The organism is Candidatus Megaera polyxenophila, assembly GCF_029982035.1.
Taxonomy (GTDB): domain Bacteria; phylum Pseudomonadota; class Alphaproteobacteria; order Rickettsiales; family Rickettsiaceae; genus Megaera; species Megaera polyxenophila.
Genome location: NZ_CP104167.1, coordinates 113,734 through 169,539, shown reverse-complemented (window position 1 = coordinate 169,539; position 55,806 = coordinate 113,734). Strand labels below are relative to the sequence as shown.

Annotated in this window: 70 protein-coding genes and 7 pseudogenes (2 of these 77 cut by a window edge); 18 read left to right on the top strand and 59 right to left on the bottom strand. The window is 36.2% G+C overall.

Annotated features, from left to right (window positions below; all coding sequences use genetic code 11):
- The 5 genes and pseudogenes from N3Z16_RS10210 to mauJ form a co-directional block, all read left to right on the top strand.
- Positions 1-649: pseudogene (locus tag N3Z16_RS10210) on the top strand (IS91 family transposase) (it extends 481 nt beyond the left edge of the window).
- Between the two features lie 279 nt (positions 650-928).
- Complete coding sequence (locus tag N3Z16_RS10205; RefSeq protein ID WP_282487098.1) at positions 929-1,171, top strand: AbrB/MazE/SpoVT family DNA-binding domain-containing protein; 243 nt, start codon at positions 929-931, stop codon at positions 1,169-1,171.
- A complete protein-coding gene (locus N3Z16_RS10200) occupies positions 1,155-1,565 on the top strand; it encodes a type II toxin-antitoxin system VapC family toxin (protein WP_282487097.1) in 411 nt (136 codons plus the stop codon). The genes N3Z16_RS10205 and N3Z16_RS10200 overlap by 17 nt, the downstream gene beginning before the upstream one ends.
- Before the next feature lie 159 nt (positions 1,566-1,724).
- Complete coding sequence (locus tag N3Z16_RS10195) at positions 1,725-2,315, top strand: recombinase family protein (RefSeq protein ID WP_282487096.1); 591 nt, start codon at positions 1,725-1,727, stop codon at positions 2,313-2,315.
- A gap of 169 nt (positions 2,316-2,484) precedes the next feature.
- Positions 2,485-3,657: a methylamine utilization protein MauJ gene (mauJ, locus tag N3Z16_RS10190; protein ID WP_282487094.1), complete on the top strand. Its 1,173-nt coding sequence runs from the start codon at positions 2,485-2,487 to the stop codon at positions 3,655-3,657.
- Between the two features lie 166 nt (positions 3,658-3,823).
- On the opposite strand, the gene N3Z16_RS10185 is transcribed toward mauJ, so the two are convergent.
- Positions 3,824-4,213 (bottom strand): type II toxin-antitoxin system VapC family toxin, encoded by a 390-nt coding sequence (locus N3Z16_RS10185; protein WP_282487093.1) that lies wholly within the window; start codon positions 4,211-4,213, stop codon positions 3,824-3,826.
- On the bottom strand, positions 4,206-4,463 hold the full coding sequence (locus N3Z16_RS10180) for an AbrB/MazE/SpoVT family DNA-binding domain-containing protein (protein WP_282487092.1): 258 nt from the start codon (positions 4,461-4,463) through the stop codon (positions 4,206-4,208). The genes N3Z16_RS10185 and N3Z16_RS10180 overlap by 8 nt, the downstream gene beginning before the upstream one ends.
- Positions 4,464-4,738: 275 nt before the next feature.
- On the opposite strand from N3Z16_RS10180, the pseudogene N3Z16_RS10175 reads away from it, so the two are divergent.
- A pseudogene (locus tag N3Z16_RS10175) lies at positions 4,739-4,945 on the top strand (recombinase family protein); the annotation flags it as partial.
- A 26-nt stretch (positions 4,946-4,971) separates the two neighbouring features.
- On the opposite strand, the gene N3Z16_RS10170 reads toward N3Z16_RS10175, so the two are convergent.
- A complete protein-coding gene (locus tag N3Z16_RS10170) occupies positions 4,972-5,955 on the bottom strand; it encodes an IS630 family transposase (protein WP_282487210.1) in 984 nt (327 codons plus the stop codon).
- 118 nt (positions 5,956-6,073) lie between these two features.
- On the opposite strand from N3Z16_RS10170, the pseudogene N3Z16_RS10165 reads away from it, so the two are divergent.
- The 6 genes and pseudogenes from N3Z16_RS10165 to N3Z16_RS10140 all read left to right on the top strand — a co-directional run.
- A pseudogene (locus N3Z16_RS10165) lies at positions 6,074-6,459 on the top strand (recombinase family protein); the annotation flags it as partial.
- On the top strand, positions 6,459-7,895 hold the full coding sequence (locus N3Z16_RS10160; RefSeq protein ID WP_282487091.1) for a Mu transposase C-terminal domain-containing protein: 1,437 nt from the start codon (positions 6,459-6,461) through the stop codon (positions 7,893-7,895). The pseudogene N3Z16_RS10165 and the gene N3Z16_RS10160, both read left to right, overlap by 1 nt.
- A 38-nt stretch (positions 7,896-7,933) precedes the next feature.
- Positions 7,934-8,752, top strand: a complete 819-nt coding sequence (locus N3Z16_RS10155) for an AAA family ATPase (protein WP_341850353.1) — start codon at positions 7,934-7,936, stop codon at positions 8,750-8,752.
- Between the two features lie 98 nt (positions 8,753-8,850).
- Entirely contained in the window at positions 8,851-10,113 is a 1,263-nt protein-coding gene (locus tag N3Z16_RS10150) for an IS630 family transposase (RefSeq protein ID WP_282487090.1), read from the top strand.
- Between the two features lie 12 nt (positions 10,114-10,125).
- A complete protein-coding gene (locus tag N3Z16_RS10145; protein WP_341850352.1) occupies positions 10,126-10,557 on the top strand; it encodes a recombinase family protein in 432 nt (143 codons plus the stop codon).
- Between the two features lie 155 nt (positions 10,558-10,712).
- The gene (locus N3Z16_RS10140; protein ID WP_282487088.1) at positions 10,713-11,309 is read left to right on the top strand and encodes a recombinase family protein; all 597 of its coding nucleotides are present in this window, start codon (positions 10,713-10,715) and stop codon (positions 11,307-11,309) included.
- On the opposite strand, the gene N3Z16_RS10135 is transcribed toward N3Z16_RS10140, so the two are convergent.
- From N3Z16_RS10135 to N3Z16_RS10105, 7 genes are all read right to left on the bottom strand, one after another.
- Positions 11,302-11,505, bottom strand: a complete 204-nt coding sequence (locus N3Z16_RS10135) for a hypothetical protein (protein ID WP_282487087.1) — start codon at positions 11,503-11,505, stop codon at positions 11,302-11,304. The two genes, N3Z16_RS10140 and N3Z16_RS10135, sit on opposite strands and share 8 nt — an antisense overlap.
- Positions 11,505-11,693 (bottom strand): hypothetical protein, encoded by a 189-nt coding sequence (locus N3Z16_RS10130; protein WP_282487085.1) that lies wholly within the window; start codon positions 11,691-11,693, stop codon positions 11,505-11,507. Before N3Z16_RS10130 ends, N3Z16_RS10135 begins: the two co-directional genes overlap by 1 nt.
- Positions 11,694-11,714: 21 nt before the next feature.
- Positions 11,715-11,993 (bottom strand): HU family DNA-binding protein, encoded by a 279-nt coding sequence (locus tag N3Z16_RS10125; protein ID WP_282487004.1) that lies wholly within the window; start codon positions 11,991-11,993, stop codon positions 11,715-11,717.
- An 83-nt stretch (positions 11,994-12,076) separates the two neighbouring features.
- Positions 12,077-12,427, bottom strand: a complete 351-nt coding sequence (locus tag N3Z16_RS10120; protein WP_282487005.1) for a hypothetical protein — start codon at positions 12,425-12,427, stop codon at positions 12,077-12,079.
- A 5-nt stretch (positions 12,428-12,432) separates the two neighbouring features.
- Positions 12,433-12,570, bottom strand: a complete 138-nt coding sequence (locus N3Z16_RS10115) for a hypothetical protein (RefSeq protein WP_282487084.1) — start codon at positions 12,568-12,570, stop codon at positions 12,433-12,435.
- A gap of 2 nt (positions 12,571-12,572) precedes the next feature.
- Positions 12,573-13,508, bottom strand: coding sequence for an Rpn family recombination-promoting nuclease/putative transposase (locus N3Z16_RS10110; RefSeq protein WP_282487007.1), 936 nt, complete (start codon positions 13,506-13,508; stop codon positions 12,573-12,575).
- A 117-nt stretch (positions 13,509-13,625) separates the two neighbouring features.
- Positions 13,626-14,072 (bottom strand): nucleotidyltransferase family protein, encoded by a 447-nt coding sequence (locus N3Z16_RS10105; RefSeq protein WP_282487008.1) that lies wholly within the window; start codon positions 14,070-14,072, stop codon positions 13,626-13,628.
- A 149-nt stretch (positions 14,073-14,221) separates the two neighbouring features.
- Between N3Z16_RS10105 and N3Z16_RS10100 the strand changes: the two genes are divergently transcribed.
- From N3Z16_RS10100 to N3Z16_RS10090, 3 genes and pseudogenes are all read left to right on the top strand, one after another.
- On the top strand, positions 14,222-14,476 hold the full coding sequence (locus tag N3Z16_RS10100) for a hypothetical protein (RefSeq protein ID WP_282485543.1): 255 nt from the start codon (positions 14,222-14,224) through the stop codon (positions 14,474-14,476).
- 73 nt (positions 14,477-14,549) lie between these two features.
- A pseudogene (locus tag N3Z16_RS10095) lies at positions 14,550-15,679 on the top strand (IS91 family transposase).
- Between the two features lie 211 nt (positions 15,680-15,890).
- Entirely contained in the window at positions 15,891-16,187 is a 297-nt protein-coding gene (locus tag N3Z16_RS10090; protein WP_282487083.1) for a hypothetical protein, read from the top strand.
- Positions 16,188-16,481: 294 nt separating this feature from the next.
- Here N3Z16_RS10090 and N3Z16_RS10085 read toward each other — a convergent pair whose 3' ends face one another.
- The 10 genes and pseudogenes from N3Z16_RS10085 to relB all read right to left on the bottom strand — a co-directional run bounded on the left by N3Z16_RS10085 (position 16,482) and on the right by relB (position 23,424).
- Positions 16,482-16,607: a hypothetical protein gene (locus N3Z16_RS10085; protein ID WP_282487082.1), complete on the bottom strand. Its 126-nt coding sequence runs from the start codon at positions 16,605-16,607 to the stop codon at positions 16,482-16,484.
- A 37-nt stretch (positions 16,608-16,644) separates the two neighbouring features.
- A complete protein-coding gene (locus N3Z16_RS10080; protein WP_282487081.1) occupies positions 16,645-16,821 on the bottom strand; it encodes a helix-turn-helix transcriptional regulator in 177 nt (58 codons plus the stop codon).
- 15 nt (positions 16,822-16,836) lie between these two features.
- A pseudogene (locus tag N3Z16_RS11530) lies at positions 16,837-17,044 on the bottom strand (type II toxin-antitoxin system RelE/ParE family toxin).
- A gap of 937 nt (positions 17,045-17,981) precedes the next feature.
- Positions 17,982-18,423: pseudogene (gene tnpA, locus N3Z16_RS10070) on the bottom strand (IS200/IS605 family transposase).
- A 64-nt stretch (positions 18,424-18,487) separates the two neighbouring features.
- A complete protein-coding gene (locus N3Z16_RS10065; protein ID WP_282487080.1) occupies positions 18,488-19,585 on the bottom strand; it encodes a transposase in 1,098 nt (365 codons plus the stop codon).
- A gap of 28 nt (positions 19,586-19,613) precedes the next feature.
- Positions 19,614-21,329, bottom strand: a complete 1,716-nt coding sequence (locus N3Z16_RS10060; protein ID WP_282487079.1) for a DUF4158 domain-containing protein — start codon at positions 21,327-21,329, stop codon at positions 19,614-19,616.
- The gene (locus N3Z16_RS10055) at positions 21,322-22,221 is read right to left on the bottom strand and encodes a tyrosine-type recombinase/integrase (RefSeq protein WP_282486434.1); all 900 of its coding nucleotides are present in this window, start codon (positions 22,219-22,221) and stop codon (positions 21,322-21,324) included. The genes N3Z16_RS10060 and N3Z16_RS10055 overlap by 8 nt, the downstream gene beginning before the upstream one ends.
- A gap of 181 nt (positions 22,222-22,402) precedes the next feature.
- Positions 22,403-22,528 (bottom strand): hypothetical protein, encoded by a 126-nt coding sequence (locus N3Z16_RS10050; RefSeq protein ID WP_282487078.1) that lies wholly within the window; start codon positions 22,526-22,528, stop codon positions 22,403-22,405.
- Positions 22,529-22,913: 385 nt separating this feature from the next.
- A complete protein-coding gene (locus N3Z16_RS10045) occupies positions 22,914-23,162 on the bottom strand; it encodes a type II toxin-antitoxin system RelE family toxin (RefSeq protein WP_282487077.1) in 249 nt (82 codons plus the stop codon).
- The gene (gene relB / locus N3Z16_RS10040; protein WP_282487076.1) at positions 23,134-23,424 is read right to left on the bottom strand and encodes a type II toxin-antitoxin system RelB family antitoxin; all 291 of its coding nucleotides are present in this window, start codon (positions 23,422-23,424) and stop codon (positions 23,134-23,136) included. Before relB ends, N3Z16_RS10045 begins: the two co-directional genes overlap by 29 nt.
- A gap of 1,238 nt (positions 23,425-24,662) precedes the next feature.
- Here relB and N3Z16_RS10035 point away from each other — a divergent pair.
- Entirely contained in the window at positions 24,663-25,160 is a 498-nt protein-coding gene (locus N3Z16_RS10035; RefSeq protein WP_282487075.1) for a tetratricopeptide repeat protein, read from the top strand.
- 250 nt (positions 25,161-25,410) lie between these two features.
- Here N3Z16_RS10035 and N3Z16_RS10030 read toward each other — a convergent pair whose 3' ends face one another.
- From N3Z16_RS10030 to N3Z16_RS09945, 18 genes are all read right to left on the bottom strand, one after another.
- A complete protein-coding gene (locus tag N3Z16_RS10030; RefSeq protein ID WP_282487074.1) occupies positions 25,411-27,369 on the bottom strand; it encodes a type IV secretion system DNA-binding domain-containing protein in 1,959 nt (652 codons plus the stop codon).
- Positions 27,369-27,992 (bottom strand): phospholipase D family nuclease, encoded by a 624-nt coding sequence (locus N3Z16_RS10025; protein ID WP_282487072.1) that lies wholly within the window; start codon positions 27,990-27,992, stop codon positions 27,369-27,371. The genes N3Z16_RS10030 and N3Z16_RS10025 overlap by 1 nt, the downstream gene beginning before the upstream one ends.
- A 13-nt stretch (positions 27,993-28,005) precedes the next feature.
- Positions 28,006-28,587, bottom strand: a complete 582-nt coding sequence (locus N3Z16_RS10020) for a mobile mystery protein B (RefSeq protein WP_282487071.1) — start codon at positions 28,585-28,587, stop codon at positions 28,006-28,008.
- Positions 28,587-29,021, bottom strand: a complete 435-nt coding sequence (locus N3Z16_RS10015; protein ID WP_282487070.1) for a mobile mystery protein A — start codon at positions 29,019-29,021, stop codon at positions 28,587-28,589. The genes N3Z16_RS10020 and N3Z16_RS10015 overlap by 1 nt, the downstream gene beginning before the upstream one ends.
- Positions 29,022-29,144: 123 nt before the next feature.
- Positions 29,145-29,480, bottom strand: coding sequence for a type II toxin-antitoxin system PemK/MazF family toxin (locus N3Z16_RS10010; RefSeq protein ID WP_282487068.1), 336 nt, complete (start codon positions 29,478-29,480; stop codon positions 29,145-29,147).
- Positions 29,474-29,710, bottom strand: a complete 237-nt coding sequence (locus N3Z16_RS10005) for an AbrB/MazE/SpoVT family DNA-binding domain-containing protein (protein WP_282487066.1) — start codon at positions 29,708-29,710, stop codon at positions 29,474-29,476. Before N3Z16_RS10005 ends, N3Z16_RS10010 begins: the two co-directional genes overlap by 7 nt.
- Positions 29,711-29,783: 73 nt before the next feature.
- Positions 29,784-30,404 (bottom strand): transglycosylase SLT domain-containing protein, encoded by a 621-nt coding sequence (locus N3Z16_RS10000; protein ID WP_282487065.1) that lies wholly within the window; start codon positions 30,402-30,404, stop codon positions 29,784-29,786.
- Entirely contained in the window at positions 30,397-30,684 is a 288-nt protein-coding gene (locus tag N3Z16_RS09995) for a type II toxin-antitoxin system RelE/ParE family toxin (protein WP_282487064.1), read from the bottom strand. The genes N3Z16_RS10000 and N3Z16_RS09995 overlap by 8 nt, the downstream gene beginning before the upstream one ends.
- Entirely contained in the window at positions 30,681-30,959 is a 279-nt protein-coding gene (locus N3Z16_RS09990; protein ID WP_282487063.1) for a CopG family ribbon-helix-helix protein, read from the bottom strand. The genes N3Z16_RS09995 and N3Z16_RS09990 overlap by 4 nt, the downstream gene beginning before the upstream one ends.
- Positions 30,949-31,659 carry a hypothetical protein gene (locus tag N3Z16_RS09985; protein ID WP_282487062.1) on the bottom strand — a complete coding sequence of 237 codons (711 nt, stop codon included), beginning with the start codon at positions 31,657-31,659 and terminating at the stop codon, positions 30,949-30,951. The genes N3Z16_RS09990 and N3Z16_RS09985 overlap by 11 nt, the downstream gene beginning before the upstream one ends.
- A 162-nt stretch (positions 31,660-31,821) precedes the next feature.
- Positions 31,822-34,800 (bottom strand): conjugal transfer protein TraG N-terminal domain-containing protein, encoded by a 2,979-nt coding sequence (locus N3Z16_RS09980; protein ID WP_282487061.1) that lies wholly within the window; start codon positions 34,798-34,800, stop codon positions 31,822-31,824.
- 64 nt (positions 34,801-34,864) lie between these two features.
- Positions 34,865-35,461 carry a conjugal transfer protein TraH gene (locus tag N3Z16_RS09975; protein ID WP_282487060.1) on the bottom strand — a complete coding sequence of 199 codons (597 nt, stop codon included), beginning with the start codon at positions 35,459-35,461 and terminating at the stop codon, positions 34,865-34,867.
- Positions 35,462-35,472: 11 nt separating this feature from the next.
- Positions 35,473-36,318: a conjugal transfer protein TraH gene (locus N3Z16_RS09970; RefSeq protein WP_282487059.1), complete on the bottom strand. Its 846-nt coding sequence runs from the start codon at positions 36,316-36,318 to the stop codon at positions 35,473-35,475.
- On the bottom strand, positions 36,315-37,088 hold the full coding sequence (traF, locus tag N3Z16_RS09965) for a conjugal transfer protein TraF (protein WP_282487058.1): 774 nt from the start codon (positions 37,086-37,088) through the stop codon (positions 36,315-36,317). Before traF ends, N3Z16_RS09970 begins: the two co-directional genes overlap by 4 nt.
- Before the next feature lie 34 nt (positions 37,089-37,122).
- On the bottom strand, positions 37,123-38,244 hold the full coding sequence (gene traN, locus N3Z16_RS09960) for a conjugal transfer protein TraN (protein WP_282487057.1): 1,122 nt from the start codon (positions 38,242-38,244) through the stop codon (positions 37,123-37,125).
- Positions 38,205-39,281 carry a hypothetical protein gene (locus N3Z16_RS09955; RefSeq protein WP_282487056.1) on the bottom strand — a complete coding sequence of 359 codons (1,077 nt, stop codon included), beginning with the start codon at positions 39,279-39,281 and terminating at the stop codon, positions 38,205-38,207. Before N3Z16_RS09955 ends, traN begins: the two co-directional genes overlap by 40 nt.
- Positions 39,278-39,922, bottom strand: a complete 645-nt coding sequence (trbC, locus tag N3Z16_RS09950; RefSeq protein WP_282487054.1) for a type-F conjugative transfer system pilin assembly protein TrbC — start codon at positions 39,920-39,922, stop codon at positions 39,278-39,280. The genes N3Z16_RS09955 and trbC overlap by 4 nt, the downstream gene beginning before the upstream one ends.
- Positions 39,892-40,239 carry a TraU family protein gene (locus N3Z16_RS09945; RefSeq protein ID WP_282487053.1) on the bottom strand — a complete coding sequence of 116 codons (348 nt, stop codon included), beginning with the start codon at positions 40,237-40,239 and terminating at the stop codon, positions 39,892-39,894. Before N3Z16_RS09945 ends, trbC begins: the two co-directional genes overlap by 31 nt.
- A 177-nt stretch (positions 40,240-40,416) precedes the next feature.
- Here N3Z16_RS09945 and N3Z16_RS09940 point away from each other — a divergent pair, with 177 nt between their 5' ends.
- Complete coding sequence (locus N3Z16_RS09940; RefSeq protein ID WP_282485543.1) at positions 40,417-40,671, top strand: hypothetical protein; 255 nt, start codon at positions 40,417-40,419, stop codon at positions 40,669-40,671.
- Between the two features lie 73 nt (positions 40,672-40,744).
- Positions 40,745-41,874, top strand: a pseudogene (locus tag N3Z16_RS09935) (IS91 family transposase).
- Between the two features lie 200 nt (positions 41,875-42,074).
- On the opposite strand, the gene N3Z16_RS09930 reads toward N3Z16_RS09935, so the two are convergent.
- The 21 genes from N3Z16_RS09930 to N3Z16_RS09830 all read right to left on the bottom strand — a co-directional run.
- Entirely contained in the window at positions 42,075-42,812 is a 738-nt protein-coding gene (locus N3Z16_RS09930; RefSeq protein ID WP_282487052.1) for a TraU family protein, read from the bottom strand.
- A gap of 72 nt (positions 42,813-42,884) precedes the next feature.
- Positions 42,885-43,334, bottom strand: a complete 450-nt coding sequence (locus tag N3Z16_RS09925; RefSeq protein WP_282487051.1) for a hypothetical protein — start codon at positions 43,332-43,334, stop codon at positions 42,885-42,887.
- 159 nt (positions 43,335-43,493) lie between these two features.
- A complete protein-coding gene (locus N3Z16_RS09920) occupies positions 43,494-44,105 on the bottom strand; it encodes a conjugal transfer protein TraW (protein ID WP_282487049.1) in 612 nt (203 codons plus the stop codon).
- Positions 44,106-44,182: 77 nt separating this feature from the next.
- Positions 44,183-44,584, bottom strand: coding sequence for a hypothetical protein (locus N3Z16_RS09915; RefSeq protein ID WP_282487048.1), 402 nt, complete (start codon positions 44,582-44,584; stop codon positions 44,183-44,185).
- 11 nt (positions 44,585-44,595) lie between these two features.
- Positions 44,596-46,236 (bottom strand): TraG/VirB4 family ATPase, encoded by a 1,641-nt coding sequence (locus tag N3Z16_RS09910; protein ID WP_282487047.1) that lies wholly within the window; start codon positions 46,234-46,236, stop codon positions 44,596-44,598.
- A gap of 30 nt (positions 46,237-46,266) precedes the next feature.
- Positions 46,267-47,376, bottom strand: coding sequence for an IS630 family transposase (locus N3Z16_RS09905; RefSeq protein ID WP_282486892.1), 1,110 nt, complete (start codon positions 47,374-47,376; stop codon positions 46,267-46,269).
- Between the two features lie 38 nt (positions 47,377-47,414).
- The gene (locus N3Z16_RS09900; protein ID WP_282487046.1) at positions 47,415-48,404 is read right to left on the bottom strand and encodes a TraC family protein; all 990 of its coding nucleotides are present in this window, start codon (positions 48,402-48,404) and stop codon (positions 47,415-47,417) included.
- Between the two features lie 146 nt (positions 48,405-48,550).
- Entirely contained in the window at positions 48,551-49,369 is an 819-nt protein-coding gene (locus N3Z16_RS09895) for an IS3 family transposase (protein WP_282485683.1), read from the bottom strand.
- On the bottom strand, positions 49,366-49,677 hold the full coding sequence (locus N3Z16_RS09890) for a transposase (protein WP_282487045.1): 312 nt from the start codon (positions 49,675-49,677) through the stop codon (positions 49,366-49,368). Before N3Z16_RS09890 ends, N3Z16_RS09895 begins: the two co-directional genes overlap by 4 nt.
- 46 nt (positions 49,678-49,723) lie before the next feature.
- The gene (locus tag N3Z16_RS09885; protein ID WP_282487044.1) at positions 49,724-50,050 is read right to left on the bottom strand and encodes a hypothetical protein; all 327 of its coding nucleotides are present in this window, start codon (positions 50,048-50,050) and stop codon (positions 49,724-49,726) included.
- Positions 50,034-51,383, bottom strand: a complete 1,350-nt coding sequence (locus N3Z16_RS09880; protein ID WP_282487043.1) for a TraB/VirB10 family protein — start codon at positions 51,381-51,383, stop codon at positions 50,034-50,036. The genes N3Z16_RS09885 and N3Z16_RS09880 overlap by 17 nt, the downstream gene beginning before the upstream one ends.
- Positions 51,373-52,128, bottom strand: coding sequence for a hypothetical protein (locus N3Z16_RS09875; protein ID WP_282487041.1), 756 nt, complete (start codon positions 52,126-52,128; stop codon positions 51,373-51,375). The genes N3Z16_RS09880 and N3Z16_RS09875 overlap by 11 nt, the downstream gene beginning before the upstream one ends.
- A complete protein-coding gene (locus tag N3Z16_RS09870; RefSeq protein WP_282487039.1) occupies positions 52,115-52,426 on the bottom strand; it encodes a TraE/TraK family type IV conjugative transfer system protein in 312 nt (103 codons plus the stop codon). The genes N3Z16_RS09875 and N3Z16_RS09870 overlap by 14 nt, the downstream gene beginning before the upstream one ends.
- 35 nt (positions 52,427-52,461) lie before the next feature.
- Positions 52,462-52,704, bottom strand: coding sequence for a TraE/TraK family type IV conjugative transfer system protein (locus N3Z16_RS09865; RefSeq protein ID WP_282487038.1), 243 nt, complete (start codon positions 52,702-52,704; stop codon positions 52,462-52,464).
- A gap of 49 nt (positions 52,705-52,753) precedes the next feature.
- Entirely contained in the window at positions 52,754-53,038 is a 285-nt protein-coding gene (locus N3Z16_RS09860; protein WP_282487036.1) for a type IV conjugative transfer system protein TraL, read from the bottom strand.
- A gap of 6 nt (positions 53,039-53,044) precedes the next feature.
- Positions 53,045-53,500 (bottom strand): hypothetical protein, encoded by a 456-nt coding sequence (locus N3Z16_RS09855; RefSeq protein WP_282487034.1) that lies wholly within the window; start codon positions 53,498-53,500, stop codon positions 53,045-53,047.
- A gap of 29 nt (positions 53,501-53,529) precedes the next feature.
- Positions 53,530-53,742: a hypothetical protein gene (locus N3Z16_RS09850; protein WP_282487033.1), complete on the bottom strand. Its 213-nt coding sequence runs from the start codon at positions 53,740-53,742 to the stop codon at positions 53,530-53,532.
- A gap of 33 nt (positions 53,743-53,775) precedes the next feature.
- Positions 53,776-54,153: a helix-turn-helix domain-containing protein gene (locus N3Z16_RS09845; protein ID WP_282487032.1), complete on the bottom strand. Its 378-nt coding sequence runs from the start codon at positions 54,151-54,153 to the stop codon at positions 53,776-53,778.
- The gene (locus tag N3Z16_RS09840) at positions 54,153-54,572 is read right to left on the bottom strand and encodes a hypothetical protein (RefSeq protein WP_282487031.1); all 420 of its coding nucleotides are present in this window, start codon (positions 54,570-54,572) and stop codon (positions 54,153-54,155) included. The genes N3Z16_RS09845 and N3Z16_RS09840 overlap by 1 nt, the downstream gene beginning before the upstream one ends.
- Positions 54,573-54,596: 24 nt before the next feature.
- On the bottom strand, positions 54,597-54,839 hold the full coding sequence (locus N3Z16_RS09835; RefSeq protein ID WP_282487029.1) for a hypothetical protein: 243 nt from the start codon (positions 54,837-54,839) through the stop codon (positions 54,597-54,599).
- Positions 54,790-55,806, bottom strand: partial view of an autotransporter domain-containing protein gene (locus N3Z16_RS09830; protein ID WP_282487028.1) — the 3' portion only. The gene runs 696 nt beyond the window's last position; 1,017 of the gene's 1,713 nt are visible here — the last part of the coding sequence; its start codon lies beyond the right edge, outside the window — the gene reads right to left on this strand; it ends in the stop codon at positions 54,790-54,792. The genes N3Z16_RS09835 and N3Z16_RS09830 overlap by 50 nt, the downstream gene beginning before the upstream one ends.

Genomic DNA, 55,806 nt, shown 5'->3' with positions numbered 1-55,806 from the left:
AAAAATTATTTTTTCCTGCCGAACCTATTAAAAAAATGTGGAGACATAGAGTCCTTGAGTTATTTCGCTTTCAATATATCTCAAGTAATTTGAAGTTGCCGTCCGCATATCAAAATGCTGAGAATTTTAATAACTGGATGAGTAGTTTATACGAAATCAGTTGGTATGTTTATTTACAAAAACCATCGGATGATCATAAACGCAACATAGAATATTTAGGGCGGTATATAAAACGCCCCCTATTTCCGAGACAAGAATAGAAAATTACGACGGAAAGCAGGTAACGTTTAAATTTCTTGATCACTATAATAATACAATTGATCGCATAACTATGCCCGTGATGCAGTTCATAGCTAGTCTGATTATGCATATACCAGATCGTTATTTTCGAATGATTAGGTATTACGGTTTTTTATCTAATAGAACTAGGGGCGTACAATTACCTATCGTATATAAGGCAATTAATCAAATCGTTCATAAGAAAACTAAGCTCATTAGTTGGAGATTAATGATTTGGTTGAATTTTAAAATAGATCCTCTGTTTTGCTATAATTGCAATAAATGTATGAATCTGCGGCAAGTTTATTACGGTTTATCTCCGCCATTGTTATTAATAAGAACCAATGAATTATTATCAACGCCTAGATAACATCATTATGGCGAACACTTCTTTCACGTCTTGGCCACATAATTTGTAAAACTGAACCTATTTTTAGATAGATTCTGGCAGAGATTTTTGTAAAAGTGTTGATAATTTCTAATATTGTGGCTGGTAACTACATATTTATTAAACGAATTTTTAAAAAGCTGATTGATGATTTTTCTGGTTGCAAATTTTGAATTTCCTATACTATTAAATATTTTTTTCTTTATAAGAAATAATTTATATTGTATAAATTATATAGTGACACAAAAAAGGTAAAACCACATGAAAGCTTATAAAAGCTATATTGATAATAATGGAAAATTAGCAATTCCTAGCAAAATTAGAAAATACTTGCATCTTAAGGTTGGTGATGAAGTTACAATTAAATACTCAGAATCAGAATTAATTGTTTCTACCTTTCATTCTAACATAGAAAAAGCACGGAATATTTTAGAAAAATATGGAAACTTAGACCTCCAAAAAGAATTAAAATTGATGAGAAAAGAAAATGCAGATAAATTCTAAACTAAAAGGCAAAAAGTTTTTGCTAGACACATCAGCCCTTATAGCTTTGTTAAAAAAAGAATCTGGTTACGAAGTAATAGAAAATGTAATAGCTAGTAATGCTATCTCATCGGTTAATTTAAGTGAATTGGTTGCGGTTCTTACTAGAAGTGGCGTGTCAGAACAAGATATTGATGAAATCATTTCAGACTTAGTACCAGAAATTGTACCATTCTGCGAAGCTATAAGTATTAAAACTGGCAAGCTAGCTAAACTGACTCAAAACTACGGCTTATCTCTAGGAGATAGAGCGTGCATAGCCCTTGGTATCACTCTAGGGCTTCCTATCTATACGGCTGATAAAGTTTGTGCTGAGCTTAAACTGGAAAATACCGATATTAGGTTGATTAGATAAACTATTATATTACAAACTTTTATATAAAATGTTTATTTTAGGTACACCCAAAAAATACATTACTTAATAAACAAAATCATGCAAAATAATTGTTTATTTTAGGTCTGATTTTAGTTAATATACAAAAATCATTAATAGCATACCCAAAATAAACATTTTATGACTAAAATCGGTTACGCTCGCACATCAACAGTAGAACAAAATCTAGACTCACAAATTATCGCACTTAAAGCAGCAAATTGTGAAATTATTAGGACAGAACAAAAAAGCGGAAATAATCTAGCAGACCGGAAAGAACTAAATAATATTTTAGACTTTATTCACAAGAATGAGTATTTAGTAGTAACACGTATAGATCGTCTTGCACGCTCGTTAAAAGATTTGCAAATTATAGTAGATCGACTCAAAGCAAAAGGTGCTCATCTCTATGCCATAGAACAGCCGGTTGATACCTCAACTGCAACAGGTAAAGCATTCTTTGATATGCTCGGTGTCTTTGCTGAGTTTGAAACTAACTTGCGCCGCGAACGTCAGGCTGACGGCATTGCCGCCGCTAAGAACAAGGGTATTTACAAAGGTAGGCCTCCTTCTATTAACCAAGATAAGATTAAGCAACATTTACTAGAAGGTAAGCGCCCTACCCAAATTGCAAAAGAGCTGGAAATATCTAGAGGGACGATTTATAAGGTAAAACAGTTAATAGCTTTAGAACCTCCTATAACTCCCGCTAGTTTAGATTATTCAAAATGACTAAAATTGCGAATCCTCAAAATGATGTAGCTTTTTAGAAAATCTTCAGTGAAAATAAGATAAAATTATTCTGGATTCATATAGCTTTTTTGAGGATACCAGAAGCATATCCTTTTGAGACAAAAGGCAAAGATTGTTTATTATATAGTGGTAACAAATTAGTACTAAAATGGATACTAAATATTTACATGGTGAAGATACTCAAAGCAAAATCGCGAATCATAAGAATTGGTTAATATACCCGCTTTATCATTCTATTGCTTGGGTAAATACAGATACCTTAATAACGTATAATGGTAGAGAATATATATTAACTGGATTAGCTCAACCTATTACATCGATAAAAAAATGCATACTAGCAAGTAAAGCACCCAATCGCGGGGTAATCCCTCTAGACTCCTTAGTCTTGTATTTAGATAAAGAAGGTCATAATATATGTTGTTTTATTAATTATAAAGATCCTAATATAGTATGTATGCCACTAATTCGCCAACGTGCCGAAGATTACACTCTATATAAAAAGGTCAAATGCCTTTTAAAGGAAAACCCACATCAAGATCTTACAACAGAAGATCAAAGTAAGATTATAGACCTAGCACGACGATCAGGTCTTTTACTTGAAAAAAATCAATATCAGGCATCAATTGCAGTTCCACTGTTTAGCGAGGATATTGATAACAATGTTATCAAAGAAGAGGTTAAGAAAGGCGTATACAGATTTATATCCATACTGGGCTGGTATTTTGGTGGATATGTAGATGTAGACCAATCACAAGAGTTTAGTCAAAAATCACCAGTTTCTTTTATTCGAAATGCTAAGGTTGTTAAATACTCTATGACTTATTATAATCCCTCTAATTCAGATGATGTTGATTGTACCTCTCTTCCAATTATAAATGATGAAAAGGATAATATAGCTTTAGCTTTTTGGAGAGAGGGATTAAAATTGAAAGATATTCATGCAGGATTTGCTTTCTTAAGTTTTTATAAAGCAATAGAATCTCAATTTACCGAAAAGGACAATAAAGAGACAAATAAAGGCTGCAAAAAATGGATTACTGATAATTTAGGATTACTTCCTGATAACACGAGGGCTGGAGGGCGTATTAAGGATCTTTTAAGTCAGGGAGGATCTTTTAAAGATGTTAAAGAATATCTTTTTAAAAGTGTAAGATGCGCTGTAGTGCATGCCTCTGCAGAGAATAAAAAAATTATTAATCCAGATATTCCGTCAGATAGAGAGAAATTGGTATTAGACCTACCAATTATGGAGGCTCTAGCTGAACGATATATTAGAGTAGAAAGAAATATAAAATCGCGTTACATGCAACGATGTAATTAAACTGTCTATTATATATCCATTTACGATTTAGTATACAATATTTTTAGGTAATTTTTGGATATCTACAATATTATATGTAAGTTTTATAATTAAATGGCGTAAATTTTATATAAATAAATGGCACATAAGGATATTTGGATAATACTATTTTTATAAATATGAGAAGCTAACGAATCAATTTAATATTAGCATTATCTATTTGCAGTTCGCCCCATATTTTATCAGCAGTATAAATTGGAATCTGTAATTTCATCCCCAAAGCAATACAAGCACGATCAGCTAAAGAAAGACCTTGGGGTTGAACAAGAGGATGTAGCTTCGCTACTTGTTCAGCTTGTTCTAAGTCAAAAGGCACAATGGTTGTAACAATATCCGTAATTAGAGTAAGTCCTTCTTCTGGAGAAATATTGGTTCTCTGTAATACGCTTAGAGTTTCCGTGACATTTACAACTGACATAACAGAAAATTTTAACAATGGTTTTATGATTTCTGCACCGGTTTCTTCTTGAATAAGTGCTAATAAAGCAGAAGCATCCAGTATAACTCTTTTATTCATACTTAGCTTCATTTCTTCTCATAGTTATTAATTCATCAACAAGCGAAATATTTTGATCAGTGGTTTTTATATAATTCCTTACCTTCTTTTGTAATTTCTGTAAAGCTTGCTCTGCTGTAGTAAGGTATAATATATTATCTTCCATATGCAATATAATGTCATCTCCGGTTTCTAGGTGGAGATATTGACGAAAAGCTGTAGGAATTATTACCCTTCCACCTTTTCCTAATTTTGTCCTTATAGCTTTCATATGGCTTTATTCTTTATAATTTATATATAAAGAGTTTATATCATATTACTTAATATATGTCACTAACATAAATTAGTGCATAATAATTAATTATTGGCAAAAACTATAATCTTATTACCTCTTAAAAACCCTCGTTTTAAAGAGATACCTATTGTAAATAAAAAAATTGAAAAATTTTTGCTAAATTGCTCAATTTTCATCTTAAAACTATCTCTTGAAATAAAGTCTCTTAAAATGTATAGTAGCTAATGAGTTATAAGAAAAAAATAGAGAAAATGTTAATAGGATATGCCAGAGTTTCAACACAGGAACAAAACTTAGAATTACAAATAAATGCTCTACAAGCAGCAGGATGTAAAAAAATATTTACAGAAAAAGCTTCAGGGGCGCAACGTGATCGCCCTGAATTAAAAGCAGCATTAGAATATATGCGTGCTAATGAAGATGATACTTTAGTAGTATGGAAACTTGATAGGTTAGCTATTAACCCACCAATTAAATACCCGACTTAGGCGGCATATTTTACTTCTTTCGCCTGAAATAATCTTTTGATATGTTCTGGGTTATTTTGCAGAGTCCTTAGGTAAGATTTTAAATTCCCTTGGAGTTCAGATTTTGTAAGAGGTATATGTTTCCTATTTACATTTCTTTTTAAATCGTTGTTTAAATATTCATCCGGATTATGTTGCGGAGTATACGGAGGCAGAAAAAATAAAGAAATTTTCTTTTTATGTTTCCGAGTCCATATTTGTACTTTTTTGCTATGATGAACCTTGAGATTATCTAGGATTAAGAAGATTTTTTTCTTGGAGTATTTTACCAACCTCCGTAAAAATTCTATAAATACATTTGTTTTTAGTGTCTCTTCGTACAGCATAAACCTTAGCTTACCGTTATTTGTAACAGTGGATATCATGTTTATACTAAATCTCTTCGATTTATGAATCACAACAGGGGTTTTTCCTTTAGAATAGCTTTGTAATACCTGACACTCTTGTTTTATCCCTACTTCGTCGCACCAATGTATTTCTGCCTTTTCATATTCTGCTTGCTTGGCTATTGACGGATATTCTTCATCTAACCAAAATTGAACCCTTTTGGGTTGCTGCTCATATGCTAACTTCTTTGGCTTTTGTGCAGTATACCCCCATCTTCTTAAATATTCGCCTATTGTACTTAGGGGAAGAAAAAATCCACAATGTTTTTTGATGAGTGCATTAACTGATTTTCTTGACCATAATGCTGATTTGATATTGTGATCTTCTGGTCTAGAGATATTTACGTACCCTTGTATTATTTTACTTTGATCTTCGGTTATAAGCCTTTTCTCTCCTATCTTTCTACCTCTTAACTTCCCACTAATTGCGTACTTGTCGCCTCTCTTTTCCCTCCTTACCCATTCATTTACTGTCTGGCGACTCACTCCTATTAATTCACCTACCGACGATTGACTCTCTCCTCTTTTTACTAGTTTTAGAGCAATCTTTCTCATCGACGCTTGTGCGCTTATTGATAATTTCCTAAAATCTTCACTTTTTGACATTATTGCATTATACAAATTCCTTCCTTCTTGGCAATAGTTATGTCGGGTATTTAATTGGTGGGTTAATAGATCACTTAGGCAATTAATAGATACTATTGAGGAATTAGAAAAAAAAGGAATAGGCTTTAAATCACTTACTGAAAACATTGATACTACAACTTCAGGTGGAAGATTAGTTTTTCATATATTTGGAGCATTAGCTGAATTTGAACGTATTTTAATTAAAGAAAGAACCATGGCAGGACTAAAAGCAGCAAAAGCTATGGGAAAAAAGGAGGAAGACCGCAAGCTCTAGAAGCTGAAGATTTAAGAGATGCTAAAGCTTTACTCAGAAATAAGAAAATAACAGTTAAGGAAGTCGCTAAAAGATTAAAAGTTGATCCTTCTACTCTGTATCGATATTTACCGGGGGGGCGAAGCTCGGTACAGGAAGATTCTACAAGTATTGAATAATGTTCAAAGATAGTTATACTAGGTATAAAATTATCCAACCTTTTTTTGAAGATGGAGTATCCATTAGCAGTATATCATCTGCTCATAACATTCCACTACGCACACTACAAAGATGGTGTAAAAATTATAGGATCAAAGGGCTTGAAGGGCTCAAACAACAACAGCGTTCTGATAAAGGGAAATATCGTAATATACCTCAAGAGCTCTTACATTTTATAGAAGGACTTGCTTTAAAACAACCTAAATTATCAATTGCTACAATATGCGACAAAGCTAATGAAATCGCAAAAATATTAAATGAACAAAGTATAAAATATAATACAGTTCTCAAAATCATAAATAACCTACCAAAAAGCATGATAGTTTTAGCGCAAGAAGGCGATAGAATTTACGAAGAGACTTTTGATTTATTATATAGACGCGATGCAAACCATCCTAATGAAATTTGGCAAGCTGATCATACACTACTAGACATATATTTAATTGACAGTGACGGTAAGCCAGTAAGACCGTGGTTAACTATTATTATAGATGATTATAGCAGAGCAATAGCGGGTTATTATCTTTTTTTTGAAGCTCCTTCAGCATTACAAACAGCTCTTGCACTTAGACAGGCCATATGGAGTAAAAGTGAACTTGAATGGCAAATATGCGGTATTCCTGAGCAATTATATGTTGATCACGGGAGTGACTTTACGTCTAAACATATAGAAATGGTATGTGCAGATTTGAAAGTTCAACTTATTTTCTCAAATGTGGGAAAACCTAGAGGACGTGGCAAGATAGAACGGTTTTTTAATACAGTTAATCAAAAACTACTTTGCAGGTTACCTGGCTATATAACTAAAAATCATCTAATAGAAACTAAATCTTTATTAACGCTCACTCAATTTGAAATTCAACTGAAAAATTTTTTACTTAAATATTATCATAAGAAACCTCATAGTATAACCAAAGAATCACCTGTAGATCGATGGAGTCACAATGGTTTTTTACCACAACTTCCTGCATCTTTAGAGAAATTAGATTTATTGTTATTAACTGTAGCAAAACCTAGGAAAATTCACCAGGATGGCATTTATTTTCAAAGCTTACGTTATCTAGATCCAGTATTAGCAGCATATGTCGGAGAATCAATCGTGATTCGCTATGATCCAAGAGATGTAGCAGAGATTAGAGTTTTCTATCAAAATAAATTCCTTTGTCGTGCTATTTGCCAAGAACTTGCTGGAGAAGTTATTAGTTTAAAAGATATAATTCATGCACGCAACCAAAGAAAAAAAGAATTAAAAGAAGTTATTGCTAAGCGCAGATCATTAGTAGATCAGTTATTAGGCGTCCAACCTACTGCCTCTGGTGAATCAAGCCCCTCAAATATAGTAAAACAAGAGGCTCCTGTTAAGATTACAAAGTTAAAATTATATGAAAACGATTGATGATGACGGTGAAGACCAATTTTTAGTTACCAAAGAGTATAAACGTTTTAGAGAATTTTGAAGCTTGCATTCGTTATAAATATATTGGTTTATGTTATGGGCCGCCAGGTGTCGGTAAGACTTTATCAGCTAAATATTATAGTAGATGGGGTTTAATAGAAGAATATTCCAGATTGGATTATCAACGTAGTCAGCCAACTAAACCTGTACCTTATGAACTTAAAGAGCATGATACAATCTTTTATACTGCAGAAGTTGCAAATAGCCCTTCAAGGATTTTAAGTTCATTAAATGCCTGCGTAAATAAAGTGCAGCAAGTTAGATACGACGCTAAGTTTTGTCAATCAGTAAAAGAAAAAGAATATCAGGAAAGTGAATACAATCACAAGAGAATAGAAGACTATATTAACCATCTTTCCAACCCTTTTATCAAGCTATTAATTATTGATGAATCAGATAGGTTAAAATTGACTTCTTTAGAGCAAATCAGAGATTATTATGACCAGAAAGACTGCGGGTTAATCTTGATAGGAATGCCGGGTATGGAAAAGAAACTATCCAGATATGCCCAATTATACTCTAGAGTGGGCTTTGTACATGAATTTAAGCCGCTATCTAAAGACGAAATGTTATTTATTATGAGCAATTATCTTACGAAATTTGGTATTAATATTGACCCAAAAGATTTTACAGACCATGAGACTATAGCTGCTATTATGCAAGCTACAAGGCATAATTTCAGATTGCTCAATAGGTTGCTGAAACAAATTGAGCGTATAATGAAAGTTAACATGGTAAATACTATAACAAAGGAAATAGTACTTGCAGCAAGAGAATGCTTGGTTATTGGAATATAATGCCAGTCAAGTACTGCCTCCCGCTGATAAATTGAGTGTACAAGTGAACAGTTTATTTTGGTATTACTCGAATATTTGAACATTATAAAGCATTGAAAATGAGATTATTTGGTTACGCACGGGTATCATCTTCGCAGCAATCGCTGGAAACGCAAAAACAAGCTATAAAAACTAAGGGAGTTAGGGAGTCAAGGATATTTTTTGACAAAGCCACCGGCAGTAGTAGTGCCAATAAGGTTGGTATTAATTCATTATTATTAACCCACCAATTAAATACCCGACATAACTATTGCCAAGAAGGAAGGAATTTGTATAATGCAATAATGTCAAAAAGTGAAGATTTTAGGAAATTATCAATAAGCGCACAAGCGTCGATGAGAAAGATTGCTCTAAAACTAGTAAAAAGAGGAGAGAGTCAATCGTCGGTAGGTGAATTAATAGGAGTGAGTCGCCAGACAGTAAATGAATGGGTAAGGAGGGAAAAGAGAGGCGACAAGTACGCAATTAGTGGGAAGTTAAGAGGTAGAAAGATAGGAGAGAAAAGGCTTATAACCGAAGATCAAAGTAAAATAATACAAGGGTACGTAAATATCTCTAGACCAGAAGATCACAATATCAAATCAGCATTATGGTCAAGAAAATCAGTTAATGCACTCATCAAAAAACATTGTGGATTTTTTCTTCCCCTAAGTACAATAGGCGAATATTTAAGAAGATGGGGGTATACTGCACAAAAGCCAAAGAAGTTAGCATATGAGCAGCAACCCAAAAGGGTTCAATTTTGGTTAGATGAAGAATATCCGTCAATAGCCAAGCAAGCAGAATATGAAAAGGCAGAAATACATTGGTGCGACGAAGTAGGGATAAAACAAGAGTGTCAGGTATTACAAAGCTATTCTTTAAAAGGAAAAACCCCTGTTGTGATTCATAAATCGAAGAGATTTAGTATAAACATGATATCCACTGTTACAAATAACGGTAAGCTAAGGTTTATGCTGTACGAAGAGACACTAAAAACAAATGTATTTATAGAATTTTTACGGAGGTTGGTAAAATACTCCAAGAAAAAAATCTTCTTAATCCTAGATAATCTCAAGGTTCATCATAGCAAAAAAGTACAAATATGGACTCGGAAACATAAAAAGAAAATTTCTTTATTTTTTCTGCCTCCGTATACTCCGCAACATAATCCGGATGAATATTTAAACAACGATTTAAAAAGAAATGTAAATAGGAAACATATACCTCTTACAAAATCTGAACTCCAAGGGAATTTAAAATCTTACCTAAGGACTCTGCAAAATAACCCAGAACATATCAAAAGATTATTTCAGGCGAAAGAAGTAAAATATGCCGCCTAAGTCGGGTATTTAATTGGTGGGTTAATAGCTAGAGTAAAAGATGGGGACGTAATTCTGGTCACAAGATTAGATAGGTTGGGAAAGGACACTATAGATATGATAAACCTAATAAACAAATTTAACGCATTGAATGTAGGTATCCGTTTTCTTGAGAACAGCATAAGCACTGAAGGCGCTACAGGAAAAATGGTAATTACAATTCTTGCAGCTGTAGCAGAAGCAGAAAAAAGCAGGCTAGTTGAACGCACTAGTGAAGGTAGAGTAGAGGCAAGGTTCAAAGGCATTACATTTGGTCGTAAGCGCTTTATTAATAGGGATATATTGCTAGGCCTAAAGCTTTCTGGGCATGGAGCTACTACAATTGCTAGAGAAATGAATATTAGCCGTGCTGCTATATATAAAATATTAAAAGAAGAAAACGTTACACCTTTAAGAAAAGATTAAAACATCTAATTTTGGCAAAAAATCCGTCATTTATTTATATAAAATTTACGCCATTTAATTATAAAACTTACATACTATTAATATAAAGTATTAGACTTCTTTGTACTATCGTAGTACAATTAAATTTTTTAGACTAAATAGTACGGAAGTAACTTATGAAAATTGGATATGCAAGAGTCAGTAGTATAACTCAAGATATTGAACTGCAAAAAGACGTATTGGAAAAAGCAGGGTGTCAGAAAATATTTAGCGAATCAGTTAGCGGTAAAGATAATAATCGAACCCAGCTAAAAGCAATGATTGAATTGCTTAGAGAGGGTGATATCGTCGTCGTATATAAAATTGATAGAATCGCCAGATCATTAAAAGGCCTTATAGAAATTGTAGAATCACTTAACGAGAAAAAAGTACATCTTGTCTCTCTTGATTCAGGGGATAGAGTTAATACTACTTCTCCTATGGGTAGGGCATTCTTTCAGATAGCAGGTGTTTTTGCAGAACTAGAAAGAGGTATGATTGAATCAAGAACCAAAGCAGGAATAGAAAAAGCAAGGCTTGATGGAGTAAAGTTTGGTAGACCTGTTGGTAAAATAAATAAGAATAGTATATACAAAGCTGAGAGAATAAAGATCTTCTTAAAGGCGGGAAAAAGTTACGATTGGATTAGCAAAGAATTATCCGTAAGCAAAAAGACGATATCGGATATTAAAAAATCCTTATCGTCTTCCAGCTTATCAAATGAAGTTAGCTAAGAACTCCAGCTTTGGTCTCTCCTTTAGCTGTGGATGAAGAAAAATCTACTAATATACCATCTTTAAAAATTAGAACTAATTTTTTAGTGGTATCATCTGTACCTGCTGAAAACCAGTTTACAACAGGTACATAGTTTCTAGCCATTGCAGAACGTTTGATATGAGAGTATACCCATTTTACTTGGCCATCACTCATTAATCTGTATCGTTAGGCTCTCCAAATGCTTCTTTAACTTCCGCCTGCGTTGTTTTTCCTTTTACAAAAGCAGAATTGATTTGCTCATTATTAGTTTTAGCCAGTTTTGTATTACCTGAATCAGCTGCGCAGCCTGAGAGAAAAACACTTACACTTAAAATCATTAGTAAATTGAATTGCTTTAACATATTATTACTCCTTAAATATTATTATTTTTGATTTACTGCATCCTTTAGTTTCTGACCGACCTTAAACTTTGGTTGATTATAGGCGGCTATTTTTAGCTCCGCCCCAGTCCTTGGATTACGTCCGTTTCTTGCTGCAACTTTACTAACAGTAAAATTACCGAAGCCAAGAAGGGATATTTCCTTACCTTGTCCCATAGCATCAATTACCGATGAGGTAAACATGTCTATTACTTTCTCAGCTTCTACTTTTGTACATTGGTGTTGGTCTGCGATGTGGGTGATAAATTCTGATTTGTTCATGGTTTTAAGCCTTTAATTAGTTAATTGGTGATTATGTCTAGTATTAGACATAATTAGCTATTCTTTACAATATATTTCTGTGTTCAATAATAAGGATCTCTTAAATCCTGTAGTGTTCTTGCTTCCTTCTTTCTAGCCAGTATTTCTTGGAATCTCCCTACAGGGTCTTCAATTTCTCGAAAGATAGAATTGTCAACCGACACTTTCTTTGGTTTCTTGTTTCCTATATTGTTTTTATTTAATGGTCTTTGTCCATTTTTGTGTATATTAGAAAGCCTATAATGCTTTATGTAATTATTCAAAACATACTTGGATACCTTCAATTCCTGATACACTTCTCTTTTAATTTTACTGTTATTTAAAAGTTTTTGTATTTCGCTGGGTTCATAGTTTTTTTTAAGGTATTCAAAGTCACGGAGGGTCTTGCAGCTCATATTTTTTAAGCTTTACTTTTTAGCTTTGATATTTCTTCTAAACTAAGTCCTGTTACGGAAGAAATCAGTTTATCATCTAGCTTCTGGTTTATCATCATATTAATTGCTGTTTTAATCAAAATGGGATGTGCATCGTTACTCATGGTCATTTTAACTTTTCTATTTCTTCAACAGTTAAGCTGGTAAATTCTACTATTTCTTCCATAGGTTTATTTTTTATTAGCATAGCTTTGGCGATTTCTATAGCTTTTTTGGTTTCTCCTTTCTCAATACCTCTAGCTTCACCGATAGAGATGCCTTCCTGTTTACCGATGGAGATACCTTGAACAATTCCCTCTTCCTTAGCTTTCTCTGTAGCTTTTTTTAAAGTATTAGCCTCTATTCTTAGCCATTTAAGGTGATCTTCGTAAAGTTCCCTTTCCTCTTCGCTAAAGTTCAACACATCTAATACATGCAAAGCTTTCTTCAGTGTGTCGTTATCCAGTTCCTTCGGTAATCGATCTGCTGTTAGTAAATCGTGCCTAGTTAAAAAAGCAACCCATATATCAAGGGCATTCTTGGTTTTTGCAACTATATCCTGTAATTCCTCATTTGAATCGCTAGTAAATTTATTCAGCTCTATAGTATGTAATTCCAAATCCTTAAAATAGGCAAAACCGTTATCTTTTTCCGTAATATGGAAAACATTATGATAATTCTTTGCTTCGACTATTGAGGTGAAATTTAAAATATGAATGCCGATAGCTTTTGAAAGCTTGGAGTAATCTTCGGCTACTTTTAGCTGCTCCGTGTATAATTTTGCCCAGTAATACAAGGCTCGCTTATCATAGTCTGCCTCATCGCTGATCTGAATTTCAATGTTAAATCTTTTGCCGTCTATACCTTTTGCTTTAATATCGAGTATCGATAATTTGTCCTGTCTGAAGTTTTTAGGATTATAGGGATTCAGTAAAGTAATATCTTCTACCTGATCATCTTGACCAACGATAGAGTTTATAAGAGAAATAAGTAAATCCTTATTCTCTTCTACTCCGAAGATTTTCTTGAAGGCCAAGTCAACTCGAGGTGATATTTTTTCCATAATCACTATCATAAATACTTGTAAGTATTATATCACAAAACCTTTAGAAGTTCCATAGTTTTATTGGTGTTTAAGGGTTTTTATAACAATTATCGTTATTAGTTTTCTTTTGAAGTGCTACAAAGCTACATTCCAAATAATCTGTATCTTTTGTAAATAAGCAAATAAAGCAGATTCTGTTAAGTTACCTTGATCTAAAATTTCATAAGCTTTCGTTAAAAGGTTAAGTTCTCTAGGAGTAACAGTCTGTTGTTCTTGATTTTGTTTATATCTACTATGCGCAGCTTCACCATTTTCAGCTATATTGTGCATTTCCCTAGTGCGTATTTGTATTTCAACAGGTAATCCATATGAACCTAAAAGAATAACAGTATGCAGGGATCGATAACCATTAGTCTTTGGATTGTCAATATAATCTCTATACTTTTCTGGTATTACCTTGTAAATTTCCTGAATGAGTTTTAGTGTTGTATAGCATTCGTCTTCTTCCCTTACTATAATTCTAAAGCCAACAATGTCAGTTAGTTCTTCAATCTTAACTGATTTTCTAGTTAATTTTTGCAAGATAAGCCACCTATCGGTGGCAGCTTAAAAGAAGATACCCTTGACCGATAAATATTTATGGAGGATTATAATACTGGTATTTGATTTGTTTTAACTTGAGTTATAAAGACTGAATGTTAGACATACATAAGATAATATATAATTGAGTTATGAGTAACTTGCACTCTGAGCAGCATTTGGTCAATGAATTAGCGGTAAAAACTCTTAAGGCCATTTCTAAAGAGCAAGCAATTCCTTACAGCAGGATCAAAAAGATTTTTTCCGAAGGAGATAAGGAAATAGCCAAGGCTTTCTGGATAATGTTGCGAAAAATATCTCCCAATCATAAGTATAATTCTGTTTACTATTGCCCTGATTGTAAAGAATTTGATTTAGAACGCAAAGGAAGAAAGATTCCTTGGTAAGAAAACATTAACTATAAGTAATTTATGGAAATAGTCGGTAAAGGAATATCTATAAAACATATTTTTCTAGACCGTGGTAATTGGTCTCGATTTCGCTAAAAAATACGGCAAGCTAAGATACGGCATTATTTTCAACGTCACTAAAGTTATATCGTGTGGAACGAAATATTTAGGATTTAAACGTTATAGCTGCCGTGATTGTAACCGCAATAAATCGGTAGCATTCAGCTGTAAAGGTAGGTTTTGTTCTCGTTGTGGTAAGAAACAAACGGATCAATGGGTGAGTAAGGCTAGCAATGTTCTACCAAAAACACGATGGCAGCACATTACATTTACAATGCCGGACTCTTTATGGCCGATATTTTGGCTCAATCGTGATCTGTTTGGATTGATTTCCGGTATTGCAGCAGGAATTATTAAGGAGATAGCTACAAAGAAAAATCTTGTGGTTGGTATATTTACTGCCTTACACACTTTCGGTAGAGATTTAAAACGCAATGTTCATATCCATTTATCGGTTACTTGCGGCGGTATAAATAGCAAAGGCAAGTGGCAAAAATTATTTTTTCCTGCCGAACCTATTAAAAAAATGTGGAGACATAGAGTCCTTGAGTTATTTCGCTTTCAATATATCTCAAGTAATTTGAAGTTGCCGTCCGCATATCAAAATGCTGAGAATTTTAATAACTGGATGAGTAGTTTATACGAAATCAGTTGGTATGTTTATTTACAAAAACCATCGGATGATCATAAACGCAACATAGAATATTTAGGGCGGTATATAAAACGCCCCCTATTTCCGAGACAAGAATAGAAAATTACGACGGAAAGCAGGTAACGTTTAAATTTCTTGATCACTATAATAATACAATTGATCGCATAACTATGCCCGTGATGCAGTTCATAGCTAGTCTGATTATGCATATACCAGATCGTTATTTTCGAATGATTAGGTATTACGGTTTTTTATCTAATAGAACTAGGGGCGTACAATTACCTATCGTATATAAGGCAATTAATCAAATCGTTCATAAGAAAACTAAGCTCATTAGTTGGAGATTAATGATTTGGTTGAATTTTAAAATAGATCCTCTGTTTTGCTATAATTGCAATAAATGTATGAATCTGCGGCAAGTTTATTACGGTTTATCTCCGCCATTGTTATTAATAAGAACCAATGAATTATTATCAACGCCTAGATAACATCATTATGGCGAACACTTCTTTCACGTCTTGGCCACATAATTTGTAAAACTGAACCTATTTTTAGATAGATTCTGGCAGAGATTTTTGTAAAAGTGTTGATAATTTCTAATATTGTGGCTGGTAACTACATATTTATTAAACGAATTTTTAAAAAGCTGATTGATGATTTTTCTGGTTGCAAATTTTGAATTTCCTATACTATTAAATATTGAAAGAATATAATTTGAGCAGTAAGGGATATATTGTAAAAGCTGAAGGAGTAGGATTTAAATGCAAACAAGACGTTGCCACAATACATTCAGAATTTGGAGCATTAATAGCTGAAAAATGGAAAAATGCGGTTGAATCCCAAAAAGAATTAGGCATATTGCCAAAGCGGGCTATTGAAAGTTTACAATTCCAAACTCGTGATAATTCCGGGCCTCTAGTCCCTGAACCTGATGTTTCTGATGTAGATCTATCAGGTAATTTTTTTCAAGGACTCTTTGATCAATATCTACCATAAATTTAAATATTATGTTTTTTCAGGTCAAATCTGACAAAGAATCTAATGACATTACTGACAAATTGTGCAAAGCAATTGAATGGCTTACTCATAAAACTGAAGTACATTGTAAAATTAAGCTTTATAGAGCCAGGAAGGAATGATCAAGACAATATTAGATACGATTCTTATAAAAGTTTTATGAAAATTATAAGTTATCCTATGAGCAGTCTTAATGCTTAAAAAATATAACTTAATAGATAAAAACCCATAAAATAATATTTTTAAGTACAGAATGCAGGCCGCCTTACTTGACTAACAAATGGCGTACTTTGGAAAAACGGGAATTGATAAAATAGGATAACCGCAATTAATGATTTCCGGCAGCATTTTTTGAGCATCTTCAGCAGCACGAAGCTCATAAGATACCTGCAAGTTCATCCAGAACTTAGGATAGTACAAAAAAAACAAGACTTAGCTAGCCAAAAGCTGTATCTGCTGTTATTCCTCTGCGCTCTAATACGATATCGTTAATTCTAGGTGCTGGTATTTGGAAAGGACCAAGCTCTTGTGCAAAACTTCCTATACAGCTTAAACCATGTGGTTTGATAAACTCTTCTCTTAATATTTCACCAATGTGTATATTCCATACCATTACCGCCTCCTTTATTTAATGATAATCAACTATTTCTACTTTTTGACTTGTCTGTTTTCCCATATAAAACAGATTCGCCACTGATTATTGATTCTTATGCTATGTTGCCCCAATCTATCGTTTTTTTAAGGGTTCAAAGCCGGTTATTTGGTGAAGCCTGCAAATCTTTTAACAGTTCAGCATTATCAAGCTGCCATAACTTACGTAGTGCTGTTTTCTGTATTTCCGGCGGAAACTTTTTGCTTTACCATTTAACATAACCATAATTCTTTGGTATGCTTACATTTAAAGCTAACTATCATGATTATTCTTTTTAACTTTTCCTGATGAATTGTAATTATTGTAACATATATCGTTACTAGTTACAATAATTTGATTATCTATTTTTGATTTTAGTTTAACATTATCTTCATTATCACTCAGGTAAACAACACGCACACCCAAAGGACAATTTTTATTTAAGATATGGATTTTATTCTTCCTATTCCCAAACCCTATCCCAGATATTTGTTAATGCCATTGCACCTTTTTCAGTGGTATCAATCTCCTCAAGGACAACTAACTCAATGGTGGTGTTATGGCTTCAAGATTTTTGCCAATGCTATCGCTCCGACATCACCTATTTTACTATCAGGAAACGAACATGCTTCTGATATCAATCATCTGTAACTATTTCCGTTAAATGTTGTATCAACAATTCAATTTGATACTTTGTGTTGGCCTTATCGGTAGTAGCGATGCTGGTTTGATTGATATGGTTCATCATTTCTTGTTGTGTTTTTGTGTTCATTTTTTTGTCTCCAGGTGGATTCAAGATTGAAGTGCAACACCTAATAACTAACTAATTCTATGTTAACAAAATATTAACCACATTTTTATTCTAATTTACTCAAACCACAATCCATCATCTTTTTGATCATTACACTGACCTAAAGATTCCAGGCTGCTTTACACTCAATTGGGTTTGGTAATAAATCTAAAGCAGATATAGGGCTATCGGCAACATAGCTGCTAAAAAGACCTATAGCGTATTATACGAACAATAGCCCATTAATATTATCTTGACAGTTACTTTTTTCTAAAGTAACCTGCAAAGCAGGTTATCTGTTGGAGTTCAATAAAAGAAATCCCCGCCGCAAGCAGCGGGGTATTTTAGAATTTTAGAAAAAAGCTAACTGATGGTCGTCATGCAGTTTCTTATATTCCTTGCCTTGATTTTTTACGTATTTTCCTATCATATTCTCATTTCCATGCTTACCTACCGTACTTGAAATATCCATCAGTCCAAAATTCTCCGCCCCATAATTGTTTCTTAACCTGTGGACATAATCTGAATATTTGACGAGCCGTAACACTTTTAATTATCGTTACTATTTTTGTTACGCTATAAGTCGGTACAGATTGTACTAAAAAATGTACATGGTCTTCATCAGTTCCTATTTCTAAAAATTTTATTTGATATCTCTTTTCTATCCCTAAACATACTTCCCTTAGCACTTGATCAACCGATACATCAAACACCGCTCGGCGATATTTTGCTGGAAATACCAGGTGATACAGTAAAACAGTAACATTGTGACTCTTGTGTATATATTTGCTCATCCCCACATCTTACGCCGCAAGCGGCGGGGAATATACCCAAAAGAGATTAAAAACTTCTACTTTCCTAAAAAGAATATTGGCCATGCACCAATGTATTTTTTGTTGATAGGGGTAAAACCCTTGCCATATCTTCTTCATCTACTTTAAAACCTTTCTGATTTAACATTTCATATACCTTTTGCATTTGCTCCGTATTCCATAGTACCATTGCATTTGACACAAAACTAAGACAACTGGCTTTGTTCATCATTTCTTCGTAATCATTTGTCTTAAATGATCCCTGATCCGCAAAAAATACATACCTTGCGAGTGCATGCCTGGATTCCCCACGATTTAATTGTTGTCTTACCGCATAGCGTAATTTTTCATCATGCAGGTACCTGAGTATGTATGTACTTTTAACTATTCTGCCTAGATGTACCAATGCTTTTGCCAGTTTTGTAAAGGTTTCCTGTGCATGCAATTTTTTTACAATTATATGAGGTTTAACTAATCCCATTTTCAGCGAACATACCAATCTGATTATGTCATCCCATTGTTCACATATCAAAGCTTCATCTATTTTTTCTTTACTAAATAATTCAGGATAGCTTGTAGCCTTTCTATCAAAACAATATAACTGCTGATCTTTTAGATCCTTAAAATGGGGTTGAAAAGATATACCTAATAAATAGCATAACGCGAATAATACCTCCGTAAAACCGGCTGTATCCGTAGAATGTTCAAATGGCCGAGATATATTCTGGTTATCCAGTAATCCGTCTAATACATAAACCGCTTCCCTAACCGCGCATGATAAAATTTCTGTATTAAAAACACTGCATTGGTCAGACATATGAGTGTATATCGTTATGCCCCTATCAAGAGCACCAAAATATCTTGGATGCATGGAGGAGTATAAGCCCTTATGACTTGTGCGGAATCTCATTCCGTCTGATGAACTACGCTCTCCTAGCCCAATTATTTTAGTTAACCAGTAATTTTGTTGTGCTGCGATCAGAATATCACTGGCATTTTTAAGATTGGCCGAGTTAATATAGTAGTTGGAGACATAACTCAGCTTATCACCGCTAATACCCCTGCAGTTCCTGCTAATTCCATATAACCCCAAATTTGTCGCGTGACCCGTTATTGCTGCGTTTAAAATATTCGGTAGTATCACATCTCTGGTTTTGTTCCCCTCTATTGGTTTAAGCTCTACCGTAGCCCGTCTGTTTTTGAACGTGGAAGAGTAAATCTTCTATTCTGATTGGTTCGATATAAGAATCCAATATGCCTTTGAGCTCCTTAACCTTAGCAGATTCCGGCAATGGATCATCTCTATGTATCACCAATCTATTGGTTCTTATCTCAGCAAAATTGCCATGACCAAATGATTTGGTAGCCATGTAAAGCTGTTCCGAAAACTCTTGTTTTAGTCTCGCTATGATATCGCTTCCCCGCTGGGGTACATTCATTTCCTTGTAATGGATCGCTTTTTCCTGTTTCCATTGCCGTGTACTATAAAGAGGATCCCAAAAATCCCTGTAATATTTGCTCTGTGGTAAATATAAATTCCCTGTTCTTAATCCCTTTTTTACCGCGAAGCATAACCCTATCTCCCATGCTTTTCTGTTCAGTTCGCCTGATTTTTTATATAGTCCTTTCTTCCACGGGTTTTCTATAAAGCCTGTAGGCATTTCTTTTGTAAATTTTTGTTCCTTGTGATAATGCCTATAGGCATTTAAGCCTGTCATCAGATCTTCACTTCCTGTAGCTGATTTAAATTTTAAATCAAAGAACCTTTGTAAAAACTTGGTTAAATAGCCATATCTTCTTTGGGCTAACTCTGATTTCCCATAAACCTCAAAGTCCTCTACCTTTTCACAGTCACTAATAATATCATCGAGGTTATTATTCGTATCTGTAAGTTCCTCACAAAACTGTTCTAAGGTTACAATCGAGCGGTTCTTGTGATCTCTTAACAGTTTCAGGGTTGATATTGCCCTCTGACTACTATCTCTGGCCCTGTTTCTAAGTTGTTTGAGCTCAATTTCGTAATCTCGGTTGACTCTTCTTTCTATTTCTCCTATCAGTTTGTCATAGCTACCTACCATAGCATCTATAATGGATTTGGTACTTTCATGTAAATAGCAAACCATCATAACATCCCGTTTTGTACTTGGCTTAATCCTTCTTATCGCCGCGATATCATATTTGTGAATTATTTGAGCCAGCTTCTCTGAATAGCTTGGATGGATTAATTTCCAGGGCAAAGATTCCAAATTCAATTTTAGCAATTCTTCTATTACCTCAATTTTCAGAGTAATGTTTTTAATATTTACCTCACCAATAGGCTTCTTTATCCCAGGCAAAAGAATATTGCGCTCGTATATTCTCTTTAAGTACAGGTGCTGTACTGCATTAATGCTTGTCGCGAAAGTTTCTAAAATATTTACCTGAGTCTTGTCGTATTTACTATATACATGCCTCATTAACTGGTTTTTGCACGGTAAATGTATTTTTGCTTTGATAAGAGAATTCTCAACTTCTTTAGCTATTTCATTCTTGTTACTAATTAGCAAAGGGTTCTGTTCTAAAAAATTGAGTATCAGGGTATCATTCTTAAAATCAAACTCTTTAAAACCCAAATACTGTTTTACTTCGCCTCTGATTCTAACCTCAATACTTTTATGATTGAATGCCAGTTGATTATGCACCAGCTCCAATTCAAGTTGTTTGGACAGGTGGTTTAAAACTATGATTGATATTTCCGACCAATCTTCAACGAAACGACCATTATTCCTTAAATGACAAATTTGTACCGCATATTTAAGCCTATTTGTGGTGCCTCTTGATTTTTCAATAACAAATCCTGTATCTTCTCCGGATAAAAGCCATTCTAGCAATAATCTTTCTTCATTCATTGATATATTGTCCCGCGTTTTCTACCGTATTGGCTAATCTTTCTTTTGAAGCCGCTGTATAAATAGAAGTAGTATCAAGCGACTCATGTCCAAGCAGAGCGCTCAACTCTACTAAACACTCTGGGTTTGACCTTAAGTAATTAATGGCAAAAGTATGTCTTAAAGTGTGTGGGCTCATATTTTCTATGCCCGCTTTGCCTGCTAAGCTATTAATTACCTTTTGCACAGCTCTGACAGTCATTTTTTTATTTTGTTTGCTTAAAAATACTACCTTTCTTTCCTCTAATTTTTTCCCTTCAAAATAATTCCGCAAAGCTTTTCTCGCTGAACTATTTAAAGGTATTGTTCTTTCTTTACCTCCCTTGGCGTTAACAATCCTTATTTCTCCTGATCTATCGTATAGTGTTAGGTCTCTCATTTCCAGGTTAACTATCTCGCCGACTCTAATCCCTGTCTGTAGCAAAAGTTGTGTAAGAGCATAATTGCGCTGTTTTGTCCCATGCGACGAATGGGAAGTTACCGATAACAGTTTGTGAATCTCATGCTTGGTTAATGCTTTAGGTTGCGTTCTTTTAATCTGCCTCAGGAATTTTATTTTTTCGGACGGATTCTTCTTGATGCGTTTCTGACCGGTCATGAATTGAAAGAAATTTCTTAAACTCTGAATATTTCTATTAATTGAGGAGGCTTTCTTTCGTTGATTATGAATTAAATAATCTTTGTAGGCATTTAAGTGGTAATGGGTTACTTTTTCGATATTTTCTGAAAAATCTATTTCTCGGTACCACTTGTAAAAATTTTTTATATCCGAAAGGTAATTTTTTATGGTGTTATCGCTAATATCTTCAGCAATCATCTTATCTTTAAAATTATTTAATAATTTATCTAACATGGTTAGTTTATATTATACGAATAATAGGGTATAGCCTTAGCGTATATGTTTGATTCGTATAATACAAATAGTTTCTTTATTAAGGTACGTATAAAATGCATTATACGCACTAATTATACGAATAATAAAGCGATTCCCGCCACTTTTCGGCGGCAAATTATCATTAAATGTTGTTAATATATTAAAAAATGGGAATCACAAAAGCCTGAACCCCAGATAAATCAACCACTACAAAATATTGTTCGCATAATTTCTTATAGGCCTTTTTAGCAGCTATGTTGCCGATAGGCCAATACAAGTTATACAAAATATGCAAACTTATGGTTATAATACTACAAAAATGTCTCAAATATTATTTGCCTTACAAGATAATCCTGTCCCTAAATTACAACTAAAAAATCTTCAAACTGATTTTTTAAACCATATTTTAATATACCGTTTGATTTACATGCTGAGATTTGGCCAATAGATAAAAATAGTTTGGAGCTTATTGTATCTTATAAGAAAATTATCCCTGAAGAGTTGATAAACAAAATTGTAAAAAAATTTATAGGATACTTAAATTCTCTTAAAGTTGAATAAAGAAACCACTGAAAATTATTCTGAGGCTAATAGATTATTTTCCATAAGATAAATTATGTATATAAAATCATTCACTTGTTTCCCATTATCTTAACCAGTCAATACCTAAATTAATCTTCATAAATAACATCACGTTTGGCTATCTTAACTATTAAAATTATAAGCTTATCTTCCTCTATTTTGCAAATTATCCTGAATTTATCTACTCGGTAACGCCAATATCCTTTTTTATTAGCACTTAACGCTTTACCAGTAAGTTTAGGATACTCTAAACTTACTATTCTAATATATAAGTACTTCCTTATTAAAGATTGCTGCTGATGACTTAATTTACTTAATGCTTTCTTTGCAATTGTCAAATTTAATTTGCCACTTAGTCATTTTTTCTTTCCATTCTTCAAACCCTAGCTCTTTCATAACTTCTTCTAAAGAATAAGTAGGATTATTTTGTGCTAATATTCTTTCAGCATCATTATAATCTTCTATATCTTCTTGTAGTTCAAGGACATAGTTTTGAATTGCTTTAAGGATGATATGACTTTTAGACCTCTCAGTTTGTTTAGCAACTTGTGTTAGTGCTGCATTTAAGTCATCAGGTATTCTAGCTGTAATTGTACTCATAATTAACTTCTTTACTTATGTATTTATATCTAATACATTGTATTATACTTGTTAAACTATGTCAAAGCATTTTACATAGTTTATTAAAGTAAAAACTCGAATAAAGACTTTTCTAATCCATTAACATGTTCGTCCATAAAACATTACCTGTTTTAGCATCTATAATCCCAATAACAATAACGATCACTGAATTATGGGTATTATGACAAGTAGAGGCCAAATCCGACATTAGGGTGATTATTTGGGTGGTTTTTAGGGATTTAAGCAGGAGTTTATCTTGTGACTTAGTAAGCGCATAATTAGTATTATACGATATATTAGTGAGGAACTCATCGCATAAAGGATACTTTTATGCTAAATTATCTCTAGAAAAACTAATCGTATAATAAGTTATGGCTAGAATTTAAGAAATTGCTTGGAACTTATGATTTTAGAAATTTAGTAGCAAATGAATTCATAAATGTTGAATAATTATTAAGTTTTAGGCTGGCCTCTTGAACGTTAAGTATTATGCGATGGGTTTTTTAGATTTTAATACCAATATAATATAACAAAAGCCTAGAGATTCAAGCAAAAGTATAGCGTATAATAGTACTTATGCGTATAGAAAACCTTGAAATAATTTTGGGGATTAACAGGCAAAAACTCAAGAAAAATGCTGATGCATGTCGGATTTGGCCTCTACTTGTCATAATACCCTATTATTAAGTAATTCAATTTTTTAATATGTTTGTTAGAAATTTAAAGCCAATTTTTGCGGTTCTACTTTTAGTAGGGGGGTAGTAATTATTTTTCTTCATACCAAAACTGTATGCAACAATGAATATAGTGAGAATGCTAAGAGAAATAAAGAAATAGAAAACTTAGAAGTTTGTGTTAAAGAAAATAATGTTGAAGCTGCCATCTTATTATCTAAACTGTATGCAGAAGGTGATAATGTACAAAAAGATTATCAAAAAGCTTCGACATAATAAAAAACTTTGCTGATTCTGGTAATGGGCTTGCCATGATTGAGCTAGCTCATTTATATTCATCTTACGAAAAAAATATATAGATTTTGAAGAAGCAGAAAAGTGGTATAAAAAAGCTATTAATAATCAGGATAGTTATTCAGAAAATGCAAAATTAGGTTTAGCTTACTTTTATTCTTGGAAATACATGAGTACTAAAAACATCCAAGACCTTAATTTATATATTGATTGGCTTAATAAACTATCTGATGAAGGAAATACAAAGCGATGCTTTTATTAGCGGAAGAATATAAAGAAGGGTATAAATTACCAAAAAATTATAATGAATCGTTAAAATGGGTAAAAAAGGCCGCCGATAAAAACGATATAAAAGCATATAGAACTATTGGTAATTATTATATAAATGGTTTTTTAGGAGAACCTGATTATCAAGAAGCAAACTATTGGTTTCAGAAAGCCGCTGACAATGGAGATGATATTTCTCAACAATTTCTTGAAGAGAATCCAAAACCACTTGGTCTTGAAATCACTAAGGCAACAATTTCAGATTTTAAACAAAAATTTACCCGTTACAAAAAAAGTAATCTCCCAAATTATTTTAACGGTGGCTATACTTATTTCGTAAATCCAGAGGATATTCCTTATAAGGGCGTTGCGGATGATGTAGTGTTTGTATTTAGCAAAAACAATATATTAGAAGCAGTATTAATTGTTTTTAATAAAAATCAGTGTATTGAAGTACAGCAACATATCAAAAGCAAGTAACTCCTTTGATTGAAGGCTCTAATATGTTTAAACAAGCCCTAACTACAATTAAATTAATAGGTCGATATCAGTTTTTTTCTTTATCAAATACCACCCGTTACAATTCAGAAGTTTGTACACTTACATATCAAAGCAGAGCCTTTGAATACCTAATATATCAAAAGCAGCAACTTTTACGGCAAAAAGCAGAGGAAGAAACTAAACAAAAAAATAATCTGCTTTAAACAATACATTAATTCTGTATCTAGATTTATTCAAAACCTATATCAATATCTTTTATATGCTCTTTGTTTTTATTCGATTCCGGTTTTGAAAGATTATTCTTGGGTTCTACCTGATCCTTAGGTAACCTTTTTTGTTTACTTGTTGATTTTGTTTCTCCTGCCAGAGGTAAATCATCTGATCCCGGTTTTTTATCTATTGATTTTTCTTCGCAAGCAGTTTCCATAAACCAGACATTTTTATTAGGAACTTCTGCTTTCGGGGTTTGGATTTTCGCTACCCGTACAGATTTTTCAGGTAGGATTACGTAGCACTCACCGACCCCGAGTTTTCCGAATTCTTCATAAGATACAAGAGGTAATTTGTCCTGTTTTTCATTATAACTAATGCCATCTCTGAATTCGTTAGCACCAAAACTGGTATTTTTCTGTTGGCTAATAGTAATTTTAGTTCCACAAAGTTTGCTATATAGCTCTCCCATCCTTGGGTCATCGCTGCTAAAAGCGAACTTGGTTTTAAATAAACCAATGAGACTGGAAGCATCGGCGTCGCCGTAATGATGATATAACTGACTGGTGGACTGGATACCGGCAAGTACGCAACTACCGTATTTTCTTCCTTCCTGCATAAGCTCTGATAAACCCGGTAGTTTACCAAGGCTTGGTAACTCATCTATTACAATCCATATTCTTTTTTCAGGTGATGTCCTTGTTCTTTTCATTCTTGAGATCAGAATTTCAAGCAATGCAGCATTTAGAGGTAGTGTAAGTTCTCTTGCTGATGGATCGGTAGAAAGAAATAGCCAGTTTTTACCGCCTTTATTGATACTATTAAGGTAATGCTCAACTGCAAATGAATTACTTTTATTGCCATCCGCTAGGAACTTTAAAGACTTAATATTAGCCATTAAAACCGATACTATGGAAGCGGCTGTTTTTGCATTATCTTTAGTAAAGTATTTTGCCGCATCTGTTCCCTGTAACAGATAATACATTTCTTTAGCATCGCTTTTTGTTAGGGTCGCATATAAGTCCTTAACTGAAAAACGTTTTTGTTTCTGCAAGGTCTCGGTTACTGCCACAAAAATACTCTGCGCACTCTGTTCCCAGAAATCACTAGCTGCTCTACTATTTTTCCTACTATTGAAACCAATTAAAACCTCAGCAAATTTTTCAAGGTCTTTCGATTTATGTAAATCATACCAGAAATCCCAATTTTTGCTTCGCCCGTCAAAAGGATTAAAGATAATGTCTCCACGATCCGGATCATAGTATTTTGCAATCATCTCTCCGGTATTGTCAATTATTACTGCCGCCTCTGTCCTTAAGTTCACCTGTGGGAGAAGATTGTGCATTAAATTGGTTTTGCCTGACCCTATTGAACCTGAAACCAAGAAATTCATTGTTTCCATATCCTTGACTAATGGCATATCACCGATTTTAAGATCGCTTGCGATCTTATCCTTACGGAGGATTTTTGCAACTTCCTTGGCAGTAAGTACTTTATTAGCTCCTTCTTTTGTTTTCTCAGCTTTTAAATCCTTACCGAATTTACTCCACAGGAAGAAAATCAGAGTAAAAACAAGTTTTGTAATTACAACTCCCCAGATAAGTACTTTAAATATTAAACTCATACCTTTGCTATTAGCGGTTCTGAAAATCGTCGATTTTATGATTTTTCTAGGGTCTGCGTTTGTAGCTAGAATCCCTGATCCAGTTTTAGCATCAACCAGAGTAATATGGTTCGGTGTATTACCGATACCTGCACGTACTCCATTGATTATTCCGTCAAAACTATCAGCAAGCACAGCTTTACGATAAGAGAAAAAACCTTGCCAGTCTAATTCCATAAGCTCCCTCTTATTTATATAGGATGCAAGCAGTACTCCGAGTAAAAAAGCAATATGTATGGTTCTAGTAAATACTTGCCAGAACATCCTGACTTTATGTAGAAATACTTGCCCGCCGCCAATGAAATTATTAAACATTAGCTTGCTCTTTTTAATCTGCTTATTTCAGAGTGTTCCTTTCTTGCAAACCAGTTCTGTATATACTTCTTGGCTAATTCGCTATTATTTACAATAATAACGTTTTCGGTATTTCTGATATCTGCAGAGGTAGTAAAGTTAAAACTACCGGTAATGACTTTTTGCTTATCAATAATGATTATTTTGTTATGAGCAATACCTGAAACATTGTCTATATCTACCTCAATACCAGCCTCCCTTAAATTCCTCATCTTTGAATGTTTTGCGCCGATATTGCTTTTATCGAGTAATACTCTAACTTTTACTCCTCGATTATGAGCTTTAATAAGTGCTTTTACTATTTCTCCCGAAGTAAAACCGTAAGCCTGAACGTATATCGAATCCTGTGCCTTGGATATCTGGGTAGCTATAACTGTGCGACATCCCGCAGGAGGAGTAAAACATGTACTCACTTCGTCTGCACCTATTAATATAGGGTCTAATTCTCTTTTAACCGGAAGTGTGCCCTTGTTATCAAAAAACTTCATTATATCTTCGTTGTTGCCGGTATATCCTACGACAACACCAAATAAAAATGATACTGCTACGATTCTAAATAAATTACGATATTTTCTTTTTGACATAATCCTATCCTTATTAACTGTCAGCAAAAATTATTAGCTTGGTATAATCACCCATATCCGCACTACGCAGGGCTTTTAAATATTGATCTCTAAAAGCTGAATCTTTAACTAGGTTATTCTTTCCCCAACTAAACCTTGGTTCATCTTTATTTATTAGATAAAGATCGGCAAACAACCTTGAAAACCTACCGTTACCGTTTGGGAAAGGATGAATAAAAACTAGTCTATGATGCAGGCGCACTGCTATTTCTCTTACTGGGAAAGTAGAGTTATCTTGCCAAAAAATTACGTCATCCATCAATATCTTAAGTTCTTGCATGATATAAACACTACTTACACCGATATTGGTTTGTTTTTGTCTAAATTTCCCGGCCCAAGTCCATGTATCGCAGAACATTCTATTATGAAGCTTTTTGACGTATTCAATAGAAAGCAGGTTTTTTATTTTTCGGTTTTTAGTCCATATTTCGGCTCTGGCAATATTATATTGCTCCCATTCGTCAAGTTGATGCTGTCTTGTCAGATGTTTGGGAATTAAATTGTGAACCTCATCAGGTGAAAGAGGAGTAGCACCTTTTGTATAAGTAAACTGCATTATTTGTCCCAGATATGTTTTATATTGTTTTTTAGCAATTCCTCTCTTAAAAAGTGGATCTGTTCTTTCATCGATTCTATCGATATTTTTTGATCTTCTAACGCCATATGGTGCGAAGTTTGCTGAAGCTGGGTTTTAGCTTTCTCTGCTGCAGTTTTTTCAATAAACTCTATCATTCCGTCATTTGGCACGATTGCATAAACTAGTCTGCAATTCATTGCCTGCGCAACTTTTTCTAAAGTAGCAAGAGTAGTTCTACCTTCAATTTCATCAGATTCTATCCTGATAATTCTTTCGCTGCTTACATTACAGCGTTTTCCAACTTGTCTGGTGTTCATACCTAAAGTTTCCCTTATGGTTTTAACCCAGCCAATCTCAGGACGGCTTAACTTTGAAAGCCCTTTTAACTGGTTTTCTATCTGTTTAGCCCGCATCTTCCTTAATGACCAATCCATGATATTTAACTTATTATTTGTTACTAATATATATGTTAGTATAACATAATTTATTTATAATGTATATATTAGTATTATTAAACAACAAATCTTATTTTTACCTTAACATCCTATAAGCAAATATAATTTGCTTAATATCTGTTCTATACTTTTTTCATCCAGCTTATCTATTTTACGTGCATTTCTAGCTTCCCAATCTAAAGAACGAACTTGATCGCATAAAACAGCACCTTGGATTGACTTTAGATTTATTTTGAATTCAAAAGGATAACCTTTTACTTTACTGGTGATAGGAAGAAAAATAGCCAGATTAGTTTTAGCGTTATAGTTTTTTGGTGAAATAACAAGAGCAGGTCGAGTTTTACATATTTCATTACCTTGGTTAGGGTTAAAGTTTAACCAGACAATATCGCCTCTACTCGGGATATACTTTACCATGCTTCATTACCTTGTTTATCTTCTTCTATAAATTGTTCTTTATGAATATTTGCTTGATTAATGTTTTGTACTAGCCTATCTAGTTCCGAGTAATTATTTTTGATTACAATAGCATTCTCGTTGACTGTAACCTCAACTTCTGTACCGGATACTAGATGTAACGAGTTTGCAATTTTTCTAGGAATTCTTACTCCTAGGCTATTACCCCATTTTTGTACTTTTATTGTCATAAAAACCTCTTATATATTTGTTTATACAAGTATATACTATATATCATACATTTTCTACTTTAAAATAAAGGATTTATTTAATTAATTGGCTATTTCCTAGCCATGCTATAACTACCTTTCGTGAATACCGCCTGTGATTATCGGGATTTGCAGAATGATAATGTCTAATGGCTTTATGCCAAGTCTTGTGCTGTTTAAATAATGATGTCAGCAATTTAGCTGCGTATTCAATGTTAGTAGCAGGATTAATCATTTCATCGATATTCTTGAAATTATCCTTGTGCCAGCGGTAATTAATTTGTGCAATTCCTACGTCAATATTGGTAATCCCAGAATTTATGGCATGCCTAATTGTTTTTGCGGCTTCCTCTTGGTTACTAGCTATTACTGTTTTACCTGCAATATTGACTGCATATGGGTTAAAATCTGATTCAACACCCGCAATCGCACTAAGTAAGCCTTTAGGTATCCGATTCTTTTGCTCTACTGCACCGATATATTTTTTAAGCCAATAACCTTTAGAAGGCGGAGTGTTAGAAGAAGTTGTATCTGTTGCGTATGCGCCTGTATTGCTTAAAATAAATATGGATAGGAATAGGATAGTTCCTGTTATTATTTTCTTTATATCCAGCACTTTTTTAATCAGTTTGTGGGCTTTTTTTATTGTTCTAGACAATATCTTGGTTTTAGTCATTTAATTCCTTTGAATGCTTGATGAAAATTACGTATACTGCCTGCTTGTATACTCTGTACCTTAAGCTATATCCAGCAGCAAATGGTATGAACAAATCATAGTAACCTTCCAACATCTCTACTGGTTTCCCTGCTAAAGGAAACATTGCTAGTTTTTGGGTATACTGATTTATCTGCGTTGCGGCATTATTAGCTGCATTAGGGCTAATATTTTTTAGAAAATCACGCACCCGTTGTAAGTCTCTTACGGCAGACTTTGACCAGAATATGGTATATTTCATATTTTAATATCTTCTTCGTTGTCAGTTCCCCAACTATCAAGCCATTTAGAGACTTTTTCATGATCTACAACTTCCCCTTGTTCAACTTCTTTCCATCTTTTTAAGGTCTCTTGGCGTAACTGCTCGTTTCTATCTTCCTGTTCAACGTAAGCAGTAATAGCTCTATTCATTATCCAATGAGGTGATCTGTCCTTAATTTTGCTTAAGTGCATCAGTTTTTCCTTTATTTCAGGTTTTAGCTTTACACTAAGAGTTTTTTGATTATCAGCTTTCATAATAATTCCCTGATGTTGTTAAAAAGTTACATATAGTAACACTATATAACACTAAAGATAAAAAGCAAGAATTTACCGCTGTTATTTCTTTGGACAAAAGTCTGATTCCTGATACAATAATAACTGATATATTAAACTCGTAGTTGGAGATAACAGACATGCAGGATTTTACCAAACCTTTTAGCATAGATACGAAACCTAAACAGGTGAAAGCTGAAGCTATCGAGCCTAAGGTAGATATGGCAGCTCCTAATTTAACTAAACAGCCCCAAAAAACCTTTTGGGACTCACGCATGAATAAGTCTAATTTCTGGAATCTCATGTTTGGTATTGGAATGGTTCTAGGAGGGTTTATAACTCTCAAATTTGGAAAAGCATATCCTACTCTCGGCTTCATTTGTGCTTGGACAACCCTAATTGGAGTACCCCTAGCAGTAAGGTACTTTTCCAAGGTAACCTTTACTGACGGGAAGTTCCTGACCATAGAAGGAAGGGAACTTGATATTCCAAAACAGCTACCTAATGGTTTTTTGCTTATAGTCACTACAATCGGCACTGTTATTCTAATTGGAGCAATATCTGATAAGTTCCCTAAACCGCATCTTCCAGTTGTGAACTTTATTTTTTTATCAATATTTCTAATATCATTATTTTTCATTCCTGTTTTATTTTTTATATTAAAAAACTGTCCTATTTCCATATTGTTTAACTATCAGTTCCTTAAACAACAAAATGCACGGGCCTCTAATTCTTCCTGCTATTCGGGATCTGAGTATAAGAGCTCTTTTACTGATGATGATTACCGTAGAAGTAGTCCTACCCAGTCTTATAGACCGGGTAATATCTACCATAGCAGCAGATACTAATCAACTTTCTGGCCTTCATTTCTTTTTAGTTTTCGTTCCTCATCCATTTTAACGAGCTTCTGATGTTGCTCGCTCGTCTTAAGTCTAGTAATCTTTAAACGTGGATCAAATGATTGTACACGACCGCTACCCTTATCTATATCATGTGGTGCTGGCTCTTCGCCCGTATACTGTTTGTACCTTGGTAGAATATCATCAAGGTCATTCGAAGCTGTGGACTCGCTTTTGCCGGAATTAGCTAAAGGGATCATTTCCTCTCTGTGGCGTCCAACGCCGTGTACATTACCCCATAAAGTTCCTATATCTCCCCTTCCCATCCTATCCTTTTCATTTTGCTCAATGACTTGCTGCATCTGGTCATAGCGCATTTGAGTAGCATCTCTGGTACTGTCGTACTTGTTATTAACCTTGTTATTCAAGTGATCAAAGCGGTTCTTGTTAATCTCACCCGTTGCCTCAACATCCTTTTTGATATAATCGGCATTAAAGCCTTTTGCTGCAGCTTCCTGTTCTACCGCTGCGCCGACATTACTATCAACATTACCTTTATATTGCTTATGCTTATCATCCAGTTTTTGGTGGACATTATCTGGACTTAAGGCACGCTTACCGGCTTCAACTTCAGCAAGTAGTTGATTTACACCCGGCTCGGATAATTCCCTGAATATTTTTCTAACTTCCGGTGTCATATTCTCTACGTCTTTTCTTGCATCCATTACCGATTTACCGGATTTCTTCGCATGAGCTTCCGTAACGTCCTGGTACAGCTCCTTGTTAATTACCCCGCCTCTGCTTCTATTAAGCTCAATTGCCCGCTGATAAGTATCGATCTTGTCATACCTGTCCGCAAGCTGCTTCTCGGCTCTCTGCGTTTCCTCGTATGATTCATGCAACCCTTTGCTCTGATCCTGACTTACACCGTGTTCCTTTGTCCATGAATCATTGTTCAACGCTCTAGTGATATTATTGTAAGTTTGATCCGTGCTCTTTTCTTTACTAACCCCTGAAGTATTGTTATTAATTTGCTCACTAGCATTGCTAGCACTGACATTACCGTCTACCGATACGCTACCGCCTATTATACCCGCATCAAACCCGGCTTTAGCATGAGTACCGAGTACCATTTCTGCTTTCTGATGCCATGTGTTATTACCGCTTTGTTCATATCTACCTATTTCATTTAATACTTCTTTAATTGCCTTACCCTCTTCGGTAGAAGTATCAATATTATACCCTGAGGTTGAGCCGGTCTTCTTGGCAATACTCTCAAGCATGCTAGCCTGATGACTGATAGTTTTTGCCTGAGATTCCGTAAACATTACTTGCTCGCTGCTAGCTAATGATTTTTGCTTGTTCACACCTTCATTCAGCATCACATGGTTTGATTCTTCGCTCCTCATGCTTACATCACCGCCTGAGGAAGTAAGGCCGTGCCCGCCGGTAATTATCTGTTTTCCTCCGGCAGTTCGTTTAAAATGTGAACCGTCGGCTAAATTCCACCCGTTCTCACCGCTAACATATTCAAGGTTATGATTAGTCTTAAACCCGTTGCTATTATGACGACTGACATTGTCGATATTATCGTTGTCCCAGTTTCTCATACCGCTTGATCTCTCACCGGCAATTGCGCTCGTAGCAGCATTGCTGCTAGCCATGATAGTACCTGCAAGCTGGGTAAGTCCTCCTTCGCCCAGCCTTGTCATGTAATAGGCTAAAAACGGAATCGATATACTAAGACCGGCAGCAAGACCGGCTATAGAGTCAAACTTCTTTACCTCAGTTGACCAGCTACTATAACTAACTACCTTAGCCGGTTCATAGGCAAAATCTATTACCATATTCAGAATCGAATACAAAGGTGGCCAGAGTGACAGAGAAAACGCCATCGTAATCCAGCTTTTATATCTAGTAAAACCGCCTGTTAGAATCAACATAGGCAGTAGGAAAATAAAAGAGCCGTAAACTATGACTTTCATCACTGCTAAACTGCCCGTTAAGGTTTTCTCAGCCAAATCTCCGGAAAGCAGACCGCCTGCTTCCTGATGCATCTGCGCTCTTGCCGTTGCATACTTGCCGGAGCGATAACTGTTAATCGCATTGATCATCATGTTATTCTTCAGGATCGAATCAACCTTATGGCCTCCATCATAAAGAGCACCAATTGCCGTACTTATATTTTTATTTAATTGCCGAAGCCCTGAGTTATATTCAACTCCTTTTCCTGCTCCTCTGAATTTCTGACTTAAGGTAGTAATTATTCCGCCTTCAAGACTTGCAAACTTTGTTTCAAAATATCCTACCGCTTCCTTGCAGGTAGGACTTGGATGTACCCGTACACCGTCAACAGTCATGTCGGTTCTAGTCAGTGTTCCGGCATTTTTACTTACCAGCCCCCAGATGTCATTGGTGGCAAATAGCTCCTCCTTGGTAAATTTGTGGCCGATCATTGCAGGTAGTATAACGCAACGTGGGATGAAGTTACGCATATTACCGACTACCTCGGGATCACGGATTTTCGCCTCTAATACTTCTTTAGCAAGACGAGCACCGAAAACAGTCCCGTAATGATAATAAAGTAGGCTACTTCTACTACCGACCAGAGAAAAGGTTTGCTCGAATCCCATGGTAATAATATGACCAAAACTCTCAATTGCTCCAATAGGTAGCGCAAAAGCTACAGGAATGTTATCTACCTTCCAGTAACTTTTCTCCACATGATCACGAATGAACATTGATGTTTTCGGTAGTAACAGACTATTTACAAAAACTATCATCCCAAGACATTTTAGTAGATATTGCCTCCACTGCCCTTCCGCTTTTGAAGCTGCCATCTGCATCGCTAAGTACGTTCCAACGAGTAATACCATGGTGTTAATTACCGTAGGATAGAAATTTGATTCCCTAAACATTGCAATCCCCTGCAACGTATGAAAAATCAGCTCTGAGTAGCCGTACATATGTATTGTTAAATCCATTTTTCTCTATCTGTATTTACTGGTTATTTTGTTATTTGTTCTCTGACCGGCTTTCAGCGTATTCCTAACTCTCATTCTGACCGCTGCAATATTCCTCAAATTTAAATTCGAAATGCTTAATTTCCGCTCGAAGCCGTGCTTTAGTCTGGGCAATCAAGTCATATCGCTTAAACGCTTCATTCTTGGCTCGTGATAATGCACGCAGAGTTTCTCTACACTCTTGATCAAATTTGTTAAATGCTCCACTATCGGCTATTTGCGTATATTGAAGTTCGGAAACTGCCTGCTGCACTTCCTGCAGTAATTTAGCAAGATAAGTTGTTACTACGTCAAAACAGAGTGCTTCGACAAATTCGCTTTGCGCCGCAACTGCCTCGTCACTACCGGAGTAGTTGCTAAGATCAAGTTCAATCTTGGTAACTAGAGAAAGACTGGACATTGCTATTAAAGTACTTTCTTCATCCGTAAACGCTTCCTTATCATTTCTGATTTTCTGAGTAATTGAGATCAGCAAATCTTCTACCCTACCCATTAAACTGTCTTTCGGCTTAATTACCGAAGATTTAATTGTCGGAGCAAGACACGCAGTTGCCTCATCACAGAGGTATAAATTAACCTCTTTACTCGGAGTAGATTTAGCACCGATGAATTCCTCTATCATTTCCTTATTGATCAGAGAGATTCTATGACTGACGGATCTGCGCCCCCTGAGTCTTTTCGACCGATAACCGTCCCTGAAATACTCATTAACACTTCTTTTAAGGAATTATTTGAACTACTAGCCGGTGCTTTCTTATCAAGTGCTTTCCACACTAGATTGTAATTATCTCCAAGCATGCTTTCAAGTTCAGGATTACCTCCGGTTGGATCTTCAGTTTCTTTTTTTGAACCTTCTGAGAAAGATGCCAGATCTTTCTTGTCTCCGTTTAAAAAAGAAGCCGATTGACGGGTAGCACGTGACCCGGCAGTTATTTTACCGAGCATTCCGTCAGCGTGTTTGGCCATATCTTCACAATCCGTTTTAGCCATACTATTAAGCCAATCAGCTTTATTATCCAGCCACGTCATCAAATCCTCACAATGTGAGCACATGGTTTTGACCAACATCATTGCCCCATAAGTACCGGCATTTTGGGCAAGCCCCTTTAAATGACGCATAAGTTCAGCCGAATTAACAATACTGACTGCACCACCCAAAAACTCAAACTGCGCACCGCAAGGCAGGCCGCCCATTTTACAGGAAGGGGCTTTAGCCTGAATCAATTGCAAACCGGGTTCTGCCGGAGTTTTGATTATTACCGATCCGCCCATTAAATGCCCTGCTTCCTGTTCTCTGACAACACCGCCTACAGTTACGTTACTCATCGTACCCCGAGGCATAACGTTCTTGATTAACTTATTCAAATCAGCATAGGCAGTATTAAACACCATTTCTGATACCAGAATTGCTACAAGACCAATAGTAATTGTCTTTTTTAACCGGATTATTTTGCCGATATTAATTATTCCCCGAATCATTCTTTTCCTTTTATTCCGTTGCCTTGTCCTACCACTGTTTCTAAGTATTTCGCCATAAGCAGGCTATTATCCTCAAGGTCTGCAACTGATACCGCTCCTCTTGCAAGTTCGAACCTTAAACTACTATCATTGGTTACCGCAATTACCGTCGGCATTTCCTTAAGCTGCAGTTGCTCTATTAACTCAGTGTTGGTATGAGTTTTAAAATACCTGCTTTTAGTACCGTCGATACTGACTGCTTCAACCTTAAAACCATAGATATCTGCAAACCTCGCTAAATGTTTTTCAAGTACCTCGCAATGATTACAGTCACTTTTAAAAAACAGAAATAACTCGACCTTTTTAGCAATGACTTTAAGGGTTGCCGAATTCTGCTTTTCTTCTTGCTCTTTCAAAGCTTTTCGTCCATAAATATTTTGTGGGGCTTCCAGATGATTGGCGATATTCGGATTCAGGAAATTTGCCATTAAAAAACTATGTCCAAGTACTTGAGCATTATCGAGCATGATTTTTTCTTTCTCCTTATACTTACGTACATATTCAAGATTATCCGGGTAACGGATCATTACGTGCCTTAGAAGTTCAAGCTCATGGGCAAATTTTTCATTTTCAGTTTTTATTGCCTCCATTTCTTCTTTTGTAAATTCACTCCTTTTCTTATTTTCCGGTTCTTCTAACTGTTTTTCCTTTTCTTCAAACCATAACCACCCACGATAAAAGGAATCAGGTTCAAAAAAACTGTTTACAGCCAAGGAAGCTGTAGGATTCAAGATTACCAAAAGCAACAGCAAAACTGCATATTGCCTATTCGAATACCGCTTTCTCATTTACGCCGCTCCTGTTATTATCCTGATTATCCGGATTCATATCGCCTGTGCGGATACCGGATACCCCCTGCTTTACCGTTTTACCTAAAGCCGCAGAACTTGGGGCTTTATAGCTCCCAAAAAATTTAAACTTAAAATCTTCGATAAACTCTGTAAAATCCACCTGTTCCCAGTCTATTCTATGTATCTCTTCAAGCGTAAGCCCCCGGCAATTCGGTGAGCCTCCGCTACCAAAATTTATACCTAGTTGCTTTCTGCCCTGTACCTGTACTACTTTATCGAGCATATTGCCCCAGCAGCAGAAATGGTGTTTTACAACAGTAGTTACTCCTACTGTCTTTACCTTTTCTTTCCCGACATAAACGCATAGATTTTTTGCTCTCCGCTCTGCAAGCAGGTTTTCGTCCTTACTGCACTTTGCACCAAGCTCTTTACCCCAGCCTTTAGGGTTCTGACTGCAGCAATTCGTATAACTGGTTGCTTTCTTTGAACAATGCTGACCGCTTCCTTGGAAAAGGCTAAAATTACCACCCTTGTCAGGTTTCATTTTGCTAATAGCGTAAAGTCTTGATATCGAATCCATCATCTCGCCGTTGGTGGTATAGCTCTTATCAACGCAATTGCCGTCAATACATGGAATATCGGTACAAACCAGCTGATCCGGCCCTGCTTTTTCCTTTAACCCTGTTCTAACCTCTGGACCGGTTATAGTTATTTGCTCTTTGCGTTTACATGAGAACTCTCTTTGCTGATTAACACACGATCCTTGGCTATCGGTAAGAAGGCAACTCCCATTTGTTACAAAATAGCAATGGCTATAAACCCGGCAGTTATTCTTACTTGGATAATCGCAGGTTTTGGTATAAGACCATTGCCAGCAATCCCTATATACGTCAAAGCCGTCTATATTGCGTGTCCCGCCGCCGCTTACGCAAACCTTAGCGGTATCACTACAAGGATGACTTGAGATGAATCTTTTGCCTGCTACTGCTACCTCGAAGCCGGAAAGCATTAAGATTATCCAACATGTAAAAATTATTAGAAAGGAGCTTATCTTTTTCATTGGAGTATACATGTCTCGCTCCAATCTTCTGACCACTGCTCACATACAGGATAACCGTCCCTATATTGGTAATTTACCGTATAACTTCTCCATCCATAATCTTTATGACCGAGCCTCCTACCACCGTAATACCAACCGTCTACCGAAAACAGACCGCCACTCCACCATGAACTCATCTCGGTGCTGATATTATCAAGAGTGCTCCCGGGGTGTTTAGTAACTAGAAACTCTCTCATCAGTGCAACATGATAGGAATTAGGCGGGATATTACGAGGAGCGCTGAAGAAACCACCAATGGTTCGTGGGCCTACTGAGAGTTTGTATTCAAAACAGCTTCTTCCAGTATGATCTACCCAGAATACGGTTTTTCCTGAGCGAAATAACTCGCTACCTGAGATAACTATCTGACGGCTTTGCCACGGCCTAAACCGTATACCCCTCTGAGCACAGCGAAGAGTCAGAGCATCATGGCAGTTATATTTGTTTCGTGGCTCTTCACACATTGTTTGGTCATAAATAGTTTCCTTGATTTGTTCTTCCTTAAGCGCAATATGATGCTCCGGCTCTATTTCCTTATTTCCTTTTACGGTATAGCAGTCCACTCCAAGACGCTCCTTTAAGGAAAGAAGTAGGGACTCCAGCAAATCCTTACTACCTTCCGCTATCTTTTCGGCATCCTTGCGGTGAGCTACCATAAGGGGGTTGCTTTCATCAACGTAAATCTCTTCAAGCAGATTTTCCTTTAATAATTTTGTTCTCCCTCTATCATTTAGCTCATCGGCTCTTATGGTGCTAAGCTCTGCTGTATTTTCATCAATTTCTTTTCTACTGCTACCTGCAATGAATTCTACGCCATGATCCCCGCCTGATCTTAACTTCTCTATTGCCTCCCTTTCCTCTTCCTGTACCTGACTCTTAAATGCTTCAACATCTCCTACGGATTTCCTGAACAGATCGGTCTGGATGTTTACATTGGTCTTGCTAGTTGGGTCTTTATAGCTACTTGCTATTACCTTGCTGCTTGCAGAAAAACAAAAGATACAAAAAAATGTTAGCCTCAGAATTCCAATCATTGCGCTCCCTCCAGAATTTCTCTTGCTATCTCCGCTAGATCCCCTTTTTCCGCCATTAGTTTTAATGCCCCGCTAATTCCGATATTGCCAACCACCCGATCAAAAACTTCCTCTACCCCTTCCTGCCAGAATTGCCTGTCTGCTTTACTTAATACAAAAGTCGGAACGCTTTTAACGGAAAAGCGATTAAACGCTTCATCATCAAGCTGAATCTGTATTTCATCGTTGTTATCATTCATTAGTGCTACAATTCTGCTTAACTCCTGCCATGACCCTTTAGGTAGGCCTTTAAAAACCAGTATGGCGTTATATCTTCCCGCTGCCTTTACATAAGACTTGAGTAGTTCTTCGCTCATACTGGAACTTACAAACACTCTTAAAGTTGCTTTTTCATCAGGCAACTTATACACCTCCGTCTCATCCTGCTTGCGAGCAGTATCAATACTCCGCCGGTACTCAAGGTATTTCTCCTTTATCCCTTCCATCACCGAATTAAGTGATTTCGTAGCCAGATTCATAACCCATTCCCGGTCTTGGTTACTAATTTCCGTATAACGGCTCGCAAAAACAGGTTTTGCCGTAAAAAATATCAGCGCCAAAATTATCGCCTTTAAAGTAAACAGCAGTTCGTTTTTCGCCATAATAGATACCCCCAATCTTGTCCGTCATACGGATATTCCTTGCCCGCTTGATAAAGCATGTCAGATAGCCCAAGAGGCCAACAACCTATACCCTCAGATGTGGTTTTTGGATGAACCATCTGCAGCTTGTATTGGCTTTTCTTCAGCTTTAAAATTCTTGGTTTTCGACATAATGGGCCGTTAATCTTCCCATTAGAAGTCGACGTCTCACGAGCAAGACCAATCCTATGTAACTTGTTTAGAATCCGCATTGTAAGCAAACTACTGTTTCCTACCCCGCCAATATGGTCGGCATTTGCTCCGCTTAAAGGATACATATTGCCCCAGCAACCGGCACACCACAAAGATAAGCCACCTATCGGTGGCAGCTTAAAAGAAGATACTCTTGACCGATAAATATTTATGGAGGATTATAATACTGGTATTTGATTTGTTTTAACTTGAGTTATAAAGACTGAATGTTAGACATACATAAGATAATATATAATTGAGTTATGAGTAACTTGCACTCTGAGCAGCATTTGGTCAATGAATTAGCGGTAAAAACTCTTAAGGCCATTTCTAAAGAGCAAGCAATTCCTTACAGCAGGATCAAAAAGATTTTTTCCGAAGGAGATAAGGAAATAGCCAAGGCTTTCTGGATAATGTTGCGAAAAATATCTCCCAATCATAAGTATAATTCTGTTTACTATTGCCCTGATTGTAAAGAATTTGATTTAGAACGCAAAGGAAGAAAGATTCCTTGGTAAGAAAACATTAACTATAAGTAATTTATGGAAATAGTCGGTAAAGGAATATCTATAAAACATATTTTTCTAGACCGTGGTAATTGGTCTCGATTTCGCTAAAAAATACGGCAAGCTAAGATACGGCATTATTTTCAACGTCACTAAAGTTATATCGTGTGGAACGAAATATTTAGGATTTAAACGTTATAGCTGCCGTGATTGTAACCGCAATAAATCGGTAGCATTCAGCTGTAAAGGTAGGTTTTGTTCTCGTTGTGGTAAGAAACAAACGGATCAATGGGTGAGTAAGGCTAGCAATGTTCTACCAAAAACACGATGGCAGCACATTACATTTACAATGCCGGACTCTTTATGGCCGATATTTTGGCTCAATCGTGATCTGTTTGGATTGATTTCCGGTATTGCAGCAGGAATTATTAAGGAGATAGCTACAAAGAAAAATCTTGTGGTTGGTATATTTACTGCCTTACACACTTTCGGTAGAGATTTAAAACGCAATGTTCATATCCATTTATCGGTTACTTGCGGCGGTATAAATAGCAAAGGCAAGTGGCAAAAATTATTTTTTCCTGCCGAACCTATTAAAAAAATGTGGAGACATAGAGTCCTTGAGTTATTTCGCTTTCAATATATCTCAAGTAATTTGAAGTTGCCGTCCGCATATCAAAATGCTGAGAATTTTAATAACTGGATGAGTAGTTTATACGAAATCAGTTGGTATGTTTATTTACAAAAACCATCGGATGATCATAAACGCAACATAGAATATTTAGGGCGGTATATAAAACGCCCCCTATTTCCGAGACAAGAATAGAAAATTACGACGGAAAGCAGGTAACGTTTAAATTTCTTGATCACTATAATAATACAATTGATCGCATAACTATGCCCGTGATGCAGTTCATAGCTAGTCTGATTATGCATATACCAGATCGTTATTTTCGAATGATTAGGTATTACGGTTTTTTATCTAATAGAACTAGGGGCGTACAATTACCTATCGTATATAAGGCAATTAATCAAATCGTTCATAAGAAAACTAAGCTCATTAGTTGGAGATTAATGATTTGGTTGAATTTTAAAATAGATCCTCTGTTTTGCTATAATTGCAATAAATGTATGAATCTGCGGCAAGTTTATTACGGTTTATCTCCGCCATTGTTATTAATAAGAATCAATGAATTATTATCAACGCCTAGATAACATCATTATGGCGAACACTTCTTTCACGTCTTAGCCACATAATTTGTAAAACTGAACCTATTTTTAGATAGATTCTGGCAGAGATTTTTATAAAAGTGTTGATAATTTCTAATATTGTGGCTTGTAACTACATTTTATTAAACGAATTTTCAAAGTTTTGATTAACAATTTTTCTGGTTACAAATTTTGAAATTCCTATACTAGAACATATTATCGTCAGGCAAATTAAAAGTTGCTGCTGCGCAATCCAGGCTACAAGCAGCCTGAGCTATCGGATTACCGAATAAAATAGCCTCGGGATTGAGCAAACTCTGCATTTTGGGATCGTTCCACGTAATATCAAACTCACTCATATACGCTACATCAAAAGTTGATTGTTCAAGACACCCAAAATCAGTGATCAGTTCTAGCCAGTAAATCAAAGGATAAACGTAATAATGAACATGATGGAAACTAAAATGACCACGCCGGCCAGCAGCACTATTACGGCGTTCGTAACTGCTGATCTTGCGCATGTCACTGCCTATACTCACCCCCCCTAAATTTACCATGCAATAAGGTGTTCTTGTTATGTCAACCAGACGCACCGGCTCCCAGAAACCGATCGACAACCCGGGAACGGGTATCGGTGGAGTGCCCTTACTACATATACAAATAGGATTTTTAGGATTTTTGGTATCACGCTTTTTTGGTGTTCCCCCCTTGCCGATATGCATACCACCAATTGAAATTGGCATCAGGCAACTCCAGCAAATATCAGTTATCGGATTGACAAAATGACCTTTGCACGTTACGCTTGCATTGCTTAAAAAAGGTAAAAAAATAGCCGTTATTAAAATTGCTATATACTTTTTTTGTAGTACCAGGTCTTTAAGATGATTCGCTATCCGCCAAGACTGCCTCATCTTAAAGACCGATTCCTTTCGGTCTCCGATCACCATAACCCTCTATAACTTCTTATTCCTTTTTGTTCTTAAATTAATAATTCAACACATACCGCTTAGTAATTTCTAGTCTCTACTAACAATCTGAACAAGCTTCTTAGCAAGCAAAAGAAACCCAAATATACTAAGAGGTTTTAAAATTAAAAATCCAAACCACCATAAAATGCCAAAGTTTTTCAGCATAACCACTGTCAATAACGAAATAATATAAGTGATGATTCCAATGTTTATTATTATTGGTTTAGTGACCTTCAGGGATTTTTCTTCCTTTAATAGAAAACCTATAATTAACGCCGTTAAACTAAAGAATTTGATATATTCCTGCAAGCAGATCGTCATATCAAAATTATTATTAGCAGAATAAGGAAATAACCCACCGGTAAAAATCCATATCACTATCGTTGCCAGTACCAGACTCCAGTTATACTGCGTATTAAAACTTACACCAAGCCCCTTGCAAATAACCGCTTCTAAATCATTGCCTGTTTTTACGTTCTTTTCCTGCTGTGTATCCATATAAAACCTCTTTTTTATTACCCTGTTATTTTATAATAACCCCGTATCACTTATCCTAACTATTTCGTACATCCAGCTCTCTAATTATTTTATCGGTTAATCTTTCTGCTACTAAATCAACTTTCGTTACCTTAAAATCTGTTTAATCCAAACTTTGGTTCAATTATTATTCTCATCTAAAGCAAATTCTTCAATCCGGAGCATCTTACCATCTTGCTTGGCTAGCGCAGGGCTTCCCTTAATACCAAATCTGGTAGTTAGCTCCCCTGCTTGATCAAAGTATACTTCAGTGCCAAGCTCTTCCTGTAAATCAAATACGCTACCACCGACTAAAATAACCCTATTCTCCGGCTTGTTCTCCTCATTACTACTACCGGATACCAACTGCTGCTTTAACCACTCAACTTGCTTCTCCTCCCTTCCATCAATAAAAAAAACCTTGCGTTCTAAATCCATATAATCCAAAGGATTTACTTTCTTTCCGGCTTTGTGGAGTACCTTACCGCACGGCAAGACAACATCCTCCTTAAGAGTATAAGTCGGATCATGCCAAAACTCCCTATTCTCGGTAGCAGGCTTGATTCCTGCTACTGCTATAGGATTCTGCACCCTTCTTATCGCAATGTTTTTCATTTTCTTATTTTCTGCTTCCCAATTTACCTCTTTTAATTTCCGCAGCATCATTTCTACAAAACCTTCTTCCTCAACTACAAAACTTGTTCCAACCTTACTGAAATCAAAACCCAGTGCCGTAGTCGTAGAACAAATCATTAGTATACATATACTTATAACCAGATTCTTCATCACACCTCATGCTTGCTTTTCTACCTCTACCAATTCGTTAATTCTTAATCTTCCTTTTCTGCACTTAAAACTTTTACTAGCTCTTTGTGAATAATGTCCGATATTCCGCTGCCATTACGGGCATAACCTTTTTTATTACTTACGATTAAAACCTTAGTACTTTTATCTGCAAAGCTCCCTGCTATCTGCTCCATCTTTTTTATAGCAAGTTCCGGTTTGCCGAAAAATATGCTTCCTGCTGCCCTTGAGTTTTCCATCCCATGATTTTCGGAGAGATTTTTAATACGCTCTTCCTCTAAAGCAACAAGTGCTTCTTCAGAAACAAACAGCACCCGTACCGATCCCGCTAGATTTCCCAAAAACAAACAACCGAGCCAACCGCTTAAAAAACCGATAATGACCAATAAGATTGCAATATAAGCGAGTTTCATATTTAGACTCATCATAATTATTCCTTTTATACTTCTGTTAAATCTTCAGCCAATAGCCCGTATTTCTTTGATAATTGCAAAATAGCCTCATGCTTGCTTTTACCTGACTTCTCCTCATTCATTAAAAAGCTAAAATCATCCTTTTCCGTAGAATATAAAGCAGTACTATAAGGATCGGTGACAAGCCTTCCTACCACCTTCGCACCATTAGTATCGATTAATATCTCAGAAAAGCGGTTAGCAGAGCATTTACGAACAGAGCGGATTAAATCCAAGTAAGGCAGGTATCCCTCTTCCTTAGCAAAGGTAGTTATACCCTCTTCTTTTTGTTGTAAAATTAATTTCCACGTAGACGACTCAAGTATTGCCCTTTGTGATGAGCCTTTACTAAAACTCGATAAATCTTGCGTACATACAACCAGACTACCTCCGTATTTTCTAACAGTCCTAGCAAATCGCTCTAGAAACGAAGCCGCAAAATCCATAATCAGCCAAGCCTCATCAACTACTAACATAAAATAACGACTCCGATCACCACATAAAAACTGCATCGTAATCTGCATTAGTATTATTTGCAGTACCACAGCTAAAAGAGGCTCATCGTCCTTGATTTCTTCAAGCTCAAAAAGTGTTAGCAGTTCTTTAAAACTGGCCTCTTTACCGGATTTAAAATAACGGCCGTGAATACCCTGCTCTGTATACGGATACAGACTATCGGACATAGCTGACGCTCCTTCAACGGGATTCCCTCGGTGATCCTTTAATTCTTCAAATACCTTAGCTAATTTTGTAATATCAAGTTCAGTACCATACTCTGTTATCCCTTCAGCTATTGCTCTCTCGATCACCGCTTCGCCTCTAACATCACCGCTTAAACCGCACATTGAAGCTACCATTGCTTTTGCATAAATCATACTGTCCTTGGTTACAAAATGGGTTTTACCGCTTATCTTTTTATCCTTGATTTCTAAAACCTCGATTCCTTCCTTCTCTTTTTCCAAATTACTTGCAGCTGATTTACCGACTGCTAAGGCTTCTATCTTTTCTTGCGGCAGACCGGTGATTTCAGCTACTTTTTTAAGATCAACACCTTGCGCAAGTAATGATAATGCCTTGGTATATACCGCTCCGCTACTGCTTAAACCGGCAAACGGATTTAATGATAATCTGCTACCACGATCAAAACGTAGCATCTCTCCTCCTAAAAGTTCACAGATATTCTTGTAACTTGCTCCAATATCCATGACAAAAACCGCTACCCCTTGTGCAAGGCAACTCGTCACAAGATCCTCTAAAGTAAAGGTCTTTCCACTTCCAGAAGGTGCTATGACTACTACATTATAATTACCGCCGCCGCCAATCCTGTAAAACGGATTAAAATTAAATAATTGACCCCGCCTGCCCATAAGTAATACTCCTGATTGTGGTACACCACGCCATTCTCCTTGCAAAGGTAATTTAGCTACTATCTCTCCGCTTAGGGCATTTCTGGTCAATTTGAAAAATGATAGTGATTTCCAGTAAGTAGAACCGCTCATCGGCATTGTACTTAGTAAACTCAGTAGCTGCAGATTATTATTAATCCCCAGTTTCCAGTCATTGGCATTCCAAAGACTTTTTAAAGATTCCTCGGCAATGTCAATATTATCCTGCGGGCTTGTAATCATTACTATTAACCCACCAATTAAATACCCGACTTAGGCGGCATATTTTACTTCTTTCGCCTGAAATAATCTTTTGATATGTTCTGGGTTATTTTGCAGAGTCCTTAGGTAAGATTTTAAATTCCCTTGGAGTTCAGATTTTGTAAGAGGTATATGTTTCCTATTTACATTTCTTTTTAAATCGTTGTTTAAATATTCATCCGGATTATGTTGCGGAGTATACGGAGGCAGAAAAAATAAAGAAATTTTCTTTTTATGTTTCCGAGTCCATATTTGTACTTTTTTGCTATGATGAACCTTGAGATTATCTAGGATTAAGAAGATTTTTTTCTTGGAGTATTTTACCAACCTCCGTAAAAATTCTATAAATACATTTGTTTTTAGTGTCTCTTCGTACAGCATAAACCTTAGCTTACCGTTATTTGTAACAGTGGATATCATGTTTATACTAAATCTCTTCGATTTATGAATCACAACAGGGGTTTTTCCTTTTAAAGAATAGCTTTGTAATACCTGACACTCTTGTTTTATCCCTACTTCGTCGCACCAATGTATTTCTGCCTTTTCATATTCTGCTTGCTTGGCTATTGACGGATATTCTTCATCTAACCAAAATTGAACCCTTTTGGGTTGCTGCTCATATGCTAACTTCTTTGGCTTTTGTGCAGTATACCCCCATCTTCTTAAATATTCGCCTATTGTACTTAGGGGAAGAAAAAATCCACAATGTTTTTTGATGAGTGCATTAACTGATTTTCTTGACCATAATGCTGATTTGATATTGTGATCTTCTGGTCTAGAGATATTTACGTACCCTTGTATTATTTTACTTTGATCTTCGGTTATAAGCCTTTTCTCTCCTATCTTTCTACCTCTTAACTTCCCACTAATTGCGTACTTGTCGCCTCTCTTTTCCCTCCTTACCCATTCATTTACTGTCTGGCGACTCACTCCTATTAATTCACCTACCGACGATTGACTCTCTCCTCTTTTTACTAGTTTTAGAGCAATCTTTCTCATCGACGCTTGTGCGCTTATTGATAATTTCCTAAAATCTTCACTTTTTGACATTATTGCATTATACAAATTCCTTCCTTCTTGGCAATAGTTATGTCGGGTATTTAATTGGTGGGTTAATAGCATCGATTCGCTTAAAAACCGCTCACCTTTTTTATGAATATCTAGTACCTCTCTCCACTCTTTGCTTCTTCTCTGGCACTGATATCGTGACGTGTATAATCTCGCTCGGCGGCGTGAATGGATCTCATCCCTTGAGTCGTTAAACGGGAAGTGCCACCGCTGCCCAAAGAACTTGCCAGGCTATAGCTAATTACAAACCTTGCCGGTATTACCCTATCACCTGACCCAAGCAACGCTACCATTTCACTCAGAGAAAAACTCTCCGGTAACTCTCTTGGTGAAAAAATCCTCGTCTGAAGATTTGTAGCCTCATGTATAACAGATTCAGGCTTAATAACCGTCCCCTCAAACTTCTTGCAAATCTGATCGGATAAATTGTTATATTTACTATAAACGACTTTACCGGCACTTCTTCCAAAATCCGGTTGCAGTAACTCCCTACCGATGACAATTAAATCCTCTGCTTTCATCAGTCTTGGAGAAAGCTTTTCCGTATTTAACTTGTTCTCAAGCTTTCTTTTAAAAGAAGTCATTAGATCAATCGATTTCCCCGACCTGATTCCTAAAGACCTTGAACAGGCAACAAACGTCCGAAAATTTCTTGCCAGTCTTCCATCTCTGCTACTTGCAAAATCCTTGGCGCAATTTTCAATAAACCGCCGGCGGGATTTTGTTATATGGGCTAGTATTTCCCCGCCGTATTTTCTCCCCTGCTCCCATGTATCTAGGATATCGCTAATATCAGTGCCGGCAATAATTAGAAACTGCAAGTAAATATCTTCCGGTAATTCGTCATTGAAAAATAACGTCAGATTCTTCTCAAGGCCCTCATTAGACCCAACTAACGGATTAATCTCATACCAGAAACCAATACTATCGTTATTATTAAAAAATAATCCTTGCTCTTCATCAAAATAATCATAAACAAGAAAATCAGATAGCGGCACTGCTCCCCCCGTTACCTGCGCAGTATGCTCTCCAAATGCATCCATTGGATCAGATTTACGCTCCCCTCTACCCCAAGTCCGCAAAAATTGGCTAAATCCTTTAAACTATCCGTAATCTTCATCCTTGAACCTCTATAGTTTCAAGTTTAATTTCTGGGGTAGCAAGTAAGGTGGCCCAATTTGTCTAGACTAAAAATCAGAAATTATGAGATATAATTTGCGTTATAATATTAGCCAATAATTTTTGTTAAATACACCTGTTCTGGAGTTAAATATTCCAAGGATTGGTGCATCCTTTTACTATTATAAAAAGTTATGTAATCTGTTATAGCATTTTTTACCTCCTTGACAGTATTTAAAATTATCAAATATATTTTTTCTTGTTTTAATGAACGCCAAAATCTTTCAATAAATACATTATCTAAAGCCCTACCTTTACCGTCCATGCTAATCTTGATTTCACGTTTAACAAGTTCGTAGATGAAATTTTTTGACGTAAATTGAGAACCTTGATCGGTATTAAAAACCTCAGGTTGACCGTGCTTTTCTAGGGCTTCTTCTAGTGCGTCGATGCAAAAATCACTTTCTAAGCTAATAGAAACCTTCCAGCTCAGAATATAACGGCTAAACCAATCAATAATGGCTACTAGATATACAAATCCTTGTGCCATTCTAATATAAGTTATATCGGTGCTCCATACCTGATTTGTCTTAGTAATTTCAACGCCTTTTAAAAGATAAGGATATACCTTATGAGCTTGGTTGCGCTTGCTTAAATTCATTTTAGGATAAATGGCTTCTATTGACATTATTCCGTAATAACGACTTACCGCTTTGCGACCAATAACAATTCCAAACGGTACAAGATGCTTGGACATTCTTCTGGCCCCGAAATACGGATGCTCTGTATAGATTTCATCAATTACTTTCATTATTTCTAAGTCTCTTGTAGTTATTCCTTTTGCCTTGTAATAATAAGTAGATTTATTAATTAAAAGTAGATCGCATTGCCTAACAATGCTTAGATTTATACAATTATTATCAATCATACTTTTCCTAGTTTCCAAGTCCAAACAATGTAGATTTTTTTTTTCAGCCAGTCACGCTCAACGCTTAACTGTCCTATTTGTTCATATAATTGTTTTATCAAATCTTGATTGTCTGGATCTTTTGTTGCCGGCTTAACTTGAAAACCACTAACTAAATTTTCTATACCTCTTTTTTTCCATGCTTGTATTTGAGTTGCATGAACCCCGTACTTACTGCTTATTTGTGCTATTGTCATTTCAGCTTTTATTGCTTCTATAACAATTTTTGTTTTTTCCGTCGCACTATATTGCTTCGCTTTTTTAGACATATAATTTCCATTTCCTTGTTGTGAAATTATATCTCATTCTTCATTTTTAGCAGTCCAGTTTTTGGGTACCATTATAAAGCGCCGGTAATTCATCCGCCTTACCGATTTCTGCACTTTCTCCCTTTTTACATCTGCTACCTCGGCAGGTTTCCTCCCTTTCCTTGGTATAACGCTCAATCTCACCGCTGGCAATTAGCCTGTCTACCTTATCCATCGGCATACAGTTTGCTCCCTTGCTATCTCCGCATGCAAAAGACGTACCGTAACCGCTACTGCACCCGCTAAGTAGTAACAAAGTCGCAAAGCACATACAGAATCTAACTGCAATATTATTTAGAACGTAACCTGCTAATCTCTTATTTCCAACCGTCATCGCTAGCCTCCTCCTGTTCATTTGCTTTAAGTACCTCCTTTTGCCTATGCTGCTCTACTCTCTTGTTTCCTTTATCCGTCAATCTTTTTGCCTTGATCTTGCGATGCGTATTTACCTGACCGATAAAAAATCCTTTTATTATCTGAGGATTCACCCGCACGCCTCCCGGAATAGTCAATACCGGTGACATGCTTTCAGCTTGCCGGAGGTAATAATCGGCTATCTTTTCTCCTGCATTACTTGCTCCGTTCATAAGTCCCCCGGTTGCCATATCATTAAAACCTTTGCTCTTAGTTGACACTAATCCGCCGCTTGTAATATTTATCCCCTCCTGCCCCTTGGCACTACCGGCTAACCCACTAATTAACCCACCGATCGCAGCATTCTTTATATGTTTTGCTCCCGTCGATACTACCGTTCCCTTAATTCCGTTAAATCCATCAGGTCCGTGTACATCTCCGGCTATTTCACTGGTGATATACATGCCGTCCTCTTCACACACCATTTTCTCCAAACGGATAAATGCTCTTTCACTCGATAAATCGCCATAAGCACTTCCTATTATTCGGCATTTACTAATATCAAGCCCGTTCTGCTTTGCCAAATTTCCCCGACCCTTTAACTGGATATTTACCGGGGTTGAGTTCTCATCTGCTGCGCCAAGGGCCGTTGATACTACAATTCCGCCAAGCAGATATCCGGTAAAATACGTTCCTTCCGGTACATAATCAGCCGCAGACTTCGGCATGTCAAACTCAGTGTCATTATCAAAACCTTGCATCTCTATTGCCGTAGCTTTATGCAGAGGCTCAGCATTTAAACGCTCCTCCTCTCTAGCTGCTACCCCTCTTAGCATCCTGTTTGCCTCATCCATCTCTGCTTTAGCCATTTTTAATTGCTCCTTTAAACTCTCCACCTGCAAGCGACTTTCCTCTATGAACTTATTCTTTGTCTCCTCTACCGAAGCTTCAGCTTGCACTATTCGCTTGTTTAGTTCATCGGTTTTGGCCTTTAATGCCTCCTCGTGATGATTCCGCCACATCTTATCAGGATCAAGTGCCTTGTCCGCAAGCTCTACTTTTAGAGTTTGAGGGGCTACCACGGGTTTTTCCACTATCGTTTTTTCCTGCACATAATTGATTAAAAACCCTAAAATGATCACTACGACAATTAGCAAACCGATAAATAATCTGATTTGCTTAATACGTGTTAAATTATTCCTCTCTCGATCACCGCCGAGACTCAAACTTTCGGTATTAACTACTTTCTTTAACTTATCGTCATCCAAGCGGGATGTTGATTTCATTAACTGTAATATCTTCTTAAACATCATTCCCTTCCGTGTAATCATATACCACAAATACCCTAGGCTCATCTCCGGCTGAGCCGGAGTTCCTCATCCCGATAGCTACAGTATCCTTGAAAATCCCCTTGAAAGTCTCTAACGTAACCTGCTCCGTTATATTCTGATTATTTCTATGCGACTTCTTCACCTTATAAGTAAAACCTGCTCCGGCTAATTTCCCGTAACGATAGGAAACCACTTGCGTTAGGATAAGATCAGGATGACCCGCTACTTCTACCTTTCTATCTTTTTTCTGTACAAAATATTTTCCTCGCTCATTTGCCGCCATCTTTTCAATCATCTCTTTAATCTCGCAGTTCTTTACGTCTCTTTTTCTGCTTTCATCGCTTACGTCAATATTGATTAGCTGAGGTCGCAGTAAATCCAGAACATGTAACCTTAAATCAATCGCTTTTCCCGCCCCAAGTAATAATGTCAGGTCAATAGTACCGGATGCAGGAATGCTTGAAGTTAAAAACAGATCACAGTTATTATCAGCAACTACAGCTTCATATTTACTAGTATCGCCAATGATCTTAGTGATCCTTGCCTTCTCAAAATGGATGCGATTAATGCCCCCACTAGCAATATTTATATCAGTATGAGATAGATAGCTGATTCTTAAAACCCCTCTATCTTCGACCGCAGACTGCAGCTCTTTCGCAAAACTATCTACGCCTAAACCGGCCACAATAAAAACCCCAAGAATCAGGAAAATCCTAGTTTTGCTCATGGTCATATAATTCCTCTTCTTCTTTACTTAACTTGACAAACTCCTTCAACAACAACTTCCCCGACCTCCATTCAAAACTAAGACCGTAAACAGCAGGTATATTCTGCAGGCCACGCTCACCGAACCGGCTGTTTAATTGACCGATAGCTTTAACCGTTAACTCTTTCTGATTAACCTCAAAACTTTTAACAGCAAAGTGAGTACTTAATGAGAATCGTTTGTACTTCTCCTTGCTGGCAGCAAAATATTCGTTAATCAATCTCATATATTTTGCATCACTTTGTGATACGTGGTTCATCAGCAGCTCTTTTTTCCAGTCAATGGAATCAGAGGTCAGACAAGTAGTAACGGCAGGTACATTGCTGAAGTTTCTTCTAAATAACTGATTGAAACACCTTTATCCGACGTCCATACCTCTTGATTTAAACCCGGAGCTAAAATCACCTTTGCCTCGGTTGTAATTAGCTTAAGACTAAGAGCTGCAACCGAAAATACGCTTACTATCACCAGCAGCAGCAGAAAATTCCGTTGCCTTGCTACCTGATCTATATTCTTAACCATTACCTGCTTTTCCATATAACCAAATCCCGTTTTAATCAGATTTCCTATTACCGGCGAAAAACCATTACATCAAACTACGCAAATAAGAAGGCGGGGTGTTCTTATCAATGAAAATTTTCTCAAACGGAAAATACCAATAGAGCTTGCGCTGTATTTGTCCTAAAAACCATTGCCTTGATAACCATCGCCCAATCATGAAACCAATGACCCCTGCCCCTATGCCCCACATCAGACCTTTACTCAAGGCCCCTAGTACAAGCAAGATGCCACCACCAATTAAAGAACCGACCGAGAAATTAAATATCTTTAATTCCTGATTCAGACATTTGGTAAATACTCTTCTTGCCATCTTCTTTTATCCAAGCATTCCAATTAACCCTAGTATCACAACCCCGGCAGCACCGCATCCAAGACCGGCCCTGATTGCTCTTTGTCTTGGGTCACCTTCTCCAACTAGTGCTGCAGCCGTTCCACTTAGTAATACCCCTTTACCCCAGTGGGCCTGAACCCCATCAAGTAAAGGTTTTGTTCCGGCAGTAACGCCTTTGTCTATATCAAATGCAGCGAGTACTAGTTCAGGGTAAAGAGCAAAAGTTGCAGATAATAATCCTGCCCCAAGAATCAAAGGTTTTAGCCAGGAATTTAATTTAGGTTTTTGTATCGATTCGGTTGTATTTACTATTAAATCTTTAGAAGTATTTTTTGATTTTGAAATTTGCTTGTTTTGCATGTTTAATTCTCCGTTATTAAAATTAATTTTCTGTACTACCAACTCTTTAAGATGATTCGCTATCCGCCAAGACTGCCCCATCCCGTTAATTCTCCCTCAATCGCTCATTTTTATTTTTCTCCTTTAATTAAATTGTTTATTATTTCCGTTAATTCTTCTTTCCAAAAAGAACTTGCCTGTGCACAAATATTAAGGGAGTAAGTAGGATATCCACCGGCTAAATCCCAATCCCTCTTCACACAAGCCATTTTAAATTCCCATAAATTTTTAAAATCCTGCAGAGAAGGATAATTTGAAAAGTCCTCACTCTTTTCTTCCATCATCTATGCTTTTCTCCTTTGATTAATTTGATTTATTTATGCTACTCGTGCCTTTAACAATGATTTAACCAGAGTATTGATTGCGTCCTGATGTTCCCTATTCCCGATACGCCTGAAATTCCGTGCTACCTCAATGCACAGGCGTTGATTTTTTGTTTCTGGCAAGCTATTATTACCCACTGTAAAACCTTGGTAAAAATATGGTATCTCCTGCTCCAAAGCTTTAGCAATTAGCATTAGCCTTGAAGCAGCAACCCGATTAGTTCCGTTTTCGTATTTCTGTAGCTGCTGGTGAGTAACACCGATTACTTTTGATAATTGCTGGCGAGATAACCCCTTTGCTAACCGTAGGGAATAGATTCTATTACCTATAAATTTATCTATTTCATCTAAATAACTGTTTTTTCTTCCCATTATTTTTCCTCCTTTTGTTCCTTACTTTTATTAATTTGTTCTTCTAATTGTTGTGCTAACTCTATGTTATTATCTTTCCCAAACCTCATCGCTATCACTAATCCACTACGGAGTTTGCTGTCATTTTGTATTCTTTCTCTAAATTCCTTATCAGCAAATAATATTCCAAGCTCTGCGGCCCGAGGGGTCATCCCATGGAATCCGCTAAGGTATTTAACTACCTTAGTATTCTCATCAGCTAATTCTGTTCTTTGCTTGTGCCAAATCACCAGATCATTGACAACTTCTAGGAGGTTTTCTTCCAGCTCAGTTCTCTTTTTATTTTCCATATAATGTGCTGCGCCAATTGCTAATAATCCAGTAAGCAAACCGGTGGTCACCAGATTTGACAGATTAAACTTCTTATTATCCTTTTCCATGTATCCTCGCTTTGTTTACTGCTTTTACTTCAAAATCACTCTAATTACCTGATGCAATTCCTCGATCTCTTCTCTTAGTAACTCTACTGAGGTTCTAGTTGCCTTTTGCTGGGCAAGGAACAGGCTACTTGGTTCATAACTTGAATCTCTACTAGTAAGAAAGATTCTTATATCCTCTTCCTGCCTTTCTATTTTTTGCTCTAGCCGATCAAGTTTGTTAAGAATATGACTCAGTAACTCCCTGATTTCTTCCCCTTTGTTTTCCATGATTGTTTCTCCCTTTGTTAAATGTTAATCCGCAGCTTTCCATAAAAGCTGTTCCCTGAGTAATGCTTGTAGCCTGTCCTCTCATAACCGGCACTTGCCTCAAATCTTGAAAAAGTAATGCCCATACTTGCTCCAAGTCTGTAGGTATCTTTGGCACTGGTATCCTGTAATTAGAAAGAGGCATCCCACCGCTATTGCTAATTTTTAGTCTGTTTGATTTAACAGAAAATCCTGCTTCATAACCTGCTCTGATTTCAGGGATTAATTGACATTCTCCAATTTCAAAAACTCCTGTTAGAGCAAGTCCGCCCGTAATTGCAGGTTTCCGGATAGCAAGCTTGTCGATCTTGAGATTCCCTTGATCCCTGCCCTTTAACTTTATGGTCTCATAGGAAACACCAAGGTTTGGAACTGCAAAGAGCTTAGCTATAGGGTAATAATAGTCAGCCGTTAGCGATCCCCCAAGTAATTCACCTTTTAACCTGAACCTGCTATTTCCATTAAGCAAAGACTGATAATTCATTTTAGCGTCAACCTGACCGAGCCTAGCCTCACCGCTGAGTACCAACCTTTCACTCATGTTAATATTTCCGTAAAGACTACCGATGAGTGATCTGATATCCCCGCTAAACTTGCTACCGGTATTATTACTAATATTACTTACTACAGTTTCAGAAGTGGATTTTGGCTTAAGTTTTGTCCGGTTATGATTTAGAGCAATACCAATGATGGTATCATCATCGATCTTGCCGTCAAAACCGATAGACCCTCCTGTAGATTTCTGCTTTATCGCAAGCGAATTCTGAGGTTTGAATGTACCGCTTCCATAGCTTCCCTTGATCCATAAACCATAATCTGATTCCCCGTCTCCGCTAGATACACCCATATTACCGGAATCAATTAAATACAGATGTGTAAGTCTGTCCATTGTAGCGCAGGCAAAATTTGCCATATCAGAAAAGGCAAC

Bases quoted from the DNA above. Each gene is read 5' to 3' on its own strand.
- N3Z16_RS10060 (WP_282487079.1), bottom strand. From the start codon at position 21,329: ATGAATGAAGAAAGATTATTGCTAGAATGGCTTTTATCCGGAGAAGAT.
- N3Z16_RS09980 (WP_282487061.1), bottom strand. From the start codon at position 34,800: ATGGATTTAACAATACATATGTACGGCTACTCAGAGCTGATTTTTCAT.
- N3Z16_RS10085 (WP_282487082.1), bottom strand. From the start codon at position 16,607: ATGAACTTGCAGGTATCTTATGAGCTTCGTGCTGCTGAAGATGCTCAA.
- N3Z16_RS09910 (WP_282487047.1), bottom strand. From the start codon at position 46,236: ATGATTACAAGCCCGCAGGATAATATTGACATTGCCGAGGAATCTTTA.
- mauJ (WP_282487094.1), top strand. From the start codon at position 2,485: ATGGATACTAAATATTTACATGGTGAAGATACTCAAAGCAAAATCGCG.
- N3Z16_RS10185 (WP_282487093.1), bottom strand. From the start codon at position 4,213: ATGAATAAAAGAGTTATACTGGATGCTTCTGCTTTATTAGCACTTATT.
- N3Z16_RS10195 (WP_282487096.1), top strand. From the start codon at position 1,725: ATGACTAAAATCGGTTACGCTCGCACATCAACAGTAGAACAAAATCTA.
- N3Z16_RS09895 (WP_282485683.1), bottom strand. From the start codon at position 49,369: ATGATTGATAATAATTGTATAAATCTAAGCATTGTTAGGCAATGCGAT.
- N3Z16_RS10180 (WP_282487092.1), bottom strand. From the start codon at position 4,463: ATGAAAGCTATAAGGACAAAATTAGGAAAAGGTGGAAGGGTAATAATT.
- N3Z16_RS10135 (WP_282487087.1), bottom strand. From the start codon at position 11,505: ATGAGTGATGGCCAAGTAAAATGGGTATACTCTCATATCAAACGTTCT.
- N3Z16_RS09860 (WP_282487036.1), bottom strand. From the start codon at position 53,038: ATGGCAAGAAGAGTATTTACCAAATGTCTGAATCAGGAATTAAAGATA.
- N3Z16_RS09845 (WP_282487032.1), bottom strand. From the start codon at position 54,153: ATGGGAAGAAAAAACAGTTATTTAGATGAAATAGATAAATTTATAGGT.
- N3Z16_RS09870 (WP_282487039.1), bottom strand. From the start codon at position 52,426: ATGAACCACGTATCACAAAGTGATGCAAAATATATGAGATTGATTAAC.
- trbC (WP_282487054.1), bottom strand. From the start codon at position 39,922: ATGGCGAAAAACGAACTGCTGTTTACTTTAAAGGCGATAATTTTGGCG.
- N3Z16_RS09890 (WP_282487045.1), bottom strand. From the start codon at position 49,677: ATGTCTAAAAAAGCGAAGCAATATAGTGCGACGGAAAAAACAAAAATT.
- N3Z16_RS09985 (WP_282487062.1), bottom strand. From the start codon at position 31,659: ATGGAAATAGGACAGTTTTTTAATATAAAAAATAAAACAGGAATGAAA.
- N3Z16_RS10150 (WP_282487090.1), top strand. From the start codon at position 8,851: ATGAGATTATTTGGTTACGCACGGGTATCATCTTCGCAGCAATCGCTG.
- N3Z16_RS10125 (WP_282487004.1), bottom strand. From the start codon at position 11,993: ATGAACAAATCAGAATTTATCACCCACATCGCAGACCAACACCAATGT.
- N3Z16_RS09840 (WP_282487031.1), bottom strand. From the start codon at position 54,572: ATGGAAAAGGATAATAAGAAGTTTAATCTGTCAAATCTGGTGACCACC.
- N3Z16_RS10080 (WP_282487081.1), bottom strand. From the start codon at position 16,821: ATGGTATGGAATATACACATTGGTGAAATATTAAGAGAAGAGTTTATC.
- N3Z16_RS10160 (WP_282487091.1), top strand. From the start codon at position 6,459: ATGTTCAAAGATAGTTATACTAGGTATAAAATTATCCAACCTTTTTTT.
- N3Z16_RS09940 (WP_282485543.1), top strand. From the start codon at position 40,417: ATGAGTAACTTGCACTCTGAGCAGCATTTGGTCAATGAATTAGCGGTA.
- N3Z16_RS09865 (WP_282487038.1), bottom strand. From the start codon at position 52,704: ATGGAAAAGCAGGTAATGGTTAAGAATATAGATCAGGTAGCAAGGCAA.
- relB (WP_282487076.1), bottom strand. From the start codon at position 23,424: ATGAGTACAATTACAGCTAGAATACCTGATGACTTAAATGCAGCACTA.
- N3Z16_RS10020 (WP_282487071.1), bottom strand. From the start codon at position 28,587: ATGCAGTTTACTTATACAAAAGGTGCTACTCCTCTTTCACCTGATGAG.
- N3Z16_RS09990 (WP_282487063.1), bottom strand. From the start codon at position 30,959: ATGAAAGCTGATAATCAAAAAACTCTTAGTGTAAAGCTAAAACCTGAA.
- N3Z16_RS10055 (WP_282486434.1), bottom strand. From the start codon at position 22,221: ATGTTAGATAAATTATTAAATAATTTTAAAGATAAGATGATTGCTGAA.
- N3Z16_RS09850 (WP_282487033.1), bottom strand. From the start codon at position 53,742: ATGATGGAAGAAAAGAGTGAGGACTTTTCAAATTATCCTTCTCTGCAG.
- N3Z16_RS10120 (WP_282487005.1), bottom strand. From the start codon at position 12,427: ATGAGCTGCAAGACCCTCCGTGACTTTGAATACCTTAAAAAAAACTAT.
- N3Z16_RS10110 (WP_282487007.1), bottom strand. From the start codon at position 13,508: ATGGAAAAAATATCACCTCGAGTTGACTTGGCCTTCAAGAAAATCTTC.
- N3Z16_RS09925 (WP_282487051.1), bottom strand. From the start codon at position 43,334: ATGGATACACAGCAGGAAAAGAACGTAAAAACAGGCAATGATTTAGAA.
- N3Z16_RS10200 (WP_282487097.1), top strand. From the start codon at position 1,155: ATGCAGATAAATTCTAAACTAAAAGGCAAAAAGTTTTTGCTAGACACA.
- N3Z16_RS09995 (WP_282487064.1), bottom strand. From the start codon at position 30,684: ATGAAATATACCATATTCTGGTCAAAGTCTGCCGTAAGAGACTTACAA.
- N3Z16_RS09885 (WP_282487044.1), bottom strand. From the start codon at position 50,050: ATGACGGTTGGAAATAAGAGATTAGCAGGTTACGTTCTAAATAATATT.
- N3Z16_RS10115 (WP_282487084.1), bottom strand. From the start codon at position 12,570: ATGAGTAACGATGCACATCCCATTTTGATTAAAACAGCAATTAATATG.
- N3Z16_RS10000 (WP_282487065.1), bottom strand. From the start codon at position 30,404: ATGACTAAAACCAAGATATTGTCTAGAACAATAAAAAAAGCCCACAAA.
- N3Z16_RS09955 (WP_282487056.1), bottom strand. From the start codon at position 39,281: ATGATTGGAATTCTGAGGCTAACATTTTTTTGTATCTTTTGTTTTTCT.
- N3Z16_RS09915 (WP_282487048.1), bottom strand. From the start codon at position 44,584: ATGATGAGTCTAAATATGAAACTCGCTTATATTGCAATCTTATTGGTC.
- N3Z16_RS10010 (WP_282487068.1), bottom strand. From the start codon at position 29,480: ATGGTAAAGTATATCCCGAGTAGAGGCGATATTGTCTGGTTAAACTTT.
- N3Z16_RS09975 (WP_282487060.1), bottom strand. From the start codon at position 35,461: ATGATAGAGGAATTCATCGGTGCTAAATCTACTCCGAGTAAAGAGGTT.
- N3Z16_RS10170 (WP_282487210.1), bottom strand. From the start codon at position 5,955: ATGAGAAAGATTGCTCTAAAACTAGTAAAAAGAGGAGAGAGTCAATCG.
- N3Z16_RS09855 (WP_282487034.1), bottom strand. From the start codon at position 53,500: ATGGGGCAGTCTTGGCGGATAGCGAATCATCTTAAAGAGTTGGTAGTA.
- N3Z16_RS10015 (WP_282487070.1), bottom strand. From the start codon at position 29,021: ATGCGGGCTAAACAGATAGAAAACCAGTTAAAAGGGCTTTCAAAGTTA.
- N3Z16_RS10100 (WP_282485543.1), top strand. From the start codon at position 14,222: ATGAGTAACTTGCACTCTGAGCAGCATTTGGTCAATGAATTAGCGGTA.
- N3Z16_RS09835 (WP_282487029.1), bottom strand. From the start codon at position 54,839: ATGGAAAACAAAGGGGAAGAAATCAGGGAGTTACTGAGTCATATTCTT.
- N3Z16_RS09970 (WP_282487059.1), bottom strand. From the start codon at position 36,318: ATGATTCGGGGAATAATTAATATCGGCAAAATAATCCGGTTAAAAAAG.
- N3Z16_RS10035 (WP_282487075.1), top strand. From the start codon at position 24,663: ATGCTTTTATTAGCGGAAGAATATAAAGAAGGGTATAAATTACCAAAA.
- N3Z16_RS09945 (WP_282487053.1), bottom strand. From the start codon at position 40,239: ATGTATCCTTTAAGCGGAGCAAATGCCGACCATATTGGCGGGGTAGGA.
- N3Z16_RS10130 (WP_282487085.1), bottom strand. From the start codon at position 11,693: ATGTTAAAGCAATTCAATTTACTAATGATTTTAAGTGTAAGTGTTTTT.
- N3Z16_RS09920 (WP_282487049.1), bottom strand. From the start codon at position 44,105: ATGATTTGTTCTACGACTACGGCACTGGGTTTTGATTTCAGTAAGGTT.
- N3Z16_RS09875 (WP_282487041.1), bottom strand. From the start codon at position 52,128: ATGAGCAAAACTAGGATTTTCCTGATTCTTGGGGTTTTTATTGTGGCC.
- N3Z16_RS09905 (WP_282486892.1), bottom strand. From the start codon at position 47,376: ATGCTATTAACCCACCAATTAAATACCCGACATAACTATTGCCAAGAA.
- N3Z16_RS09880 (WP_282487043.1), bottom strand. From the start codon at position 51,383: ATGATGTTTAAGAAGATATTACAGTTAATGAAATCAACATCCCGCTTG.
- N3Z16_RS10005 (WP_282487066.1), bottom strand. From the start codon at position 29,710: ATGACAATAAAAGTACAAAAATGGGGTAATAGCCTAGGAGTAAGAATT.
- N3Z16_RS10140 (WP_282487088.1), top strand. From the start codon at position 10,713: ATGAAAATTGGATATGCAAGAGTCAGTAGTATAACTCAAGATATTGAA.
- N3Z16_RS10030 (WP_282487074.1), bottom strand. From the start codon at position 27,369: ATGTTTAATAATTTCATTGGCGGCGGGCAAGTATTTCTACATAAAGTC.
- N3Z16_RS10025 (WP_282487072.1), bottom strand. From the start codon at position 27,992: ATGTCAAAAAGAAAATATCGTAATTTATTTAGAATCGTAGCAGTATCA.
- N3Z16_RS10205 (WP_282487098.1), top strand. From the start codon at position 929: ATGAAAGCTTATAAAAGCTATATTGATAATAATGGAAAATTAGCAATT.